Genomic DNA, 54,968 nt, shown 5'->3' on the forward strand with positions numbered 1-54,968 from the left:
AGGCGGTATCGCGCTGACCTCACTCGTGATCGGGTTCATGCCCGTTGCGGTGACGATCATCGGCAGCCGTGACAAGGATGCGCCGCCTTTCCTCAAATTGGCCCCCTCGCTGTTCTTCTGCGTGATCGGCGCTTTTTGCATCGGCTGGCAGGCCCTGTTCCCCGCTGGTCAGACCGCGACCATGGGGGCGAGCAGCCTTGCCGGCTTGCTTTGTGCCTGCGCGGCATTGGCCTCCTGGACGGGATTCGCCGTAGGAAACAGTCGCGCTCTGGCCCGGCTCGATCATGTGTCGAGCCATGAATGGAATCTGCTGACCGGGCTCGTCACCGGCGCCCAGGCTTTGGTAATGCTGCCGCTGGCCCTTTTATTTGACCCGACTACCCATGCCCTGTCCGCTTGGGGGCGTTTCGCCACGGTCTCGATCGGTGTCGCCGTTATCGCGTCGCTTTGCGGCAATGCCTTATGGAACCGCATGAGCCGCCTACTGCCACTCACGCTGACAGGGCAGATGATCTTGTTCGAAACGCTTTTTGCGCTGCTCTACGGGTTTGTATGGGACCAGCGTTTGCCCCGCCCGCTTGAGATTGCTTCGTTCCTTTTCATCGTGGCCAGCGTGCTGTGCTGCGTGGCGGCCCATCGCAAGCCCGCCATGAAGCCGCTGGATAACACGCTCTCCTGATGACGATGTGATACTCAGGAAAAGAGCGAAAGCGCCTCTTTGACCCGCTGCTCGTTAAGGGGCTTCGGCAGAAAAATGGAACGCGCCGGTATGGTCGCAAGCTGTGGAATACCCCGCCCACTGGTCACGATGATCTCGATAGGGGGCCAGCGGTCACGGACGAGTGCTGCCAGGCGCAAACCATCCATCGAGCCGGGCATGTCGACATCGGCAAGAACGATGCGGATATCGGGACGGCTCTCGAGAATGATCAGGGCCTGATCGGCGTCGGACGCTTCGGCGACCGTATAACCAGCCTCTTCAAGCAGATCCATGAGGCTCATACGCTGTAACGGCTCGTCTTCGACCACCAGAACGGTCGGTGCCTGTTGCGGCTTGTAGTCCAGTGAATGCGCCATTACGTCCTCATGATCTTTTCTGCGTCGGCCCGGAAGCTGGCCGACAGACCTTCCTGTTCATAGCGCAGGGAAACGCCTCCCGTTCCAATCAGACCGAAGGATATTAAACGCGCGCCAAAGCCGCCCTTTGTCGGCTCACTGACGGGTGGGCCGCCCTGTTCCTGCCAGAACAGCACCAGATCGTTCCCCGCCTGTGAGGCCTCTACCTGCCACGAAATCACCACCTGCCCTTCAGGCACAGAAAGTGCTCCGTGCTTGCAGGCATTTGTCGTCATTTCATGAATGAGCAATGCCGTGGACATAGCGGCCCGTGACCCAAGGCGCATGACTGGCCCCGATATCTGGCAGCGCTCGAACACGGAAGCATCTCTAAGAATATTGGCGATGAGATCGCCCAGAACTGCGGCGCGCTGCTCATCGCAATGAAGCAGGTCATGCGCGCGCCCAAGAGACTGGAGCCGCTCATAGAAACGGCTGGCTTCCTCTTTGGAGAGCGCGTCGCGCAGGGTCATGCGCGCGACCGCCTGCACCATGGCCAATGTGTTGCGTAGCCGATGGGCAATTTCACCATTGATCATGATCTGAAGCTCGTCCGCACGCCTGCGTGCGATGGCGAGTTCAAGACGATCAGCAGCGTTATGCAGCCAGTGGATTTCCTCACTGGTCCAGTCGTGAGGCATGCAGAAATGCACCAGCATGAGCGCGACATTGCGCCCATCCTCCCGCACCGGCACGTTGATGACACCACGCGCCTTTAATGCGAGCCAGCCCGTGCTGTCATCGCGTGTGCGCTCATCGGTCAAGATATCGGTAATGACGAGCGCCTCGCCAGCAAGCAGCGTTTCACGCAGGCGCCCGTAATCATCAAAACGATAAAGCCCCTTGATCGGCGGCATTCCGGGCAACGCCCAGCCTTCGGCAACGGTAATGGTCTCGATATCATGATCGAGTTCGCCATAAGTCGCCCGGTCGGCACAGAGGGCCTTGCCGATTACGGCCATGGCCTGGCTGATCATGGTTGCGATATCACGCTCGTCATGCAGCACATCGCCCAGGGCAATCAGTCCGTCCTGCCGGTTCCGCGCAGCAATCTGGCTGGTGACGTCCTTGAACGTCGCTGAAAAATAATCCTGCCCGACCGGATAGAACGTGCCTTCATACCAGCGGCCGGTCGCCTTGACGCGTTGAACAAATGAGACAGGCTGTTCCGTTTCCAGTGCTTTCGCAGCCAGTGCAATCCAGTCAGATTCGATGAAAGGAAAAAGCGCTGCATAGGTAGCGCCGATAACCGCATCTGCCGGGATGCCGACATGGCGCTCCCAAGCGGGATTGACCTCGAGATAGGCCCAGTCGCGCAAGCGGCCTGCTTCATCGCGCAGCGCCTGGGCAAGAAAATATCCTTCATCCATAGCCTGGATGAGGCTGCGCCAGCGCTTGCGCGTTGCACCAAGTGCAGTGCTGCGCCTTCTCAGTTCAAGCAGATCGACCACGAGGGAAGAAAGTTTTTCGAGCGCTTCGCGCTGACTTGGAAGCAGACCGCCATGCCGGGGCACATCGTCAATAACGGCCAACGCCCCAACAGTCCCCAAGGGGGTGCGCAGCGGCACTCCGGCATAAAAACGAATTTCAGGCTGCTCAGTGACAAGCGGATTTTGCGACGTTCGTGGATCAGCTGTCAGATCTTCAATCTCGATCAGGCAATCCTCATCGACCACAAAGCGGCAGATCGAGCTTTCCAGCCCCGTCTGGCACAGCGAGGTACCGATACGGGCCTTGAACCATTGCCGATCCTTGTCGATCAGACTTACGACCGCAATTTTCGTCGTGCATATCTGGGCTGCGAGGGAGACGAGATCGTCATATCCACGCTCGGGAAGCGTGTCGAAAATCTCGTAGGCCTCGATACCGAGCACAGGAGGCGTCTTATCGACCATGCGTAAATCCAGGCGACATTTCGGCTCCAACGCATGACCGGCTATCCCGGCTTTGTCTAGCTTTCGCTCCTACGACGTTTCCGTTCGTTCCAGAAGCGCAAATAAAACCAGCGCATCAAAAAAACGACGCTCCTCCAACCAAGACATCTTTGCCCGGGCACGTTCTTTCAGCCCCCGGGTCGCGTGTCGTCGGCATTAGTCGCATGCCGACTGTTCATCGCCACGCGATTGACCAGAAGATAGAGATACATCCATTTCGATCCAGTATCGGGCCTAGGCCAGAACCGTGCAAGAACGGCACAAAGCGCGATTGAAAAAGTGCCGATCACTGTGAGGGCGCTCGCGATTTCAGCAGGGATGATGGGCAGAATAGACGCATAGAAAGACTGCCATTCTTGCGGCATAAATTACTTCCTTTTATTTGAGAAAAGCAGGAAAGGCAGCAGATCGAAAAATAACGTTTCTACTGCAATTGCCCCCTGTAGACGCGCAATTCGAGAAGGCGCCGTCTTTTCAATCCGGGCAACACGACGAGGTCGCCCCGGATCGTCGCCTTGTCCCAACGTAGAAGCTGCTGTCCCGCTGCCTCATAAAAGCGCTGATTCAGGAGGCGCAAAAGTGTGGAGCTTCGCATGGCTGCCGTACCGATATTGAATTGCCAGGAAAGCAAGGCGCCCTCCTGACACGGCACGAGCGGAACGTGCACCATGTCACGCTGCTTTTTTCGCAGCTCTAGAAGCGTTGTGCGTAGCAGGGCATTTGCCTCCTGCTCGGTAATCGGCTTCGTTTTTGCCGTGACCGGTGTTCCGTCCTCAAGGTAGCGATTACCGCAACCGATCGTCCAATATCCTGCTGGGCAAAGATAAGGGGCTAATCGCAAGCCCTCCATATCGTCACGACGCAGCAACGCCGTAACGATTTCCAGTGAATCCTTCATTCCAGTCTTTCAATTGATCGGTATATTCAGGACGGTCAGGCACGTGGATCCCGGCGCGGCACAGCGCATTGCGCAGCATGGCATTCTGGGTTCGCAACTCCTGGATTACCGTCAGATTTTCGTCCTCACGCTGCTCCAGCTTGTCGACACGCGCGTTCAGCCGCGCCAGCGTCTCCTTTTGCGCCTCAATTGTGGCTCTCGCTCCGGAGGCTCCAAGGCCGATCAGCCAACGCACGGTGAACAGCACGCCACCGATTACCGCCACCCACCAAGGCTGCGGTTGCAAGTTTTCCGGCATCGCCGTTCTTTCATTGTTGAAACTGATAGGTCAGACTACGGCCCTGAGCCGCCCACCCCAAACAGTGCAGGCACGAGAGATTCATCATCAGCTCATTTCCAATTAACCAGCGATACGCCCGGGCCTGTCGATAGCCGCGATAGCAGCCCAGAAAGGGTTCGACGCTCCTGTCGGCGTGCTGCGTCAGAAACCGTCTAGTCACCCGAGGTTACCGAGGCGGGTTGGTATGCCTCCATTATTGAACCATCCCTGCGTCAGCCCTGCGGGATCGGTGGGCAGATGCCCCAGCCACGCGTCCATCGTTGCATTGGAAAGAGGTAACGCTGGCGTCTCAGGTGCCGTAGGGAGTGAAACCGGAAAAAGTGAGGCCCGGGGCGAGACCATTATGTTGGCTTCCACCTGATGTGTGTTTCCGTGGCTCGTTAGCGCGCAGACCGTGACCACGGACATTCCAGAAGTTTTCCAGCGCAACCACACCGTCGCAATTGTTCCGAAAAGGCTGGTCCAGGCCTGATCAGCAGCATTGCCCGCGTCGAATACGAAGGACACGATGTATTCCCCAGGCGCAAGAATACCGTCGAAATCGATGCTGTAATCTCCCCCGCCATTGAGCGCGGAAGGGGGCCAGACCAGTGCGGATCTGACCGAAGGACAAGCGCTCACATTCGCCCCAGTCAGGGGACGAAGAATATTGGTACTAGGCCGCCATGTCATGGCTAACTCCTCGCGAAAAGGTTAATCGAGATAAATATTTTTGAAATTTATATTTATATTTATATTTATATTTATATTTATAAATAATGCGCAAATTATATTTTAACATAACAATTATTAATTGCGCATAAAATATAGTATTTAAATTACGTATACATCTATTTTTTGGAGCAACAAGAAAATGCATTTATTTTTGAAAAATCTCTACATTTTTCATGATGTCTTTCGATTAGCACAAAATGAATAATTTTTCCACGTGAATATAGATCCGTACTCACGGATCACTTTTTCACAGACTGCTTCCGAGCCAAAGGGTATTCCGCTCATCGGATCGATTGGAAGCAAAGCAACACCTCATAAAGAGGAAAAAAAAAGACGCGCCTTCCCGGCGATTAATAACGCTCCTCGCCAATCAGAGCTAAGGAAAGCCAGCTTCATGTACGCAGATCACCGCCTATAGTGATCTGCACATCCCTTATCGAGCCCTGAGAGCCAACCACCGCAATGAGATCCGAGCGGGTTTCACTGATCCAAAGACGCACACAGCATTTTCTCATGTTCGATGACGCATATCGAAAGACACTATTCCTTGAGGCAGCCCCCCCCCCGGGGGGGGACAGGCGCGTCGAAGCGCACCGCGTGCTGGCTGATAACCCGTGACAGACAGTCAGGGGGTCAACGACGCTGCAAATCACGCCTCATCTCAAGCTCGGGATCAGAACCGAACACGCTTCATCAACGAAGGCCCGCCATGCGCATCGCGACCGCATTAACCTGCAATGAGGTATGAGAGAGGACAGGAATCGTTCTGCTAGCAGCAATGTTGCAATGGGGCTTTTTGATATTTTAGCAACCAGCCCAAAATGCCAGTAAACCATCCACATACTCAGGGAGCCAAAACTAGACGAAAATGGCGCGCCCTGCTGGATTCGAACCAGCGACCCACAGCTTAGAAGGCTGTTGCTCTATCCAACTGAGCTAAGGGCGCGTATCGCCATACCCTTGGTGGTGGTGGTCGGGGCGCCCGGAATCGAACCGGGGGCCTCTTGTACCCAAAACAAGCGCGCTACCAGGCTGCGCCACGCCCCGAACGCGCGGACCCTACCGCAACTCGCGGCAGGGTGAAAGATGCGGTTTTAAAAAAAGTGAAGAATTATCCGAGGTTACGCGCCAGAGGCGGCACAAAGAGCGGTGCAGTGTCCCAAGGGAACAGCACCCAGGTGTCCTGAGCCACTTCCATCACGTACTGATCCGTGTGCGGCTTGCCGTTGGGCTTTGCATAAAGACAGGCAAAATGCGCCTTGGGCAGCACATCGCGCACAACCTTGGCCGTCTCACCCGAATCAACCAGATCATCGATTACGAGAAAGCCTTCGCCATCGCCGGCAGCGATTGGCGCCTTGACCACGCGCGGCTCTTTCTGGTCCTGCGCGCTCTCGCCTGAGTAGCTGATGACCGAGATCGATTCGACAAGGCGGCAATCTAGCTCACGGGCGATGATCGCAGCCGGAATGAGACCGCCACGGGTCACGGCAACAATGCCCTTGAACTCGCCACGCGCCATCAGGGCCGAGGCAAGGGTACGCGCATCGCGATGCAGTTGGTCCCAGGTGACGGTTGCGTAGTTGGTAGCCATCAGAACAGTTTTCCTCCATCTGGCACCCGGCGATCCGGGCAGATCAGAACCATGTCGCCGGAGCGATCGGGCATGCCAAGCGCCAGAACTTGATTGACAGAAGCGTTGTGCAGCTGCGGATTAACCACAGCACAAACTTGCCTGCCAACCAGCTGCGACGCCTCATAACGCTTCGCCAGCGTCATTGTGGCCCGGCGGACACCCAAGAGTGCGCCGAAATCGATCCAGAGCATCATTTTATCGCCCTCTTCCCGCGCGGAGGCGACTGTCCCGACACGGATATCAGGCTGCACCGGGTCGGCTGAAAAGGCTGAAGCCCTCGATTCGGCAGGAAGATCATTTTCTGGGGTCATCGGCGGAACCTGCCCGCACAGCCTCTGAAATGCAATCGACTCCACAAGGCTGCCCGCTGGCTCTGCCTTGCGCCCTCTGCTTATAGTGAAGGCGCCATGCCAGATCCCCATACGCTCCAAGAGCCCGCCCCCAAGCCAAACGATGCCCTGAGTGCCATCGTTGGCCTGCGCCCCTTTCTCGCCGGGCGCACACTCTCCGCCCTTTCAGCCCAGGTTCTCGCAGTTGCGGTAGCGTGGCAGACCTACGCACTGACCCACAGCGTGGCAGCCCTGGGGCTGATCGGCCTGGCGCAGTTCCTGCCCATGCTGGCCCTGGTCTTTATCTCGGGCCACGTGGCAGATCGCTATAATCGCAAGCGCATCGTCCAGATCTGTCAGGTGATCGAGATCATCGGCGCCTTTGCCATGGCACTGCTCACCTATACCGGCCAGTTGGCCCCCTGGGCGCTTTATGTGCTTGTTGCCTGTTTTGGCGCGCTACGGTCCTTCGAAGGGCCTTGCCAGCAGACCTTCCTGCCTTCCATCGCCACCCCCGCCCAGTTTCCCAAGGCTGCTGCGCTCTCGGCGTCGCTGTTTCAGACTGCCTCGATCATCGGCCCGTCACTCGGAGGCCTGCTTTACGGGCTTGGCGCCGATTTCTGCTATCTCACCTGTGCGATCGGCTTTTCCATCGCCCTACTGTCGACATCGCTGCTCAAGCTGCGCCCCTATGCGGGAAGCCGCTCCCCCATGAGCCTCGAATCGCTCTTTGGCGGCATTGCCTTCCTGCGCCGCCGTCGTGACCTTCTGGGCGCAATCTCGCTCGATCTGTTTGCGGTGCTTCTGGGCGGCGCTACCGCCATGCTGCCGGTCTATGCCGATGATATCCTGCATCTGGGCCCTATTGGCCTCGGCATTCTGAGAGCCTCTCCCGCCATCGGGGCGCTGCTCGGCTCCCTCGTTCTGGCGCGCTATCCGCTCAAGAGCCATGCCGGGCCGATCATGTTCGCTTCGGTCGGCATTTTCGGCATCGCCACCATCGTCTTCGGCGTGTCGCACTCCCTCACCCTCTCGGTTCTGTCTCTCGCCGTTCTTGGGGCTGCTGACGTGGTGAGCGTGGTCGTGCGCGGCGCCCTGACACAGCTGGCCACACCAGATGGCATGCGCGGCCGTGTTTCAGCCGTGAACATGCTGTTCATCGGCTCGAGCAATCAGCTGGGGGAATTCGAGAGCGGCATGCTGGCCACTGCAATCGGGACCGAAGCGGCCGTCGTGGCAGGCGGCATCGGTACACTGATCGTCGCAGGTCTCTGGATCAGGATGTTCCCGCGCCTGTGGACGCTGGATCGTCTCGATACGATCAGACCTGATGAAACATGAATTTTGAAAGGAAAATGCCTGGCTCCCGAAGTAGGACTCGAACCTACGACCCAGCGATTAACAGTCGCTTGCTCTACCAACTGAGCTATTCGGGACCGGCGAGGCACTATCTAGCGAAAGCTTTTCCTGGGGTAAACCCCCCTTTGTCATTTTTTTTGCATATGGAGATTTTCTTCTGATGGCAGCGCCTTCCCGTCGTCTTCTTCTCATGGGTGCAGGGGGCGTTATTCTGGCTACAGCCTTGCAAACGCATAGCTTCTTCCATCGTCACAAGCCCGTTCAGACCGATGGCAAAAAGCGCCATATCCGCCTTGCCTGGCCCGAACCCGATTATGATCCCCTGCTCTGGCTGTGCCAGCAGGGCATTTTTGGGCGCTACAATCTCACGGTCGATCTGGTGGAAACGCCGGGCGGCAACAGCGCCATCGACGCCGTCGTGAACAATCGCGCCGACGCAGCTCTGAGCCCCCTGCTCGACTGGCTGCCTGCCCTTTATCAGGATGAAGAAAATGAATTGCCTGCACGACTCGCCTGCGGCGTGCGCGGCGGCAGTTACCGTCTGCTCGTCAGACGCGCGCTCAACCTGCACAAGGTCGGCAATCTGGCAGGCAGAAAAATCGGCGTCGTAAGCCTCGAAGGGGCAGATCGCCGATTCGTCAGCATCCAGCTGCGGCGCCGCGGCCTGCATCCGACCGATTCGGTGCAATGGGTCGCGATTTCTGCCGATGACATGGCCGATGCCCTGCGTGCAGGAGACCTCGATGCGGTTGCCGTGCACGATCCGAGCGGCTGGCGAATCCTCCAGCAGACGAAAGGCGTGAGCTGGAACATGCTCGACAGCATGACAGGCGCCGAACGTGAACGAATCGATCTCACTCTGGGAATCGCCACAAAGGCTATGGCGCAGGACCCAGGTCTCGCCGCAGCACTCACAGCCGCTCTGCAGGACGCCCAGAACGAATTTCCGGCCCATCGCGACGAGCTGGCGCGTTTATGGAAAAAAGATTCTGATGCGCCGGAGGAAGCCAAAGGCATGCTCGAGCGTGAAATCGCGAGCCATGTCGTCACGGGGCACCCCTTCAGGGTGCAGGTCGAACAATATGTCGACGAACTCAAACTGATCGGCCTAATGCCTGACGCCGACAAGACGACCGATATCGCCCATCGGATCTGTCTCGAAGTCTGACGACCCAGGACAAATGGGAGAGCAGCACATGACCGCTCTCCCCCGTCAGGAGGGAATCAACCGCGCTCCATCGATTCGCGGGCAGCCGTGGCGATCTGATCGACCCGTTCGTTGTTCACATTGCCACTATGGCCGCGCACCCAGAGCCACTCGACCTTGTGGCGCTTTTCCGCCGCCAGAATGCGCTGCCAGAGATCGAGATTTTTCACCGGATCACCCGCCGCATTGCGCCAGTTGCGACGCACCCAGCCCGTATGCCAGCGCGTGATACCGTTGCGCAGATACTCGCTGTCCGTGTGAAGCGTAACCTTGCAGGGGCGCTTGAGTGCTTCCAGCGCTTCGGCCGCAGCCGTCAGCTCCATGCGGTTATTGGTGGTTTCCGGCTCGCCACCGGAAAGCTCGCGCTCATGCCCCATGGAACAGAGCAATGCACCCCAACCACCAGGCCCCGGATTGGGCTTGCACCCGCCATCGGTCCAGATTTCGACGAAAGGCGCATCATCGGGCAAAGGAGCTCTGACCTCTTCAGACATGCAGAAGACCCTTCGCGTCGTCACGCCACGCTGTCAGGCGATGATAATAGGCCAGCGGGTCCTTGCGAGTCACAATGGCATCTTTAGGGGTGTTCACCCAGTCATAGAGCCGCGTCAGAAGGAAGCGAATGGCTGCCCCCTGCACCAGTACGGGAAGCGCTGCCTTCTCGTCAGGGCTTAGCGGCCGCACTGACTGATACCCGCCCATCAGACCGGCCATGAGCGCTGCCGAAGGAGTCGCCTCATCCGGAAAACACCAGGCGTTCAGGCAGATCGCGAGATCATAGGCAAGGAGGTCGGTGCAGGCGAAATAGAAATCGATCAGCCCCGAGACATCACCCTCCTGAAAGAAGACATTATCCGGAAACAGATCTGCATGGATCTGGCCGGCCGGAAGCGTGCCTTCCCGGGGCCAGTCACGCAGCACGGCTGCAATCGCCTCGTCCAGTTCCTGCGTCAGACCGGGACGTAGCGTGTCCCCTGCGCCTTTGCAGGAATCCAGAAGGGGCTTCCAGGCTTCCGGCCCGAGAGCATTCCTGCGTGTCGCCCGGAAACCCTCCCCCAGAAGGTGAAAACGCGCTAGAGACTGCCCCAGACTGAAACAGGCCGACGGGGTGATGGCCGCAATCGGCCGACCCGGCAGAAAGGTCGTGATGGCGGCGGGCTTGTCCATGAGGCTGCGCAGCGCCACCCCGTCACGAGCAATGACGGGCGTGGGGCATTTCAGCCCCCGGCTGGAAAGATGCTGCATAAGCCCCAGAAACCAGGGCAGTTCCTCGGCGCGCACACGCTTTTCGTAAAGCGTTAGAATAGCGCGCCCTGCCTCGGTTTCGAGCAGGTAGTTGGTATTCTCGACACCCTCGGCAATGCCGTCGATCTGAACGAGCGGGCCAAGATCATAATCCGCCAGAAAGGCCTCGAGCCTCTCCGGCGGAATGGTTGTATAGACCGCCATGATATCAGACGGAAAAAAGAGGGTTCATGATGCTTGCGTCAGCCCTCAGACAGGCTCGCCGAGCGGGCTCGGCAGACGGAAGGCCACGTTTTCCTTCTTCACGATGCGCTCTTCGATCTGCAGCTTGTACCGCGTCGAAAGGGCATCGACCATTTCCTGCACCAACGACTCAGGCGCCGATGCCCCCGCCGTGATACCGACAGTGCCGACCCCTTCGAGAACGCTCCAGTCGAGCGCCGCTAGCTTGGGCACGAGAAGCGCGCGCTTGGCACCCGAACGCTCTGCCACTTCGCGCAGACGCTGGGAGTTCGACGAATTCGGCGAACCGATCACGATCACCAGATCGCTCTCCGGCGCGATGGCCTTTACTGCTTCCTGACGATTGGTCGTGGCGTAGCAGATATCTTCCTTCTTCGGCCCTTCGATCAGCGGGAAACGCTCGCGAAGGATCGCAACGATCTCGGAGGTATCATCCACCGAAAGCGTGGTCTGGGTAATGAACGCCAGGCGGGACGGATCGGCAGGCTGAACCGTGCGGGCTTCTTCAGCATCGTTGATAAGCGTCACGGCGCCGTTCGGAAGCTGGCCCATCGTGCCAACCACCTCGGGGTGGCCAGCATGACCGATCATCAGGATATGACGCGCATCGGGGCCGCCACCGGCAAAATGACGCTCGGCTTCACGGTGGACCTTCGACACCAGCGGGCAGGTCGCATCCAGATAAAGCAGATTGCGGCGCTGGGCTTCGGCAGGCACCGATTTTGGCACGCCATGTGCGGAGAAGACGACATGGCCATCGGCGGGAACCTCATCGAGCTCCTCGACGAAAATCGCGCCCTGCTCTTCGAGATTCTCGACAACGGTACGGTTGTGCACGATCTCATGACGGACATAGACAGGCGCGCCATAGCGGCGCAGGGCTTCTTCCACCACGCGGATGGCCCGATCAACGCCAGCGCAAAAGCCACGCGGCCCGGCCAGAAGAACACGAAGCGTTTGCGCTTCAGATCCCTGTTCCGAGGACGCTTGCGGGCGTGAAGTGGTCAAGGTGTCGGGCATGGTGTTCCCCAATCTCACGGCAGGCGGTATATGCGAACAAGCCCCATGGCAGCACGCATGACGAATGATGCAACGCTTCGCGATATGGGCTCGCATATGGGAGCTACGCAACCCGTTGCCAGTATGCAAGCCCGTCATTGCACGATCATTCGGCTTCGTGTCGCCTTCTTACCATACCGGACTCGGTTTCCGCACCGGTGAATAGACGAAGAGCCTTGTCCATGACCCTATACGCTCGCCCGCTCCTGCCCCTCATCGCCCTGATCGGTTCCTCTGTCGCCCTGACGGGCTGCAACCAGGATGATCAGAGCGCTTTCGCCCCCACCTGCCCGCCTGTCGAGATTCTCAGCCAGGCCGCCGATTTCTATCAGTATGACGGCCATGGCCTCGATGCAGGCAGCCTTGTGACCCATGCCGGCATGAGCGGGCTTACCGGCAATTGTGAAGCCGGCCCGAAAAAAAGCGTCCGTTCGCGCCTGAGCCTTGCTGTGGTCGTCGAGCGTGGCCCGGCCTCGGATGGCAAGGATATCGTTCTGCCCTATTTCGTGGCGGTGCTGCGTGACGGCAAGATTCTGGAAAAGAAGGAATTCGACATCCCCGTATCTTTCGCTGGCAACCAGTCGACGGTCTCGCTGCGTACGCCCGTGCGAATCATCGACGTTCCGGCGTCGCCCGATCTGCAGCAGACCAACTACACCCTGAAGGTCGGCTTCCAGCTCACGCATGAGCAGCTCGACTACAACCAGACCCATCTCCGCCCGGCCAAGTTCACCACACACACCAACTAATACACAACGAAGTTTCGTGTTTTCATAAAAACACGTTGTTTTTTGTTTATACGATGATATTCTGGAGAACTATCTTTCTCCGGAACGTTCCGCAATGCGCATTCGTCACGCCCTGCCTGCTCTCCTCCTACTTGCGGGCGTGGCTCCCTGTGCTGTTCAGGCAGCAACCGTGCAGGGCAATGCCAGCGCAGACCCCAATTCGCCTGCGGCGACGCCTTACAAGCTTGTCGATCCGACAGCGACCGATGAGCATCTGACGGTCAACGGAACACAGCGCCCCGAAATCCAAAACTACCCTCATGCCGGCCCGGTCGGTCAGCCTCGCCGCGTCACGCCTTTGCAGAACAAGGCCCCTCACGGCACACAGGGAGACTGGGGCGTTTTTACGAGAGGCAACGGTGAATCTGCCGGTTTTGGCCCCGTCGGACGCTACGGCGTTGCCCCCTGGGCTGAAGACTGGTCCTTCCTGCGGGACAAGAAGCGCCATGACGATCTTTTCGACCCTCTGAAATTTATTCCGCTAACGCGTAATGGCTCCTGGTGGCTGACTTTTTCCGGTGAGACACGTCTGCGCAACTGGTCGGAAGAGGCACCTTTTCTCGGCACGCGTGGCACTCCCGGCTCGGGACGTTTCGCCGTGCGCAACCTCTATGGTGCCGACCTGCATCTGGGCGAACATGTCAGGTTTTTCGGCCAGCTTGTGAATGGCGATGCTGCAGGCTGGGGGGGCTATGGCTACAACACCACCTTCCGCAAGCGGCTCGATCTGCAGCAGGGCTTCGTCGAATTGCGGACCAGACTCGCGAAAGCCAAAACCGGCCTGATCATCGGGCGCCAGCAGTTCCTCGATGCGCCTTCCTACATTCTCTACAACCGCGAAACCCCCAACGTGCCGCTCGCGTGGAATGGTGTGCGCGGCTATGCCATCTGGCCGCGTCTGCGCGCCGATGTGTACGATTTTGTCGGCACGAACATAACCTTCAACAAGATGTTCCATGACCGCGTTGACTGGAGCACACGCCTGCACGGTATTGATGTCACCTGGGCGCCCCCGTCTTTTGCGCTTGGTTCAGAGCGCATTTCGTCCTTTCTCGACCTGTTCCTGATTGCCTTTCGAGTGGGCGGCAGTTCCGCCGCCCTGCCCTACAACAAGACCACACTCAGCGGGACCACAGCCCGTCAGAATTACGGCTTCCGCTGGTATGGGGGCGCCCCGTCATTCGAATTCTCCGTGGGCGGGCTTTATCAGGGCGGCAGCTTCGAGCTGAACCGGACAGGGCAGAACCGCGATGTCTCGGCCTTTGCCTTCAACGCCATTGCTGGCTATCGTCACACCCCTTCGCCGCTTCACCCGTTCATAGGGCTCCAGGCCGACCTCTATTCGGGCGGCTCATCGCAACGCAACAGCGGCACAATCGGCACCTATATCGCGCCATTCAACCCGCAGACCAACTATCTCGATACCACCACCTATATTGCTCCGAGCAATCTCGTCAGCTTGTCTCCCGTTATCCGGCTGACGCCGCGCAACTGGCTCAGCCTTCAGTTCAAGAGCCCGCTTTTCTGGCGCGCCTCGACGAATGACGCCGTCTACGGTCCTTCCGGCGCCTATGCCTTCACCAACCTGCATGGCGGCTTTGTGGGTATCGTGCCCCAGGCCTCTCTCACTCTCCAGCTCAACCGCCATCTCACATGGACGCAATACGGGGCCCGCTTCATAGGCTCGGACGGGTTGCGCGCCGCAGGCGGCAAGAGCGGGAGCTATTACCAGTCGAACTTCGTCTTCCGTTTCTAGGCGCTTCGTCGTAGGAGCTGTTCCTTACGTTATCGAGACAGAGAGACAGCATGACTGCGGCGACACGGGAACTGACCATTCGAGGACTTGTTCTCGGCGCCCTGATCACGATCATCTTCACCGCGTCCAACGTCTATCTTGGCCTGAAGATCGGTCTTACCTTTGCCTCTTCGATCCCCGCGACCGTCATTTCCATGGCGGTGCTGCGGGCACTCGGTGGCAGCACCATTCTCGAAAACAACCTTGTCCAGACACAGGCCTCGGCAGCGGGTACGCTCAGCTGTGTATTCGCCACCATACCTGGCCTGGTCATGATCGGGTTCTGGAGCGGTTTTCCCTATTGGGAGAGCTTTTTCATTACCCTGCTTGGTGGCGCTACAGGCGTGCTGTTCACCATTCCCCTCAGACGGGCCCTCGTCACCCATAGTGCCCTGCCATATCCGGAGGGCGTTGCCTGCGCCGAGATCCTTCGCGTGGCCTCGCCGGAAGGCAATCAGCAGGCACTCAAGGCCCTTATCCGGGGCAGTCTGATCGCAGCAGCCCTGACGTTTCTCAGCACAGGCGTCAGAATCATCAAGGATGGCTGGAGCGCTACCTTCTCGCTTGGCCCCTCGGTCTTTCGTCTTCAGGGCGCCTATTCGCTGGCTCTGATCGGCACGGGTTATCTCGTGGGGCTTGGCGGCGGTCTCGCCATGCTGGCAGGTGTCGTCATCGGCTGGGGCGTTGGCGTGCCCTGGCTCAGCGCGGTTGTCACGCATCCCGCCGGGGTTTCAGCGACTGAATTCGCTACAGGGCTATGGGTTCACAAGATCCGATTCATGGGCGCAGGCACCATCGCTGTCGCGGCATGCTGGACAGTCTTTTCACTGATGGGACCGGTTTTGCGAGGCTTGCGCGAGGCGTTTTCGCAGACCCATCGTGCCAGCCTGGACGAGACAGATCGTGATCTGCCGCCGCTCGTCATGAACCTGCTGCTTGGGGCTCTTATTCTGGGGCTTGGGGCGCTTTTCACGCTTTTCCTGTGGCCGATCACGACGCATGATTTCTATCTCGTCGTCATGCTGGGACTCGGACTTGCTGCCTGTCTCTTCATCGGTTTTCTGGTCGCGAGTGCCTGCGGCTATATGGCGGGCATCATCGGCTCATCGTCATCGCCGATTTCGGGCATCTCGATCATCAGCGTCGTCGCGCTCTGCCTTGCGCTGCTCGGGCTGGAAGCCCTGCATCTCGTGCCGGATGCCCTTTCGGCCCATGACCAGCACAGCGCCATCGCCTATGTTCTTTTCGTCCTCACGGCGCTTACCGGTTCGGCCGCCATCTCAAACGATAATCTGCAGGATCTGAAAACCGGACAACTCGTCGGTGCCTCACCCTGGAAGCAGGAAGTCGTGCTTCTCATAGGGTGCGTCGTCGGTGCGCTCGTTATTCCGCCTGTGCTGAATGTTCTTTATCAGGCCTATGGTTTCGGCGGTACGTTGCCTCGCCCCGATATGGACCCGTCACGGGCCCTTGCCGCGCCGCAGCCTGCCCTGATGGCCGATATTGCCCGAGGCATCCTGCTGCGCAATCTCGACTGGACCATGATCCTGATCGGCGCGGCGATAGGTGTCGCCCTGATCATCATCGATCGTCTGCTGAAAATCCGAAATCTCGCCATGCCACCTCTGGCCGTCGGCATGGGCATTTACCTTCCTGCCGATGTTTCGGTAACTATCGCCATCGGCGCTATCATTGCCTTCTTTTTTGACCGCGCACCGCATACCGCCTCTCACAGCGATGACAGCACCGGCACCATGGTGGCGTCCGGCTTTATTGTTGGCGAGAGCCTGATCGGCGTGGTCATTGCCGTGCTGAGCGGTATGAGCGGCCATACGGATCTGCTGACGATCCCTGTCGGCCAGAGCTTTCAGGGCCTGACCGGCATTGCCCTCTTCGCCCTCTGTCTGATCTGGTTCGCACGCACGCTTCACAAGGCCAGTCGCCCCGTGTGAGGTGCCAGATTACCTGCACAGGCGTGGGTTGGGACTGGAGGCCATCATGCCATGGCGGACCCCAGACAAAAAAAAAGCGACCGGGACAAACTCCCGGTCGCTTCATCGTCTTTCTAAACGGGCCCCTTTACTGAAAAGGCGACCCGTCCGAAATCTCAGTCTTTCCACCAGCGAACAGGTTCGGGTTCACCGGCCATCGCAGGCACTTCCCGAACGCGCGGTGGGCGCCCCCTGCCTCTTTTGACGACAGGCTCTGCAGTCTCATCGGCAGGCCCTGCCGGTTCGACGTGACGCTTCTGGCTCTCTTCGCGCAGCATGGAGAGCTGAACCTGAGCTTCGAGCAGCGCCTGCTCGACTTCTGCACATTTCGTCTTCAGCTCGGTGACATGCAGCTTTTCATGCACGAGATGTGTCTCGAGCGTACGCAACTGAACCTGCATATCGCCAAGATCGCGCTGTGCATCTTCTGCACGACGCTGCTCCATCTTCAGAAGATTACGCAGACGTGCAATTTCCTCACTGTGGTCGTCGGACTGGACCGGCGAGGAACGCAGAGCGGCACGCGACACCTGATGGTGTTCGACGACAACCTGACCTTCCTGAACAAAGCGACGACGACGCTGGTCGGGCACTACCTTCTTGTGTGCCTGCTGTGCTGGTCTCTTATTACTTCTGTTACCGAGGCGCTCAAGTGCAAGACGAAGCGAATCTTCGCTGAGCTCTGCCTCCTGATTTACTTCCTTGTTAAAAAAATCTGAGTCGATACTCACTTTATTTCATCCGATTTGAGGAGATCATATGCATTTCAGGCATTAATTCAGGATACCGCAGCCAAACTGACATACGCTTGATTTCTGAGCTGCGGCCTAACGTGTTGCGGCTCGCTCCTAAACGAATTCTCTACCTGTGTCACCCGATAGGAAGAGTGTAGATTATAATTTACACCGAGGCGTTACTTAAAATTACACAGAAAATACAGCATAAAAATCGAGTAAATCCCTGCTTTATGCTTCCCAAGAAATGATACCACCTACCATGATATAGTTTAGGGTCAGAACAAAGAATAGAGCGTCACATTTTGACAAGAAACGAGAAGGTAGCTTCCGCACGTCCGATTTCCTGAATATCACAAAAACTTGTAGCGATACAGTGTTCGTTTCGTTTCCATTGCTTTATATCGACTGAAAGAACGCTCCCCGCGTGGTCCATATATCGCACACCAGTCACCCTCGGCAGAACGACCGCCGCTCAGACCGTTCTCGGGGTGCAATCAGCCATTACGTGCCTCACCCGACCCCGCGCTGCCAGAGAATGTCCGTTTTTCCATCCTGATTCATGTGACGGGCAAGCACGAAGAAGTAATCGCTCAACCGGTTCAGGAACATGACGCCCGAAGCCAGACGCGGCTGATCGAGTGCTACAACGCGCCTCTCGCTGCGACGGGCGACGACCCGTGCCATATGCGCCCAGCTTGCCCCCACTGATCCACCGGGAAGAACAAAGCTGGTGAGGGGCTGCTGACTCTCACGCAGGGCAATGATCTCGGCATCCAGCCAGATGACTCCCCTGGCCACAAGCTCCCCATCGTCTTCGCGTTCCGGGATGCAGAGGATAGCGCCCAGATCGAAAAGCAGGTTCTGGATACGCGCCAGCTCGTCTCGACCGGGACAATGCAGCGTTACAAGCCCCACAACCGCGTTGAGCTCATCGACACAGCCCATCGCCTCGATCAGGGGAGCATCCTTGCGGATGCGCGCACCATCACCGAGGGAGGTCATGCCCTGGTCACCACCGCGGGTAACAATCCTGTCCAGACGAACGCTCACGATCTGCCCCTCAACGTGCGGCTTTATGTGTCTTGCGCACGGCGAGTTTGGGCATCCAGCTATAGGCTGACGAGATCGCCTGCTCGTCGAGTTTCTGAAGCCCCGTCGCTGCGCTCTTAAGATCGCCATCCTTCGTGCCTGCTGCCGAAGCGATAGCCTTTTCATTTGCCTGTGATTCGTCACGCAGTGCCGTCACATAGGCCTTGTCAAAAGCCGGTCCGTGCAGATGCGATACACGGTCTATCGCCGCCTGATCATTGGCGAGAGGTGTCTCTGTCAGGGTGAGGTCATGCTTGCTCGCCAGCGTTGCCAGCGTCTTGCGGTGCGCCTCGTAATTCTTCTGGGTGGTCTGGGCGAGATCCTTCACCTCGGTGGCCCGCGCATGGTCCACCGCAAGCTTGCTCAGCGCGATCTGGGTCAGGTCATGCTCATTTGCCTGCTGCAGAAACGCTGCATCTGCTGTCGTGAAAGGAGGCGCCTTGTCCGGCAAGGGCGGCAGACGGGGATAACCCGGCGTGCACGCGCATAGTGGCAGGGCTGCCAATCCGATCCAGAGACCAGCTTTCATGATAACGACCTTTACTTTTTACTCTGCGAGGACTGGCATAGAATGCCAGCAGCCTCGTTCTGAACCCTCAAGAGACGAAAGCGTTCCGCCCATGCCTGTCTGGCAACGTGTGATTTTTTGTTTTTGCGGTATTTTCGGTTGCCTTGCCGTCATGCTGGCAGCACTTGGGGCCCATCTGCCCGATCAAGCATTCATACCGGGCGGAAGACCCATGCTGTCACGCGGGGTCGAGATGCTGATGTGGCATGTGCTCGCCCTGCTCGGCCTCGGCGTGAGCGGGATTGCAGCGTTGCGCTGGGTCGCCCTGCCCATGGCAGCGGGTACGGTGCTTTTCACCCTGCCTGTCGTCTCACTGGCGTTGAAGGGGCCCAATGTCGCGTTTCTGGCCCCGTTCGGAGGCACCCTGACCATGCTCGCATGGCTGAGCCTGGCCGTACTGACCTGCTTCGCTCACCGCTTCAGACGCAGCATGACATAGGTCAGTGCCGTCTGAAGCCCGAGCGCAACAATGAAGCAGCAAAGCATGATCCCGATCAGGATAAGCTGCTCGCGCCCGAGACTGGTATCAATACCGAACAGGGAATAGAGCCCCTGCCATGCACTCGTTCCCACCACCCATTGCACGCCATGGGACAGGAACGGCACGAACCGGATCAGAAGCGCGAGCACAAGCGTCAGTCCAACAAGCCCTACGGTGCGGACAAGGGTCGTGGTGATGGAGACTTCACCTGCAGCCCCGCCGACATCGTTACGTTCTTTCATCACAGGTCCCTTGCGCTCTTGTATTCCCCGGCGAGACAAAACATTTCATACTCTGGCGGATTTTCAACCACCCTGCCCTCAAACCTTTTTTAAGCTTCGAAAGGCCCGCATCGTGCTGAAACGCAAATTTGGCGTCATGACCTCCCTCGCCCTCGGCCTCTCCGCCCTTGCTCCTGCAACGCTCCCCTGTGCCAGCAGCACGGCATTTGCCGAAGATGGTCCGCCAGCCCCGCCAAAGATCGACAGTTCGGTGCAGATCACGCCGGCGAAGGATGTCTATCCCGATATCGCCCTCGCGAAGACCCAGGTCGAAGAAGCCTTTGCCACCGCAGCGCGCACGAAGCGCAAGGTACTCATCGATTTCGGCGGCAACTGGTGCCCCGATTGCCGCATGCTGGCTGGACTTTTCAACCAGCCGGAAGTCGCACAATGGCTCGAATCCCAGTTTGTGGTCGTGCCGGTCAATGTCGGACGCATCGACAAGAATCTCGATATCGCCCAGCGTTTCGGCGTCACAATTCATGAAGTACCGACCGTGCTGATCGTCACGCCGGGCCGCAAGCTGCTCAATGCCGACGGCGCCAACACGCTCGGCAATGCCCGTGCAATGTCGTCGCAATCGGTGCTCGACCTGCTCGACAAATGGAACCGCCGCGGCTGATCCCGCTTCTCCCCTTCCTCAGACGAGGGAGGGGAAACCCGTCACATCATGAGCATCTGCTCGGCTTCATCGACGATTTCGGCCAGAGCATCATCCTCAAAGGGCACGGTCAGTCCGGCATTGCGCACCAGGCTGCAGAACGCCTGGCTTCCTCCAGCTTCGCATAGCCCACGATAGAGTTCGAGCGCCCGTGGCGCATCGACCTGAGCAATCAGCCAGATCTGAAGCGCCACACAGAGTGCCAGCGTATAATCGATATAATAGAAGGGCGAGTTATAGATATGGCGCTGGGCCTGCCAGCGACCACCCTTGGCCGGATAGGCCAGATCGCCCCAGTCACGCCAGGGCAGATACTGCTTTTCAAGGCGCTGCCATGTCGCATGACGCTCTTCAGGGCTCATGCCGGGCTTTGCATAAATCTCGTGCTGGAAATGATCGACACAGGCTCCGTAGGGCAGGAAGCTCAGACTCTCGATCAGATGCAGACGACGATACCGCTCACCTGCCCCCTCTTCCACGAGCAGATCGATCTCGGGCCAGGTGAGGAATTCAAGGCCCATGGAATGGATCTCTGCCCCTTCCATTGTCGGCCAGAGCATGTCGATCATGGGCAGATCGCGGCTTTTCCAGTTCTGGAAGGCGTGACCCATTTCATGAGTGAACACGCCGATATCACCGTGAGTCCCGTTGAAATTGGCGAAGATGAACGGTGTGCCCTGTGTCGAGAATGACGTACAGAAACCACCGCCCGCCTTGCCCGCACGGTTTTTCAGATCGAGATAGTTTTTCTCGACCATCTCCGCGAAAAACGCGGCCATCTCGCCGCTCTCATCAAGACGCGTGAACATCTCTCTGGCGCGCGCAATCATCAGATCGTAATCGCCTGCGGGACCGGGATTACCTCTCGGATCGACCAGTGCCTCGTCCCAAGCCTTGAGGCTATCCCACCCCATCTCGAGCTGACGGCGCTGCAGAAGCGCCTGCACCAAAGGAGTGACATGGCTCGCGATACGCTCACGGAAGCGCGCGACATCCTGCGCATTGTAGTCGGTACGACGCATACGACGATAACCGAGATCGATATAGGAATCGAAACCGAGCGTATGGGCCATGCCGGTACGCAGCCTCACCAGATCGTCAAAAATGCGATCAAGCTGTTCGCCATTCGCCTCGTAGAACCCCCAGCGCGCAGACTCAGCCTCATGACGCGTGGCCCGATCGGAATCCTGCTGGAACGGCTCCAGACCGGAGAGGTTATGACGTTCCCCCCTGAAGGCAATCTCTCCCGCGGCAAGGAGTGCCGTGTATTCAGCGCAGAGGCGCGCCTCTTCCGCCAGCATGGCCGCGATACGCACGTCGAACGTCGTGATATCGGCATCCCAGAGCGCCAGAACATGGGCGCCGAGATGCGTTTGGGCGTCTTCGCGACGGGCAAGAACACGCTTCTTGATCTGCGTTTCGAGATTGGTGGCGTAGGGTGTCAGGCTATCGGCATAGTCCCGGGCGGCGACGTAATCGGCGTTGCGCGTATCCTGTGAAAAGCGCAGTTCGACCAATGCCGACCAGGATTCATAGGCACGACGCTGTGCGTCGAAAAGCGCCAGTCCTGTTGCCAGATCATCATTATCCAGCGCAGCACCGATCGCCTCATAGGCCTGATCGAGCGTCTCACGCGTGGGTGTGGGAAAATCCAGAGTATCGAATGCGGGAAAGGATGTGATCATGCGCCCATGGTCGCATCCTCACCCGGCTTCGTCCAGTCAGGCGAGCGTCAGAAGGAACCGCTCAAGCCTCGTGCAGGCTTCGATCAGCAGCGCGTCAGACGCCGCAACAGACAGGCGTATATGGCCCGTCTGCCCGAAGGCGCTTCCCGGCACGACGCTCACATGCGCCTCTTCGAGCAGGGCTTCGGCAAAGGCAACATCATCGACAATCACCCGACCGGCAGCACTCTTCCGGCCCAATGCGCCAGTGATACCGGGAAAGGCATAAAATGCCCCTTCGGGCATGGCGCAGGTGACATGCGGCATGGAACGGAGCCTGGTTACCACGAGATCGCGACGCGCCTGATAGACATCGCGCATGGCTTCGCGTCCGGCAGCCGGGGTTGCCAGCGCGGCGACCGCACCGGCCTGGGCCAGAGTGCAGATACCCGATGTTGCATTGCTCTGGATGCTGGCCATGGCCTTGATCAGGGGCACCGGACCACCGCAGAAACCAACGCGCCAGCCTGTCATGGCATAGGCCTTGGCCATACCATTGATGGTCAGGATACGGTCCTTGAGATCCGGCGCCACACAGGCAAGCGAGGCATGGGTTTTGCCGTCGAATGTGAGATGCTCGTAGATCTCGTCTGCCATGACCAGAACATGCGGCGCGTCACGCAATACGGCAGCAATAGCCTCGAGGTCATCGCGCTCAAGAATGGCACCACTCGGGTTATTCGGAAAATTGAGCACCAGCCAGCGTGTCCGCGGGGTGATGGCGTCTCTCAGCGCTTCTGCCTTGAGCCGGAATCTGTCTTCTTCATGACAGATCACAGAGACCGGCACACCCCCCATCATCTGGGCGATGATCGGATAGCTGACCCAGTAGGGCGCAGGTACAATCACCTCATCACCCGGATCAATAGTGGCCGCAAACGCATTATAGATCAGCTGCTTACCACCATTGCCGATCAGTATTTCTTCCGGTGCATAAAGCAGTCTGTTTTCATCGAGAAATTTCTTCGCGACAGCTGCCTTGAGGGCGGTCTGGCCACCTACGGGCGGATATTTGGTATCGCCGCGAAGACCGGCCTGATAGGCCGCCTCGACCGCCTCGGGCGGTGAAGGAAAATCCGGCTCACCCAGAGCCAGGGAAATCACATCGACACCCTGCGCCTTGAGCGCCCTTGCTTTCGCCGACATGGCAATCGTTGCGGGCTGCGGCAGCCCCTGAAGACGCTGTGCCAGACGAAAGCTCATGGTCGGTTTCTCAGCTCAAGGAGGCGCAGAAACGCTGAATGCGCGTGCACGCTTCGCGCAGGCTTTCAGTGTCGGTGGCGTAGGAAATACGGAAATAGCCCGGCGTCAGGAAGGCGCTGCCATGCACGGCAGCAACCCCCGTCTCTTCAAGCAGTTCGGTGACGAAAATCTCGTCATTTTCGATCACCTTGCCCGTGCTTGTCTTCTTGCCGATCACGCCTGCAATGGACGGAAAGACGTAGAATGCGCCTTCAGGACGGATACAGGTCAGACCCGGCGCCTGCGCCAGCATCGACAGAACGAGATCGCGACGCTCCTGATAGACCGACACCATGCCACCGATGAAATCCTGAGGGCCGGTAACCGCTTCAAGCGCTGCCGCCTGGGCAATCGAGCAAGGATTGCTCGTGCTCTGCCCCTGCAGCTTGATCAGCGCCTTCGTCAGTTCGGCAGGTGCGGCCGAAAAGCCGATGCGCCAGCCGGTCATGGCATAGGCCTTGGAGACGCCGTTCATGGTGACGACGCGCTCACGCAGTCTGGGCTCGACCTGCACCAACGTCTTGCTCACCAGCCCGTCATAGATTAGCTTTGCGTAGATATCGTCTGTCAGAACCCAGATGCGCGGATGATCGAGCAGAACGTCGCAAAGCGCACGCAGATCGGCCTCTGAATAGACAGCACCTGTCGGATTGCAGGGTGAATTCAGCACCAGCCATTTGGTCCTGGGGGTGATGGCACCGCGCAGCGCCTCGGCATCGAGACGGAAGCCGTTTTCAGGCTTTGTCTGCACAACGACAGGCGTACCGTCGGCCAGCGCTACGATGTCGGGATAGGACACCCATGCCGGCGCAGGGATGATAACCTCGTCACCTGCATCGAGTGTTGCGGTAAACACGTCATAAATGACCTGTTTGCCGCCCGTCGAGACCACAATCTCCTCGGCCTTGTAATCGAGGCCGAAATCGCGATTGAGCCAGGCCGCAACAGCCTTGCGCAAGGCGGCCGTGCCCGCCACATCGGTATAGCGCGTCTCGCCGCGTGCAATGGCGGCACAGGCGGCCTGCTTGACGTTTTCGGGCGTCTCGAAATCCGGCTCACCGGCGGAGAGGCTGATAATGTCCCGCCCCGCTTCTTTCAGGGCCCGCGCTTTCTGCGAAATGGCGATCGTCTGGCTGGGAGAGATCCGGTTAAGCCGGGCAGCGATCAGGGACATATCTTCCTCCGGCTGGCTCTCAGGCCAGCTTCTGCATTTCCTGAAGAACGGCGGCGCCCATTTCCTCGGTGCCGACGCGTGTCATACCTTCGGACATGATATCGGCTGTGCGCAAGCCGCTTGACAGCACATTCGAGACAGCCTGTTCAATCAGCGCCGCATCGTCCTCGCGCTTGAGCGAATAACGCAGCAGCATGGCGAAAGACAGGATCTGCGCCAGCGGATTGGCGATGCCCTGCCCTGCGATATCGGGTGCCGACCCGTGGATCGGCTCATAAAGCGCGTGACGCTTGCCGCTCTCCTGCACCGGGCCGAGCGTCGCCGAAGGCAACATGCCCAGCGAGCCGGTCAGCATCGACGCCAGATCGGACAAAAGATCGCCAAACAGGTTGCCGGTCACGATGACATCGAACTGCTTGGGATTGCGCACGAGCTGCATGGCGCAGTTATCGGCCAGCATGTGGCTGAGCTTGACGTCGCTGTAATCGCGCTCATGCAGCGCGGTCACGACCTGCTTCCACAGCAGACCGCTTTCCATCACATTGCACTTCTCGACCGAGCAGACATGGTTGCCGCGCAGACGGGCCAACTCGAAAGCGACACGGGCGACGCGCTCGATTTCCGACGTCGTATAGACTTCGGTATTGATGCCGCGCTGCGACCCGTCGGCCAGGGTTTCGATACCGCGTGGCTCACCGAAATAGATGCCACCCACAGTCTCGCGCACGATCATGATATCGAGCCCGGCAACCAGTTCCGGCTTCAGCGAAGACGCATCGACAAGCGGCGCGAAGACCTGTGCGGGACGCAGATTGGCAAAAAGCTCGAGTTCCTGACGCAGGCCGAGAATGGCAGCCTCGGGGCGCTTGTCAAAAGAGACATGGCTCCATTTCGGGTCGCCTACCGAACCAAACAGAACGGCATCAGCTTCTTTGGCCAGCGCAACGACTTCAGGACGCAGGGGAACGCCATGAGCGGCCAGAGACGCGCCACCGACCAGTTCGTCGGTCAGCTCGAGAGAGAGCCCGCGGGCGTCACCAAGCCAGCGCACGATCTTGACGACCTCACGCATGACTTCAGGGCCGATCCCGTCGCCGGGAAGAACGAGTAGCTTGGTGGCCTGGCTCACGAAACCGTCTCCATCACGATAGTGGGGCGCCAGGATTCGTCTCGCTGACGCTTCTGCTCGAAGGACTGGATCGCACTGTCATGCTGGAGCGTCTGCCCGATGTCATCGAGCCCTTCGATCAGCATATGCTTGCGGAAACTATCGACTTCGAACGGAATGGTGCTTCCGTCGGGGCGCTGGACGAGCTGGTTTTCCAGATCGATGGTGATGCGGGCATTCGCCCCCATCTGCGCGTCTTCCATAAGCGATTCACAGATCTCGCGCGGGAGGCGGATCGGCAGAATGCCGTTCTTGAAGCAGTTATTGAAAAAGATGTCGGCAAAGCTCGGGGCAATCACGCAGCGTATCCCGAAATCGAGCAGCGCCCAAGGCGCATGTTCGCGCGATGAACCGCATCCGAGATTATCGAGCGTAATCAGGATCTCAGCCTTGCGATACGGCTCGCGGTTGAGCACGAAATCAGGCTTCTCCGACCCGTCATCATTATAACGCTGCGCTGCAAAGGCATTCTTACCCAGGCCGCTGCGCTGGATGGTCTTGAGAAAACGCGCCGGAATGATCTGATCGGTATCGATATTTTCGACCGGCATGGGCGCCGCAATGGCGGTGAGCGTCGTGAACTTGTCCATCATGCCATCTCCCGCACGTCGACAAAGCAGCCTGAAACTGCCGCTGCTGCCGCCATGGCAGGCGAGCACAGATGGGTGCGTCCGCCCGGCCCCTGACGTCCTTCGAAATTACGGTTCGAGGTCGAGGCGCAACGCTGGCCTGAGGTGAGCTTGTCAGGATTCATGCCAAGGCACATCGAGCACCCGGCTTCACGCCATTCGAACCCGGCCTCGCGGAAGATCGCATCAAGACCCTCGGCCTCGGCTGCCGCCTTCACATGACCAGAACCGGGCACGACCATCGCTCTGACGCCGGGGGCCACATGGCGCCCCTTGGCGATAGCGGCCGCCGAGCGGAGATCCTCGATACGGCTGTTGGTGCAGGAACCGATAAAGGCCACATCGATCCTGGTACCCGCAATTTTCTGACCGGCTTCGAGCCCCATATAATCAAGCATGCGCTGCACCTGACGGGCACGCGCGGGATCGTTGAACTGCGCCGGATCGGGCACAATGCCATCGATCGCAATCACGTCTTCAGGGCTCGTACCCCAGGTGAGGTTCGGCTGGATCTCGGCGGCATCGAGCGTGACCTCGGTGTCGAACACCGCGCCTTCATCGGATGCCAGCGTGCGCCAATACGCACAGGCCTTTTCAAAATCCTCACCCTTGGGGGCGAAGCGACGCCCCTCGACATAGGCGAAAGTCGTCTCGTCAGGCGCCACCAGACCGGCGCGCGCACCCGCCTCGATCGACATGTTGCACAGGGTCATGCGCCCTGCCATGTCGAGAGCGCGAATGGCATCGCCGGCAAATTCCATGACATGCCCGGTACCGCCTGCGGTGCCGATCTTGCCGATAATTGCCAGCATGATGTCCTTCGCCGTCACGCCTGGGCCAACCTGCCCGGAAACCGTGATGCGCATGTTCTTGGCAGGCTTCTGCAGCAGCGTCTGCGTCGCCATGACATGTTCGACCTCAGACGTACCAATGCCGAAGGCCAGAGCACCCATAGCCCCATGGGTCGAGGTATGGCTGTCGCCACAGACAATGGTCATGCCAGGCAGGGAAATGCCCTGCTCGGGCCCCACCACATGCACGATGCCCTGGTCTTTCGAGCGCAGCTTGAAATAGGGAACGCCGAATTCGGCCACGTTCTTTTCGAGCGTTTCGATCTGGAGCCGGGATTCCGGCTCCTCGATCGGCAGCGAACGGTCGGAGGTCGGCACGTTGTGATCGACCACGGCGACCGTCGCATCCGGGCGACGCAGACGACGCCCGGACATCCTCAGGCCTTCAAAGGCCTGAGGGCTTGTCACCTCATGTAGAAGGTGACGGTCTATGTAGAGAATGCAGGTGCCGTCCGGGAGGCGTTCGACTACATGGTCATCCCAGATTTTATCGAACAATGTTCGTGCCACCGCACTCTCCTTTGTTATAAACCGGTTTCGACTATCCTGATTTAGGAAGCCGTCTTCACCGTGTCACGGGGACGCTCGGCAATACGAGCCGACTTGCCGCTACGCTCACGCAGATAATACAGCTTTGCACGACGCACCTTGCCGCGACGGACAACAGCGATCTCGGCAATGCTGGGCGAGTAAAGCGGGAAGATACGCTCCACGCCTTCACCGTTCGAAATCTTGCGAACCGTGAAGTTGCTGTTCAGGCCCTTGTTGGAACGGGCAATCACAACGCCTTCGTAAGCCTGAACGCGCTCACGCGTGCCTTCGACAACGCGCACGCCAACGCGCACGGTGTCACCGGCCTGGAATTCGGGAACCGGACGGGCGGCGGTCAGACGCTCGATTTCGCGCGCCTCATACTGCTGGACAATGTTCATGTTACTTCTCCGAGAATACGAAATTTATCTGTTAGTCTTGGCTTCAGCATAAGCCGCCCAGAGATCGGGGCGTCTGACCTGGGTCGTCTGACACGCCTGCTCGTGACGCCATGCCGCTATCGCCGCATGATGACCCGAAAGCAGAACCGGTGGCACATCCATACCCTCCCATGAGGCGGGCTTGGTGTAATGCGGGTATTCGAGCAGACCGTCGCCGAAGCTTTCTTCGGCATCGCTCAACTCTGAACCCATCACACCGGGCAGAAGGCGCACGCAGGAATCGAGCAGCGCATAGGCGGGGATTTCCCCACCCGACAGCACGAAATCGCCAAGCGAGATCTCGACAACGCCTCGGCGCTCCAGAACCCGCTCATCGACGCCTTCAAAGCGCCCGCACAACACCACCACGCCATCACCCGAGGCGAAGTCACGCGATTGCGCCTGAGTCAGGCGCGCACCGCGCGGCGTCGGGTAAACGACCGGCCGCCCCTCTGCCTCGATCGAGTCCAGCGCTTCTGCGACCACATCGGCCCGAAGCACCATTCCCGCACCGCCACCAAAGGGGGTGTCATCCACGGCGCGATGACGCCCGCGACCGAAATCACGCAGATCATGCACACCCAGCGACCAGACGCCGTCTTCAAGCGCCCGTCCCGCAAGGGAGAACCCGAGCGGCCCCGGAAACATGTCCGGAAACAGAGTGAAAATATCCGCGTGCCAGGTCATGAACGCACCGCCACATCGCCCTTGCCCGAAAGATCACCCTCGACCTCGACCTCATGAGGCGGCTCGACGATGACACGCCCCTGATCGAACAGGATCTCGGGGACGCAGGCATGGGTGAAAGGCACGATCAGGTCCTGACCGTTTCCGGCAATCTCCAGACTGACGCCCGCACCGTAATCATGAATGATCGCAACCGTGCCCAGCACCTTGCCCTCTCGGGTTTCGGCACGCAGACCGATCAGATCGGCATGATAGAACTCGTCCTCTTCTGTTTCCGGCAGGCAATTCCGCTCGACATACAGCTTGAGATTGACGAGACGTGCGGCCTCATCGCGGTCGGTTACGGCACGGCCGGCAGCATCGTACAGACGCGCGATGCCATGACCCTGCCATTCCGCACGCCAGACGCTGCCCTTTTCATCCTGCAGCGCGCCGATTTCCTCGACCGAAGCCGGGTCATCAGTCGCCGCAAAAAGATGCACGAGCCCCCGAACGCCATGGGGCCTGCCCACGGTCGCCACGAGAATCTTGCTGGAGGCGGTGCCGGACGTCATGAAATGCTGAAGCCTATCCCTGGTCTATGGCTCAGGCTGCGGCCTTGGCGGCTGCACGCTCCTGGGCGCGCTTCTTCGGCGCGGACTGCTTGGGCTGCTCGTTGTAAACGGGCTTTTCGATCAGACCGGCATTACCAAGGAAGCGGGCAACGCGATCGGTCGCCTGCGCGCCGTTTGACAGCCAGTGCTTGATGCGCTCGTCGTTCAGACGGATGCGGTCAGCATGGTCGGAGGGCAGCATCGGGTTGTAGGCACCAACCTTCTCGATGAAGCGGCCATCGCGGGGGCTACGGCTGTCAGCAATCACGATGTGGTAGTACGGACGCTTCTTGGCACCAGCGCGCGAAAGGCGGATCTTAACGCTCATATTTTTACTCCAGGGTATCGAAAACTATGTGAAAATCATGCCGGTTGGGGTTAGCGGCGCGGGCCGCCAAAGCCACCGCCGGGCCGCCCGCCGGGAGCACCGCCCGACATGAGACCGGAAAGCATCTGCTTCATGCCACCGAGGCCCATCTTGCTGATGCGCTTCATGATGGTGGACATGTCGTCAAACTGCTTGAGCAACTTGTTGACCTCCTGAACCGTGGTGCCCGAACCGGCAGCGATACGCTTCTTGCGAGAGGCCTTGATAATGGCGGGCGTCTTGCGCTCATCCTTGGTCATCGAGGAAATGATGGCCTGGTGACGCTTGAAGATCGAGGTATCGAGATCCTGATCGCCCAGCTTTTCCTTCAGCTTGCCCATGCCGGGCAGCATGCCGACGATGCCCGAAATCGAGCCCATCTTGCCGATCTGGCGCAGCTGCGAGGCATAGTCGTCGAGATCGAACTTGCCCGCCATCATCTTCTTGGCGACGCGTTCGCTCTCTTCGTGGTCGAGCGTCTCGCTGGCCTTCTCGACCAGCCCGGCAATGTCACCAAGACCAAGGATACGACCGGCAACGCGCTCGGGGTAGAAATCGTCGAGGGCCTCGAGCTTTTCGCCCAGACCGACGAGCTTGATCGGCGCCCCTGTAATGGCGCGCATCGATAGCGCTGCGCCACCACGTGCGTCGCCATCCATACGGGTCATGACGACACCGGTGATGCCGACGGCTTCGTTGAAGCGCTGCGCAGTGTTGACAGCGTCCTGACCCGTCATGGCGTCCACCACGAGCAGGGTTTCGACCGGATTGGTCGCATCGCGTACGTCGCGAACTTCCTGCATCAGGGCTTCATCGATCGACAGACGACCTGCCGTATCGAGAATGACGACGTCATAGCCTTCGCGACGGCCCGTCTCGAGGGCACGCCTGGCAATCTCGACAGGCTGCTGACCGGCGATAATCGGCAGCGAGCCGACGCCGACGCGCTCCGCCAGCTGCTGCAGCTGAAGCTGGGCGGCCGGGCGCTGGACGTCGAGGGAGGCGAGAAGCACACGCTTGCGCTCGCGCGTCAGCAGACGCAGGGCAATCTTGCCCGACGTCGTGGTCTTGCCCGAACCCTGCAGACCGACCATCAGGACGGGCACAGGGGCAACGGCCGCAAGATTGAGCGGCACGTTACCAGCACCGCCCAGCGCCTCGATCAGCGCGTCGTTGACGATCTTGGCAACGGCCTGACCGGGTGAGATGCTCTCAAGCACCTCCGTCCCGACGGCCTTTTCCTTCACCTTGTTGACGAAGTCGCGCACGACGGGCAGCGCCACGTCTGCATCCAGCATGGCCAGACGCACTTCGCGCATCGCTTCGGCAACATCCGCCTCGGACAGCCTGCCGCGCTTGGACAGACCCTCAAATACACCGGAAAGCTTGCCTGAAAGCGTGTCGAACACGTGGAACCCTTATAAGCAACAGAAAGACGCCACTGCGCGAGTCTTCGCGAGGTGGCGTTTCAAATCTGGTCAGGCAGCTAAAGGCATGAGAGCGCAAAGTCAAGACAAAACGTCCGCTCGCGTGCCCATGCCGCCCGATTGCTCAGGAGAGAGACATCCTGCCCCTCTTCCTGAGCCAGAGATCAGGGAGCGTCGGGCTCATCCTTGTCTGCATCGCCCTTGGCATGCGGCGGGCGCAGAAGATCGCGGATCTGCCCTTCGAGTGAGTCGAGCTTCTCCTGGGTCGTGCGGGCCTTGTCGAGCTGCTCGGGAGTCAGGATATCATGGATCGCAACGGCATCGGCAGCCATTGCTTCTTCGTCCTTGGCGTTGAGCGCTTCCTTCTGCTTGATGAGCGCATCGAGCTTTGCCTTGTCGACCGGCCCCTTCGCCATCAGCAGCGCCCCGATTTTCTGATCGACATCGAAACGCTGGTGCATGGCATCACGACGCTCTGCACGATGGCCATGCATCAGGGCGTGGATCTTGTCGCGCTGTTCTTTCGTCAGGTCCACGCCACGCAGCATGCCCATGAGCGGCGGGGGCATCATGGGACCCATATGGCCCGGAGGGGCCATCGGTCCGGGCGGGAGCGGTGCGGGAGCATGGGCATAAGCCAGCGCCATGAAAGACGGCGCGGCAGCCAGGGCCAGCATGCTAAAAGTCTTCTTCGAGATCATACTCGTCATCTTCCTGTATTTGCGAAGACATCGGGTCCGATGCCTATGACCTCTCTCTAGCAAGAAGAATAAGAAGAACGAGGGCCAAAGCACTACAGAATGTATGGATTGTTACAGACTCTCTACTGCATGACTATCGGGGGCTGCGCCCCCTTGAGAACGCCCATCTGTCATAGATAACACATTCATGTTACGGTCATGTCATTCCCTTGTTAATTTTCGGAAAGAATGAGAGCGTCACTTCGCGCCGTTCCAATGAAGCGGCACAAGACGAACCGGATCGACAAAAGCCATGCGAACCATGTCCGGGCTGAAGCCCCAAGCCTTTGGCACGAAAACGCGCCCGCCCCAGCACCGCGACAGATCGACACGGCCCCTGCCCTGTTACATTTCCCGGGAAAACGAATGAATGTGGTGCCTTTCCGCCACATGAGCCGCGCTGCCTTCCCCCGGAATGCCGGGATCGGCAGCCAGATGCCCCAGACCTGATTTCTCCAGTGCAAGCGCCCACCCAAGGACAGTCCCCAATGAAGAAAACCCTGCTTCTGGCCAGCGCGGCCCTTGGCTTCGGCCTCGCCGCTCAGGCCAAGGCCGACACGACGCTCACGATCGCGACCGTCAACAACGTGCAGATGATCGAAATGCGCAAGCTCTCGACAGTATTCGAGAAAGCCCACCCGGATATCCATCTGCGCTGGGTGACGCTGGAAGAAAACGTTCTGCGCCAGCGCGTGACGACCGATATCGCCACCCATGCAGGGCAGTTCGATATCCTGACCATCGGCAATTACGAAGTGCCGCTCTGGGCCAAGCAGGGCTGGCTCTATAAATTCGACTCCCTGCCCGCTGCCTATGATCTCAATGACATCATCGCTCCGGTGCGTGAAAGCGTGAGCTATGAAGGCAAGGTTTACGCGCTGCCCTTCTATGCAGAGAGCGTGATGACCCTGTACCGCAAGGATCTCTTCGCCAAGGCCGGGATCACCATGCCCGAGACACCCACCTACGATCAGATCCGCGATTTCGCTGCCAAGACGACCGACAAGGCAAGCGACACCTATGGTATCTGCCTGCGCGGCAAGCCGGGCTGGGGCGAGAACATGACCATCGTCACCACCATGGTGACTGGCTTTGGCGGTCAGTGGTTCGATATGAGCTGGAAGCCGACACTCAACACGCCGGCCTGGCACAACGCGATTACCTATTACACCTCGCTTCTCAAGCAGTTCGGGCCGCCTGGCGCGAGCGCGAACGGCTTCAACGAAAATCTCTCGCTTTTCGCGACCGGCCATTGCGCCATCTGGATCGACGCCACCAGTGCTGCCGGCACGGTATTCGATGCAAAGCAGAGCAGTGTCGCCGACAAGGTGGGCTTTGCCTCACTGCCAACGGGCAGCTTCAAGGGTGGTCCAACCTGGCTCTGGTCGTGGAATCTGGCCATTCCGGCTTCTTCCACCCATGCCGAGGCAGCCAGCACCTTCATTCAGTGGGCGACGTCAAAAGACTATATCCAGCTCGTCGCCAAGACCGATGGCTGGGTCAATATTCCGCCAGGCACACGCAGCTCCTCTTATCAGTCGCCCGACTATCAGAAGGTCGCCCCCTTCTCGTCCTTCGTGCTGAAAGCCATTGAGACCTCCAACCCGTCAGGTCAGACGGCGCAGCCGCGCCCCTATGTCGGCGCACAGTTTGTCGACATCACGCCCTTCCAGGGTATCGGCACGCAGGTCGGGCAGACCATTGCCTCGATCCTCGCAGGGTCGAATACGGTCGATTCAGGTCTGAGCGCAGCCAATGCCGCCACCAACCGCGTAATCCGCCAGACAGGCTACCAGAAGTAACCCCCACGCAGGGGCGCTTGCGCCCCTGCCCCAGGACAGCCATCGTCACCACGAGGCTTTCACGAGCGGCTGGCGTGCAGGTCTCTTGTATCCGCAACTTTGTGTGACGGCGCCAACTGGCAGGTTTCCTCCGTGTTCTGACATCATCACGATCACGGAAGAAAACCATGGCTCAGAACGGTTCAGCTCCAGTCTGGTGGAAAGACGCTGTCATCTATCAGATCTACCCGCGCTCCTTTGCCGATTCCAACGGTGACGGTATTGGCGACCTTCCCGGCATCATCAGCCACATGCCCTATCTGGAACGGCTCGGCGTCGACGCGCTATGGATCTCACCCTGTTTCCAGTCGCCACAGGGCGATGCCGGATATGACATCTCCGATTATCGCAAGATCGACCCGCTTTTCGGTACGGTCGCCGATTACGAGGCGCTGATAAAGGAAGCGCATGACCACGGTCTGCGCATCATTGCCGATATGGTGCCAAACCACACATCGGACCAGCATGCATGGTTCAAGGAAGCCCTGGCCTCCGAGCCCGGCAGTGCCGCCCGTGAACGCTATCTGTTTCGCGACGGCAAGGGGAAGGACGGGTGCGAGCCCCCCAATAACTGGCAGAGCGTCTTTGGCGGCATTGCCTGGACACAGGAACCTGAGCGCAAGGACGGCAAACCACGCCAGTGGTATCTGCATCTCTTCGACAGCTGCCAGCCCGATCTGAACTGGGACAACCCCGAAGTGCGGACCGAATTTGAATCCGTTCTGCGTTTTTGGCTCGATCGCGGGGTGGACGGCTTCCGTATCGATGTCGCCCACGGACTCATCAAGGAAAAAGGCCTGCCTCCCTATACAGAGCGCGCCACGATGGTGGGCGAAGATGACGACAAGACGCCAAGCGATGCCCCGATGTGGGACCGGGATGGCGTGCACGAAATCTATCGCGCCTGGCACAAGCTGCTGGCCAGCTACCCGGGCGATCGCATGCTGGTGGCAGAAGCCTGGGTAAAGCCTCTCTCGCGTCTTGCCCGTTATGTGCGGCCCGACGAAATGCAGCAGACCTTCAATTTCGACTATCTGCTCTGCCGCTGGAACGCCGCCAAATACCGCGAGATCATCACGGATTCACTCGAGGCCATGCATGAGGTCGGCGCCATCACCGCCTGGGTCATGTCCAATCATGACACGGTGCGCCATGCCTCGCGTCTGGGCCTGAAAGATGCAGGCGCGCGCCCTCAGGGTATCGACGCAGCCCATGAGCAACCGGACGAGGCCCTTGGCCTGCGGCGGGCCCGCGCAGTCATATTCATGACGCTCGGCCTGCCGGGTTCGGCTACGCTCTATCAGGGTGAGGAGCTCGGCCTGCCGGATCATACAAAGCTCGACAGGAAATATCGTCAGGACCCGGCTTTCTTCCACACTGATGGCAAGGAAATCGGTCGCGACGGGTGCCGCATTCCTCTCCCCTGGAAAGCGGATGGCCCGTCCCTTGGTTTTAACGAGACAGGCGAACTCTGGCTGCCTCAACCAGAGCAGTACAAAAACTACGCAGTCGCCGTGGAAGAGAAAGACCCGGACTCGCCCCTTGCGCTCTATCGCAGCCTGCTTGCCCATCGCAAGGCGTTCAGCCTTGGTCTTGGCGCGCTTGAATGGGCGCCGGAACGCAAGGACGTGGTCGAATTCTGCAACGGGCCTGTCAGGGTCATTCTGAATTGCGGCGACAAGGAAGTAGTGCTTCCTGAAGGCGAAATCCTTGTGGCAAGCCACGCCATCGAAAAACCCGGCTTTCTGCCAGCCAATGCCGCCGTGTGGATGACAGAAAAAGCCGATTGACCGAAATCCGCCCCGTCTTTCCCGGTCCTGATGCCAGGGAAGACAGGCAACACCCCGCTAATACGCGCGGTCGGCGAAGGGCAAGTACTGATCAGTAAAGAAGCCGAAGCGCGTGACCCGAAGGAGCGAAGTCGGGCTTCTCACCTCTCACGGGTGCCGCCGTCGCGCCTTCTTTTTTCAGGCGTCAATGCTCTGCGAGCCAGTCGCGCGCAACCGAGAGTTCCTGCATGAAACGCTGCTCTTCTTCCTGGGCCCTCTGAGGCTCAGGAAGGCGCAGCAGATAGGACGGATGGATTGTCGCAAGACTGGGTGGGCGTGTTGCGCTCCCGTCGCGCACATGCCCCCTGAGTGCCCCGAGGCGACTGACGCGCCCTTCCACAGCCTGGAGCGCAGTAGCTCCCAGTGTGACGATCAGCTTCGGCTGAACGAGCCTGATCTCCTGATCGAGCCAGGGTGAGCAGGCAACAATCTCAGTGCGCCCCGGCGTCTGGTGAATGCGACGACGCCCTTTCGAAACGAATTTGAAGTGCTTCACCGCATTGGTGAGATACACCTCGCTTCGCTCGATACCGACCGCAGACAACACACGATCGAGCACCTGTCCCGCTGGCCCCACAAATGGCTTTCCCTGCAGATCTTCCTGATCGCCCGGTTGCTCACCAACAAGCATGAGAGGCGCATGATCCGGGCCGATGCCAGGCACGCTCTGGGTCGCATAGCGGCAGAGATCGCAGCGCTGGCAGCTCTCCAGCGCGCGCGAGAGAGCAGGCAGCCCGTTGAGCGCCACGCCCCGAGCCTCTTCCTGCGCCTCTTTCTCTCGCCACTCTGCCTGATGGCGCTCGTGAAAAGCCGGGGCACGACCATCATTCTGCCGCGCCACCATGGCCGCAACGCGGTTTTCCGCATCGGCGAGCATTTGCGGTATCAGCCGGGTTTCCGGCAAATTCTTCCAGTATTTGGTCGGCATTTCGGAGCGCATCGCTTTTGTCTTGATACGCGCCGGATTGAAAATCGACTGATAGTAGCTGTGCCAGAGGGTCTCGACATCGTCCTTCAGATCTGGCGCAGCGCAAGGCGACCGGTCACAGATCAGCTTTCCCTTCTCGAACAGGATGGAGCCGATCGGGGTCAGGATCATCCAGTCCATATCGGAAAAACGCTCGGCAAAAAACGGCGCCACGCTCTCGAGAATATAGTTTTCCGGCTCGAACCAGGCGATGAAATGCCTGCGTCCGTCGCTATCGGGCTGCGTAGCCTCGCGAAAGCGCACAAAGGCCTTCATCTTGTGCATATCGCGGCGTATCTGCTGCGTCATGCGCGCCGCCTCCCTCATATCGGGGTCGGTCGCGATGGCGAGGAGCGCGGGCTCTGTCTGAAGGCGCCATAAAAGCCGATAGGCCAGAGCAAAACGCTGGGGGTCATGGTAGCGCAGGATGGTGTGCAAAAGAGCCAGACCGGGCTTGGAGACGTGCCCCACCGGCGTTGCACAGGGAGCCGTCCGCACCTCCTGCTCTAGCGTTGCGGGCTCGGAAGAGAACAAATCTGCCTGCGCCGCATCAGGGCTCATCCATTCGATCTGATCTGGCGCAATTCCCTCGGCGAGGGCGGCACGAGCAAGCCCGCGCCATGTCTCGAAATCCGCGTCGCGGGCCAGTTGGAGGCGCTTCAAAGCAGGCGAAGCTGCTGCGGCTGTGGGCGGAACGAAGCCGCCAGATTGTCACGATCAATCAACCGGGCAGGATTCCAGTCACTCGTGACGATGAACGGCCTGACCTTACGCAAAGAGACTTTCAATCGCTCCACATCCTCCAGCCGTATGGCGCAATGGCGCCTGGCCGAAAGCAATGCCCCCACTGAGCGCGGCCCCAGACCCGGCACGCGCAATAACATCTCACGACTGGCGCGGTTCAGATCGACGGGGAAGAGAGCGCGGTTCTGCAAAGCCCATGCCAGTTTCGGATCGAGCTCAAGGTCCAGCATACCGTCTTCCCGCTGGGCGACGATCTCCTCGAACGAAAACCCGTAGAAGCGCACCATCCAGTCCGCCTGATAAAGCCGATGCTCCCGTACAAGCGGCGGCGATTGCGCGGGCAGAGCCATCGACGCGTCAGGAATGGGGCTGAAAGCCGAGTAATAGACGCGACGAAGCGCATAACCCGAATAAAGCGCTGCCGAACTGCGCAGGATGTCACGATCGGTCGAGCGATCCGCACCGATGATCATCTGCGTGCTCTGCCCACCGGGCGCGAAACGACGAGGCTTGCGCCCGCTCAGGCTGCGGTCGCCTGATTCCTCGATCTTGAGGCGCAAGGCGCCCATGCTCTGGCGTATATGCCCTGCATCCTTTTCAGGCGCGTAGGCGGCAAGCCCCGCCTCTGTCGGCATCTCGACATTGATCGACAGACGATCAGCGTAGAGTCCGGCCTCTTCAATCAGATGAGGCGCTGCATCGGGAATAGTCTTGAGATGGATATAGCCATGAAAATGATGCTTAAGCCGCAGCTCGCGCGCCACACGTACCATTTCTTCCATGGTATAATCGGAGGAGCGGATGACCCCCGAAGACAGGAACAATCCCTCGATATAATTACGCCGGTAGAATTCCAGCGTAATCCAGATGATCTCTTCGACCGTAAACCGTGTCCGTTCGATTTTGGAAGATGAACGATTGATGCAGTAGGCGCAGTCATAGATGCAGAAATTCGTCATCAGGATCTTGAGCAGCGAAATGCATCGCCCGTCAGGCGTATAGGCGTGACAGATCCCGTTAGAGGCTTTTGACCCCAGCCCCTCTTCACCCGCTTTCTTCTTCGAGCTTACGCCGCTAGACGCGCAGGACGCGTCGTATTTGGCAGCATCCGACAAGATTTCCAGACGGGCAGCGAGGGTCTTTTTCATCTCCGGGAGATGGAGACGAGATCAGAACAAGTCAAGAACACAACAGCCGGAAAACCAAGGTTTATCGACTGTTCAAAAGGTTTTCCTGCTCAGAAGCGGCTTGGGGAATAATACCCCCAAGGCCCTCCTCAGGCCGGCAGAACCTTTAGCAACTCCTGCACAATACTCTTGATCGAATAGGGCTTGCGCAGCACCGGCACATCCTGGAATTCGGACGGGATCATGGTCCGATCCGCGTAGCCCGTGGCAAACAGGAAGGGAACGCCCTTCTTGCGCAGAAGCGTTGCCACCTCGTGCGAGTTTTCCTTGCCCAGATTGAAGTCGAGCAGCGCTACATCAGGGCAGCGCTCGCGAATGGCCTGTCCAGCTTCATAAACCGATGAGACGGTGCGAATGTGCTGCACGCCATAAGCAGTGAGCGCCTGCTCCGTCTCCATGGCAATGAGCAGCTGATCCTCGACAAGAAGCACATGGGCTGCATGAAGCCGCTCAGACTGAGCCGCAGTCGCTGTGGGCATATCCGCGACCACAGGCTCTGCCGCGACTTCGGAAACCAGCACGGCATGGCGGACCGGGAAAGTCAGGCGAATGAACAGTCCCTCAGGCCTGAACTCACGCACGGATGTACCGCTCAGTTCATGAGGGATCGCGCGCTCAAGCAGAACAGAGCCAAACCCGTTGCCCTTGGGTGGCGTCACCGGCGGACCACCGGTCTCTGTCCATTCCAGCACCCAGTTTTTCTGATCCTCGTCCAGGAACCAGCGCAGCGTCAGCGTGCCTGTCGGCCGCGAGAGCGCACCATATTTGGCGGCATTGGTTGCCAGCTCATGAAGCGTCAGCGCGACAACCGAGAGCGCGGGGCCGGACAGCCAGAGATTATCGCCCTCAAGCACGACCGCAGAGGGCTGATGGCGGTAGGGCTCAAGCTCGGCTTCAAGCAAGGTTCGCAGCAGGCCACCGCCATCGCTTCGGGCGACCTGATCATGCGCACTGGCAAGCGCCTTGATGCGCCCGCGCAGCACCTCGACATATTCCTCGATCGTCCTGTCCTTGCCTACAGGCCGCCCGATCAGAGACTGCACGACGGCAAGGATGTTCTTGACCCGGTGATTGAGCTCTTCATTGAGCATGCGCTGGCGCAGATCGGCATCCGCGCGCTCTGAAAGCTGCTGCTGATGATAAACGCCCATCACCTCAATCAGGGCCGAACGCAATTGTCCGGCGGCCTCGATATCGAAGCTCGACCAGGGAAGGCAGCGTTCATGCACCTGCTCTTTCCAGATCGCGAAACTCTGACGCGGCGTAAGGCGGGGGCCGTGTGGACCATGCTCGTAGGTCTTGTGCGGATCGCCACCCCAGTTGATGGTCTGCACGATCTCACGACGGAAGAGAAAGACATAGTTCTGCGGCTGGGGCGAAATCGGAATGATCAGCACACCGGCGACATGCGCTGTGTGCGCCGCGATCCAGGGGTGGTCCTTGACCAGATGATCCGACTGCCAGATCTGCGTGCCTGCCTTGCGCAGGGCAAGCTCGACAAACTCGTTCTGAACCTCTTTCGGCGCCGAAATGCCGTGACCGGTCCACTCATTATCGATCCAGATGGCAATACCGTCTGACTGGATGAGCGGGGCCAATCGGCTGATCTGCCCCCGCAGATAGGCTGGCATATCCGAAACCGAGGCAGCGTTGCGCAAGACGCTCTCGATCAGCCCGTGCGTCCGCTCGGCGACCTGCAGCCGCGTCGTTTTCAGAATGACGATGATCTGAAGCGCGAAGAACTCCGAGAACATCTGCACGACGGCACGCTCGGCAATCGGCAGGATGCGCGGGGAATAATGATGACAGGCAATCATGCCCCAGAGCGCGCCATCGATCACGATCGAGATCGACATGGAGGCGCGGACCCCCATATTGGTCAGATATTCGCAGTGGATAGGCGATACGCTGCGCAACTGGCCCAGCGACATATCGAGCGATGAAAGCCCTTCGGTCTCGATGAGGGGAACGGGCGTATAACCGACATCGCCGATCATGCGTATTGGTGAGCGGCGATAGAGCTCCCGAGCCTGGGCAGGAATGTCAGCGCTCGGAAAATGCTGCCCCAGAAAGCTTTCCAGAGACAGGGCACGCGCTTCCGACACCACCTTGCCGGACCAGTCATCGGCAAAACGATAGACCATCACCCGGTCATAATCGAGCAGCCCGCGCATGAGCATGGTCACGACATCGAACAGCCGGGTGATATCGGTCGTCTTGCGCACCCGGTCCATCATGCCATGGAGCTGGGTGAGAAACTTGGTGGCGCGCTGGGTCGGCGAGGCAGGCTCGCATTCCAGCACGACCTCCCCGTTGACGATATGCACAGCTAGGTCGAAATGCCTGTCCGGACCGAGCGCCTGATTGAGCAGGAAAACCGGTCGACGCTGGGTGACGCTCAAGGTCAGGCCGTTGCGGATATCATGCACGATATCCGAGCCGAAAAGCTCGATCAGGCTGCAGCCAAGTGTGAGCTCCGGCTGGCCCAGCATATCCTGTGCATTGGCTGAATGACGCAGCACGACAAAATCACTGACAGAACATGTGATCAAGCAGCCATGGGGCTGAATGCTGCCAGGGAGATGGATCGGCTCCCGATCGCAGCTCGTCAGATCGACCTGACCGAATTCAGCCATGAACTTTTTCCTCTGCACGATCCACAAGCATCATGGCGTCATAGGCATGCCGGAAAAGACGCGAGGCTTCGGCCCCGGCTTCATCGAGATCGAAAACCGGTGCTGCTTCAAGAAGATCGAGAAATACGCGCCAATTGGCAGGCGCTGCCGTCTGAACGGCAAGATGGGTTGCGCCATGGTCCTCGTCGAAACCCAGCGCCTTCGCACGCTTGGCAATCAGGCGGGCGCCAAGCGCCGACCCTTCGAGGGTGTACAGCATACCCAGGAGCCCGGAATCCGTCTCGGGGGGCGCAAGGGCGGAAACAGGCGGACAGGACAAACGAAGTGTCTCGACGTCTTTTTCGAGTGCGAGACGCGTCGAAACCGGTCGCCAGTCCTTCAGCCATGATGGAAAGCGTCGCGCCTCGACTGCAGCCTCTGCCGAGATACGAAAAGCCGCCATACCGGCAAGATAACGCAGGTAATCGCGCTCGGTCTCCAGACCGCCAATCAGGCCATCGAGGCTTTCATGTGCCTCGTGAACATGCGCGCGCAACCGCTGCCGCCTCGTGGCATCGGCAGTCAGCACAGCAATCCTGAAAATGGCGTCCGTCCAGACATGATCGATCAGTCCTGTTCCACATCCGTGAATGGCATTCCATTTAAATCAACCCGCGCAAGAATGTAAACATCAAGATTTCAGCAATGCTGAAAATAAAATGACACTATATTAATGAAAGTAATAAAATTATTCTGCCATGTATTATGAAATATATCCAGAAATTTTTCTAGACACATATCCATCGCGCCATAATGCCGTTTGACGCGGCATGATGATTTTCTTCCATTCTATTACAAAACTGTAACTGTATGAACGGGATCTCTTTACACTGAGTGCTCACAGCCATCGCGAGAATCATGAAGAAATGTTTCTACTTGCGATGGCTCGTCGCTACCTTGTCTCAGGACTTCTCTGCAAGGACCAGAACGAACGTCCCGCGAACATTCTGGCCTCTGACTCACGGGATACGGCCGGTACCGGCCTCCCCACCCCTCATTTCGGGCGTTTTTTCTCGAGCGGAGACGGGCCGAGCTCACGCAGCATTTCCGCCATCTTGGCATAGGCCTTGTTCCGATAGGCCACGAGTTCTGCTGCTTCCTCCGGGCTGTAATTCCCGTAATAACCGGCACCGTTCTTCACACCGTGCTTGCCTTCTTCCACCAGCTTCCTGACCGTATCAGGGCAGGACAGACGCGGACCGAAAGCATTCTCTGCGGTAACGAAGCCATTCACATAGACCTCAAGCCCGGCCATATCGGCAATGGCGAACGGCCCGAAGAAAGGCAGACGAAAACCGAAAGTCGACCGCACGATCGTGTCGACATCCTCCGGCGTCGCGATACCCTCTTCGACGATAGTATTTGCCTCCTTGAACAGCACATATTGCAGCCTGTTCAACACGAAGGTCGGCCTATCGGCCACCTCTGCCGATTGCCGGTTCACACGGTTCAGCATCTCCTTGACCGTCGCCACGACTTCCGGCTTCGTGGCGACGCCCGACACCAGCTCGACCCCAGGGATGAACGGTGCCGGATTGCTGAAATGCACAGTCAGGAACCGCTCCTGCCCTTTTACCATCGGCGCCAGCACATGCACGGGAATGGTCGAGGTATTGGTGCCGATAATCGCATCGGGACGGGCTGCAGCGCTGATACGCCCCAGCACCTCTTTCTTGACGTCCTCGCGCTCGAACACCGCCTCTTCGATGAAATCAACGTCGCGAACCGCCTCCTCGATCGACGGCGCCGTCGTGAGATTGACCATGATCCGGTCATAGCTGCCCCTCACGATCAGGCCCTGATCCTCAAAGGCGCGTGCCTCGCCCAGCAGACGCTCAAGGGCGCGCTGCGTCGCCTCGGGGGAAATATCGGCAAGGGTCACACGCATCCCTGCCGCTGCAAGGCTCTGGGCGATACCACCGCCCATATACCCTGCCCCGATAACCGCAGCACTTCTGATGATCTGAACCGACATGTCGCCCAACCTTCACAATCATTTTGATGGACGCTGAAAACGGAGTGTTCCAGCGATGATCCGGGCGGAAGAAATAGTCACCCGTTAAGAGGCGCGTCCAATAGTCGTATCCACGCGATACATAACCGTTTGACTATGAAATCTCTCATGCCGCACCCGCATCTCGGCCCGTTCTGGTTCATTGCCTCGCGCCTCAAGCTACGTCATCTGCAGCTTCTCTCGGCCTTTTCGCGTCACGCGACCCTTCAGGCTGCGGCGGAAAGTCTCGGCATGGCGCAGCCTGCCGCTTCCAAACTGATCGGAGATCTCGAGGATTTGATGAGGATCCGCCTCTTCCGTCTGGAAGGGCGACGTATGATCCCGACCTTTGCGGGCGAGGTGCTGACACGTCACGCCGTCTCCATGCTCGAGGAACTCGAACGAACACGCGTCGAGCTCAACGCCCTGGTCGACGGCCGCATCGGTCATGTATCGATCGGCGCAATTGATGGCCCGGTCATCCAGTCACTGGTCGATATGTTGCGCATCGCGCAGCAGGATTATCCCGAAATCGAGCTCGAAATTCGCAGTGGCCCGAGCGACGCGCTTTTCCAGATGCTGACAGACGGACAGATCGACATCATGCTTGGCCGGAGACCGGTCATCCCCTCTCCCTATCCGGTGCAGTATGAAGAAATCGCCGCCGAAAGGCTGGTAATCGCCTCACGCCCCGATCACCCCCTGCTCGGCAATGGCCCCGTCTCGCTGCAGGCGCTGGCGGAGTGGCCATGGATCCTGCAACGCAAGGGCAGCCGCTCGCGCCAGCGTTTCGAAGAGCTTCTTCTGGAAGAGGATCTTCCGCTGCCTACCCGTGTCGTGTCGTCCGATTCATGGATGATGACCCTCGCCTATATCACCCGGACCGACGCCCTCACGATCCTCTCCGCCCCTGCGGCAAAACTGCAATCGGATATCGGCCAGATTGCCAGCCTGCCAATCGATTTCGTGTTCGACGTGGCACCCTGGGGGCTGATGACATCAAAAGAACGCCCCTCGACACCCGCTGCACTCACGATCCTTTCGCTGCTGAAACAGGCCATGCACGAGCAGGATGCGCCAGCGCCCCGCTAGGCGCGCCCTCTCTGTTTCTGCCTGCGCACCTGTGACGATTTGCTTCCCGGAACCCGCTCCATGACGGCCCATTCACTGATCAACCGCCTCAAGCTCAGGCATCTGCGCCTGATACTCGAACTCGAAGCCACCAATAACCTGCATCGCGCCGCAGAGAAGATGAATCTCTCTCAGCCTTCTGTCTCAAAGCTGCTTCAGGAGGTCGAACACGCCCTTAATGCCCGTCTTTTCGAACGGTCGTCGCAAGGCGTCTTCCCCACCCCAAGCGGCGTTCTTGCGGCACGTCATGCACGATTGATGCTCAACGATATCGACCGTCTGCAGCTCGACATGAACGCCATGCAGGAAGGCACCTATGGAACCGTGCGTGTCGGATCGATCGTCGCGGCCCTGCCGGAACTTGTCTCGCCCGTCTTTGCCGATATTGCCCATTCCCAGCCAGGCATAAGCCTCTCTCTTTCGGTCGATACCAGCGATGCCCTGCTTCTTGGCATGGAAAGCGGAAGGCTCGACTTCGTGATCGGGCGTCCACTCGGGCTGCACGGCCCGACCTCACTCGATTGCCGTGACCTCGCCAGTGAACCCCTCTGCGTGGTGACAAGCCGCACAAATCCGATGGCCGATTCTGGCACCCTCACCCTGGAGGATGTGGCGCAGGAACGCTGGATCCTTCAGACCGCTCCCAGCCCCATGAGGCGAGCCATAGAAGCCGCCTTCACGACGGCGCTCCTTCCCCTGCCCGCACATCCCATCGAAGCGTCATCGATGTTCGCGACAATCGACCTTCTGCTGCATTCCAATCTTCTGGCGGTCATTCCATGCAGCGTGAGCCGACATTACGAAAAAGCCGGCATGATCCGCCGCCTCTCGGTACCGATGCCCGATTTTCTCGGCGCCTATTCTCTCATCAGCCTGCCTGACCGACCTCTGACACCCGCGGCCTTGCTGGTTTTCAGCGCCATTGAGGCTCTGGCGATCAGAAATGCTGATCACCCGCTTCCATCTTGCTTCTAGCGCCTGATTAACTTTCGGATAGGTTCCGTTCATCTGAATTCGGGTCTTCCGACAGGAAAGGTGACACAGATGCATATCCTCGTCATTGGCGCCGCAGGCATGATCGGGCGCAAATTTACCGAGAGCCTGATCAACACCCCCCTTGATGGGGCTGCCGCACTCAGCCGGCTCACACTGGCCGATGTCATCGCGCCGACGTCACCTGCCGGGTTTACCGGCTCGTGCGAGACCATGACATGCGATCTTACCCAGCATGGCGCCGCAGAGCGCCTTTTGAGTGGTCGCCCGGATATCATCTATCACCTCGCCGCCATTGTGTCGGGCGAGGCTGAGGCCGATTTCGACAAGGGCTACAGCGTCAATCTGGACGGCACACGCACGCTCTTCGAGGCAATCCGCCACATCAACAGCCGCGAAGGCTGGAAACCGCGCGTCGTTTTCGCGTCATCCAACGCCGTATTCGGTGGCGACTTCCCCGATATCATCCCGGATGACTATATCCTGACGCCTCAGACCAGCTATGGCACGCAAAAAGCCATCTGCGAGTTGCTTCTTGCTGATTATCGTCGGCGCGGTTTCTTCGACGGCATCGGCTTGCGCCTTCCCACCATCTGCGTGCGCCCGGGCAAGCCCAACCGCGCGGCGTCGGGGTTCTTCTCCGGCATCATCCGCGAGCCACTGGTCGGTCAGGAAGCCATTCTTCCCGTACCCGATACGATTCGCCACTGGATGACGAGCCCGCGTTCAGCCGTGCAGTTTCTGCGTCATGCCGCAACGCTCGATCTCTCCCTGCTGGGCGAGCGCCCCAATCTCTCGATGCCTGCGCTTTCCATCACCGTTGGTGACCAGATTGCCGCGCTGCGCCGCATTGCCGGTGACAAGGCCGTCGCGCTCATCAAACGGGCGCCGGACGAGGCGGTGGCGCGCATCGTGGCAGGCTGGGCACGGGGCTTTGACCCGCAGCGCGCCCTCGCGCTCGGCTTCACGACCGAACAAAGCTTCGACGAGATCATCGAGGCGCATATCGAAGATGAGCTCGGTGGGCACATTGCCTGAGATCACCCTCTCTCCATCAGCCTGACCACATCCATGCCCTGCGCGAAAAGCCGGGGCGTGATGAGGAGCCGAGCCTCATGATTTCTGCCACTCCCGCGACAGCGCCCCCCGCAAGCCCTGAAACCCTGAGAGCGCGGGCCACCGGCAAGGCATTTGCCAAGCTGCTGCCTTTTCTCATCCTGATGTATATCGTCGCCTTTCTTGACAGGTCGAATATCGGCTCTGCCAAGCAGGCGCTGCACACCGATGTTGGTGTGTCAGATGCAATGTTTGCCTTCGGTGCCGGTGTTTTCTTCATCGGCTATGCGCTGTTCGAAATCCCGAGCAACCTCATTCTCTACCGGGTGGGCGCCAGACGCTGGATGGCGCGCATCATGGTGACATGGGGCGTCGTCTCCGCAGGCATGATGTTCACCCAGGGCAATGTTTCCTTCGTTGTTCTGCGCACCTTTCTGGGCATTGCCGAGGCCGGTTTCTTTCCCGGCATCATGCTCTACCTCACCTTCTGGTTTCCCGAGAGAGAGCGCACCAAGGTGCTGGGGGTGTTCTATTTCGGCTATCCGCTGGCCATGACGTTCGGCAATCCGCTTTCGGGAGCGCTCTTCAATCTGGACGGGCTGCTCGGCCTCGCCGGATGGCAATGGATGTTCCTGCTTGAGGGCGGGCTCGCCGTCGCAATGGGTATCGCCACATGGTTCGTCCTGCCTGACAAACCACAGGATGTCGCCTGGCTGACAGACGAGGAAAAAGCAACGCTCAATGACATCCTGCGCAGAGAAGCGGCTGCCAAGGAGGGGGCAGATCATCACGGCGTCAAGCTCGGTGCACTCCTGCATTCGAGCAAATTGCTCCAGTTCCTTGCACTCTACATGGTCATGCAGGTCGCGAGTTACGGCGTCGTGTTCTATCTGCCCGAGCAGGTCTCTTCGATCCTGCATGAAAAGATCGGCTTTCGTGTCGGTCTCGTCAGCGGCATCCCCTGGGCTTTCGCTATTCTTTCGACCTTCGTCATCACCCGTCTGGTGCAAAAGCACGACGCGCCAAGACTGGGTCTGCTCGTCTGCCTGAGCATGGCCGCAATCGGCCTGTTCGTCTCGGGGGCAGAGTCCGGCATCGTTGCGATCATCGGGCTGTGCATCGCCGCCGCCGGCGTCGTGACGGTTCAGGCGGTTTTCTGGAATTTCCCTCTCGCCCATTTCACCGGGGCACAAGCCGCAGGCGCAATCGCGCTGATCAACGCACTCGGCAATCTCGGTGGTTTCGCCGCGCCCAATATCCGCAGCTTTGCCTCTCATCTTTGGGAGAGCCCTGCGGCCGGGCTCTATGCCGTCGCCCTCTCGGGTTTGGTCGGGCTGATTATCGCGGCTTTTCTGCCGCGCACCAATCATGAAAGCCACCACCCCGCCCATTGAGCGACTGATCGTTTTTCCTGCAAAAAAGGAGATTCACCATGCCTAGCCCTCTCAACCGCACCAACTGGCCCATCGCTGCGGCGATGATCCAATATGCCAATATCCTGCCAGACGGCTCGAGCGTGCAGGACCAGAAGCCCGAGGAATGGGCCGCTACCCTCGCCGAGGTGACAGACGCTGGCTTTACAGAAATCGACCCCACAGATTCATGGATCAGGCTCGCCGATCTGCCTCTGGCGCGTCAGCAGGTTTTTGCAGATCTGGTGAAAGAGGCCGGGCTGACCATGCCGGGGCTATCGACGGCCCGCCGTTCCGTGATCGATCCTGAAGCAGCGGATGAAAACCTCGCCTACAGCCATCGCGTGATCGACACGGCCGCTCGACTGGGCATCAAGGAAGTCTCGTTCGGTCTCTTCTATCCTCTGACCCCGCCCCAGAAAGCCGCACTCTGGTTCTGGACGGCGCAGGGCACCGTCAATCCGGATGACAAGGAGACATGGAAAAAAGCCGTCGAGCGCATACGCGAACTGGCACGACACGCCCAGGAAGTCGGTATCGATCTGTCCCTGGAAATGTACGAGGATACCTATCTAGGCACAGCCGATAGCGCGGTACGCTTCGTCGAGGATGTCGATTGTTCCAATGTCGGCATCAATGCCGATCTGGGAAATCTGGTGCGTCTGCATCGCCCGGTCGAGCACTGGGCGTCGATGATGCAGAAAGTCGCGCCTTTTGCACGCTACTGGCACGTCAAGAACTACTTCCGTACCGAAGACGCGACGACAGGCATGGTAGTGACCGCTCCCGCGCCCCTCGAATTCGGCGTGATCAGCTACCGGGCAGCCATCAAAATGGCTCTGGCACACGGCTTCAAGAGTGCCTTCCTGGTTGAGCATTACGGTGGCGACGGCCTGAGCGTGGCCGCGACCAACCGCGACTATCTGCGTCGCGTCCTGCCCAGATAAGCTTCGTTGCCCTGCATCGGCCCGGTGTCGATGCAGGGAACCGCCCGGCATCCCCTCAAACCGGAGAGAGATCATGCCCCGACTGCGCTGGCTGATGATCATCCTCTGTTTCGCCGCAACCACTATCAACTACATAGACCGCGCGACCATTGCCATTGCGGCTCCCTTCATGGCGAGGGAGCTCCATATCGACCCGGCCACTCTGGGCGTTATTCTGGGCGCGTTCTTCTGGAGCTACGCGTTCATGCAATTGCCTTTTGGCATGATCGTCGATCGTTTCGGTGTGCGTTCAGCCTATACGCTGGCGGTCATGTGGTGGTCGATCTGTACCGCTCTGACAGCGATCATACGCGGGCCACTCAGCATTCTCGGTCTGCGCTTGGCTCTCGGCATAGGCGAAGCGGGCAGCTATCCATCGAATGCAAAAGTCGCATCGCTCTGGTTTCCCAAAAGCGAGCGAGGTCTGGCCGCTGGTATTTTCGACAGCGGCTCACGCGCCGGTGCGGCTGTTTCTCTTCCCCTTGTAGCCCTGCTGATCGGCTGGCTTGGGTGGCGGTTGGCATTTGTCGCCGCAGGTGGGCTGGGCCTGATCTGGGTGGTCATCTGGCTTGCGTTCTATCATGATCCTGACCGGCATCCGGCGATATCGTCGTACCAGTTAGCCAAGCTGAGGGAAGCTCAACCGGCCAGCAGCAAGGCGGCACCCGGCGCCTGGAAGCAATTGCTGAAACACCGCTCGGTGTGGGGCATGATGCTCGGATTTTTCTGCGCGAATTTTGTCTTCTATTTCTTTGCGACATGGTTCCCGAGTTATCTCGTGTCAGCTCACGGGTTCTCGCTCAAGGAACTTGGCCTGATCGGCATGATACCCGGTGTGACAGCCATCCCTGCCGCGTGGCTGGGCGGCTGGACCTCTGACACATTGCACAGGCACGGCTGGAGTCTGACCGTAGCGCGCAAAAGCTGTCTGGTTGGCGGGCTGCTATTGTCCTCCGTGATCGCTCTATCAGCCTTTGCCACACAGACCTGGCTCTGCATCGCTCTGCTTTCGGTCTCATTCGGCGGCATCGCCTTTACCGGAGCGAATATCTGGTCGTTGCCAGCCGACATCGCCCCAAGTGCCGATCTCGTCGCGACGCTGGGCGGGCTGCAGAACAGTGCCGCCAATATTGCGGGTATCGTCATCGCCAGTTTTACGGGTCTCATGGTGAGCCTGACGCATGGCTCTTTCATGATCCCGCTTTGCGCGACCGGTGCCTTCGGCCTGTTGGGGGCGCTCTCCTATCTCTTCATCGTGGGGCCCATTGCACCGCTCCCTCTGGAAGAACCCAAAAAGAAACGGCCTCTGACGGCGAGCCAGACAGTAAGGATTTGACGCATGCCCGGGATTTCATCCGCAAGGCTGAAGCAGATACTCAATCTGAACGATTTCGAGGCTCAGGCACGCAAGCATCTTCCCAGAGCGATTTTCGGTTATGTGCAGGGAGGTGCCGATGATGGCACGACAATCAGCCATAACCGGGAAGTGCTGAACCGCATCCGTTTGATCCCGCGCATCCTGCGTGATGTCTCGGCTTGCTCTCAGGAAGTCACCTTATTCGGGCAGCGTTTCGCGAGCCCGTTCATGATAGCCCCCATGGGCGCTTCGGCAGTCGTTGCCCATGACGCCGATAACGCCATGGCCAAAGCCGCCAGAGCTGCCCGGATACCCTATATCCTGAGTGCGAATGCCATCACGCCAATCGAAGAAATAGGACAGAGCTATCCGGGTTGCTGGTTTGCCGGATACCAGAAACCCGATGAAAGCAATATCGAGCGCATGGTCAAACGCGTGGCCGATGCGGGATTTACTGCTTATTTCCTGACTGCTGACGTCGCCGTCGGCTCTAACAGGGAAAACAACAAGAGAAACGGTTACACCATGCCGTTCCGCCCGACAGCGCGCCTGGCTTTCGATATGGCCCGGCATCCCTCCTGGCTCTATCGAACCGGGCTGAAAACCGTCTGTCAGAGAGGCGTACCTCGGATCAGCAATATTGATCCTGTCGAACGGCCTTCCATTTTTTCAAGCGAGATCGATGCCGTCACCGGCTATGCAAGCTTCAGCTGGAAGCACGCAGAGATGATCCGCCGTTACTGGAAGGGCGCATTGATCATCAAGGGCGTGCTCTCTCCAGAAGATGCGAAGCTGGCGCGCGAGTTGGGAGCTGACGGGATTGTTGTCTCCAACCATGGCGGGAGGCAGCTCGATTGTGCCGTTTCACCAATGGAAGTCCTGAGTGCCATCAAAGCCGAGAGCGGGTCGATGACCGTACTCGTCGATAGCGGTTTCCGCCGTGGAACAGATGTCGTGAAAGGTCTTGCTTCAGGGGCCGACGCTGTTCTGATAGGTCGCCCTTTTCTTTACGCAGCAGCTCTGGGTCGAGAAAAGGCAATAACCCGCGCCATTGGCCTACTACAGCGTGAGATCCATATCGATCAGTGCCTTCTGGGGGTAGAGACCTGCGAAGCTCTCAAAGAGATTGCTCAAGCCTGACACAAGCGTAGCCGGAGGCCCCCCTACTATCTCTAACTCTCAATGAGGATAGTGCGGAGCTGGGAAGATCGACGAACTTCATCTGGCCGTTTGCGAATTGACGGCAGCGTGTGCAGCGAGAGACTGAGGCCTGTTACGACCTGCGATAGTCGGAGCCAACCGGACCTCGCACCCCGCTCACATCCGGATCCGCGTACCGCCTGCTATCCAGATGGCGGCAGGCCCTGAAAGACTTCCCGGCAGACGAAGCCCGAGACATGCGAATGCCGTAAATTTAGGCCGTCGCCACCGGAAGCGCGCCTATGGTGATACAAGCAACACCAAGCCATCCCTTTACCGACAGATATTCTCCAAGCAATAAGACGCCAAAGATGGCAACGATCACAACACTCAACTTGTCGACCGGCGCTACGCGTGCAGCATCACCCAGCTTCAGTGCCCGGAAATAACAGAGCCACGATGCCCCGGTCGCCAGACCGGAAAGGGCGAGAAACAGCGCTGTTCGAAAGCCTACCGGGCCGACAGCACGAAACTTTCCCGATATCACCAGATACGCAGCAAGAATTACAACGATGACTAGTGTGCGTATGAAGGTCGCCGCATCGGAATCGATTTGGCTCACACCCAGCTTTGCAAGAATAGCCGTCAGAGCAGCAAAACCCGCCGATAAAACTGCCCAGAAAAGCCAGGATGCCGTGAACAGATGAATCATGTGATTTCGCTTTCGCTCACCAGGTATGAGTCACCGCTTCATTTTCACCGGCAAAGCAGACAGGCACAATATACGCTGAGGCTTAAAATCTTCACTCAGCCAAGAACAAGCAGTTCGTGCCGCCTGAGCGCGTAACCTTCCAAAGGTACTGAAGGGCTATTTCATAACAAGCTCAAGAGACACTCATACGAATCAAAAGCTACATATTCTCTTCGTAGAGATTACCCTACCTGCCCTTCCTCCTCGGTACGAAAGTAGAGTACGGAAGTGTTCCTTATATTGAAGCGCGCAATTTCAGCGAACCGGTCGAGGTTCAGGAGAAATCACACCTCTTCACCTCGTGCGCCGTCACCGCGCCGCCTCTCTCGTTCTGCGCAAGTCCCGCTGCGAGCTGGACCCGTGAGCTTTGATTGAGCTGACTGCTGAGGCTTTTTTTTGCTGCGTCGGCATTGGTTTTACGGGAGCAGGCTTGTGATGGTCGCGCTATTTTTCTGATCGAACGACGAATACGCGCTGAGCGTTTAGCTGAGCGCGTTGTGGTATTGTGTATTGTATGGGGATTTTGGTTGCGGGGGCAGGATTTGAACCTGCGGCCTTCAGGTTATGAGCCTGACGAGCTACCGGGCTGCTCCACCCCGCGGGGGTGGTGTTTTTGTGGGGTGGATCAGGGGACCTGGCGGCGACCGACTTTTCCGCATCTTAAGATGCAGTATCATAGGCGCTGGGGCGTTTCACGTCCGAGTTCGGGATGGGATCGGGTGGAAGTCTCCCGCCATAGCCACCAGGTCTTCTGATCCACCCGACAACTGTGTGTCGGTGTGGGAGGTTGGTTTTTTGTATGATGAGTGTATTGCGTGGATGATTGCTATGCATGTGTATGCTCTCCTGGAGAGCGTTGTGTGAGCGATATGGGCGATTAGGACCGGTTAGCTTCACGTGTTACCACGCTTCCACACCCGGCCTATTGACGTGATGGTCTTTCACGGCCCTGTGAGACCTAGTTTTGAGGTGGGTTTCCCGCTTAGATGCTTTCAGCGGTTATCCCGTCCATACTTAGCTACCCGGCTGTGCCGCTGGCGCGACAACCGGTACACCAGAGGTATGTTCATCCCGGTCCTCTCGTACTAGGGACAAATCCTCTCAAGTCTCATACACCCACGGCAGATAGGGACCGAACTGTCTCACGACGTTCTAAACCCAGCTCACGTACCACTTTAATCGGCGAACAGCCGAACCCTTGGGACCTGCTCCAGCCCCAGGATGTGATGAGCCGACATCGAGGTGCCAAACCTCCCCGTCGATGTGGACTCTTGGGGGAGATCAGCCTGTTATCCCTAGAGTACCTTTTATCCGTTGAGCGATGGCCCGTCCACGTGGGACCACCGGATCACTATGGCCGACTTTCGTCTCTGTTCGAGCTGTCACTCTCACAGTCAGGCGGGCTTATGCCATTGCACTCGACAGTCGGTTTCCGACCGACCTGAGCCCACCATCGCGCGCCTCCGTTACACTTTGGGAGGCGACCGCCCCAGTCAAACTGCCCACCATGCAGGGTCCCGGACCAGGCTAGACTGGTCTCGGTTAGACATCAGAAAAATTCAGGGTGGTATTTCAAGGACGGCTCCACCGAAGCTGGCGCCTCGGTTTCATAGCCTCCCACCTATCCTACACAGGATGTCTCTGATGCCACTGCAAAGCTGCAGTAAAGGTTCATAGGGTCTTTCCGTCTGACCGCGGGTACCCCGCATCTTCACGGGGAATTCAATTTCGCTGAGTCGATGCTGGAGACAGTGGGGAAGTCGTTACGCCATTCGTGCAGGTCGGAACTTACCCGACAAGGAATTTCGCTACCTTAGGACCGTTATAGTTACGGCCGCCGTTTACCGGGGCTTCAATTCAATGCTTGCACATCTCCTCTTAACCTTCCGGCACCGGGCAGGCGTCAGGCCGTATACGTCGTCTCTCGACTTCGCACAGCCCTGTGTTTTTACTAAACAGTCGCTACCCCCTGGTCTGTGCCACCCGCATCTGGTTGCCCAGAGACGGGTCTTGCTTATCCCGAAGTTACGCAAGTAATTTGCCTAGTTCCTTCAGCATCGTTCTCTCAAGCGCCTTGGTATTCTCTACCAGTCCACCTGTGTCGGTTTCGGGTACGGTCTATACGCCAGAGCTATTTCCTGGAATGCTCCAAAAGCCTGGTCAATCCAATAAGACCAGACAACATATCGCATTCGTCACTTCTGGCAGGCCCAGTAATATTCAACTGGTTCCCATCGACTACGGCTTTCGCCCTCGCCTTAGGGGCCGGCTCACCCTGCGTGGATTAACCTTGCGCAGGAACCCTTGGACTTTCGGCGACAGTGTTTCTCGCACTGTTTGTCGCTACTCATGTCAGCATTCGCACTTCCGATATCTCCAGAGAGGGTCACCCCGTCTCCTTCGCAGACCTACGGAACGCTCCGCTACCGCGCATATCAAAGATATGCACCCACAGCTTCGGCACGTGGCTTGAGCCCCGTTACATTTTCGGCGCAGGGTTTCTATTAGACCAGTGAGCTATTACGCTTTCTTTAAAGGATGGCTGCTTCTAAGCCAACCTCCTGGTTGTTTTGGAATCCCCACATCCTTTCCCACTTAGCCACGATTTGGGGGCCTTAGCTGGTGGTCTGGGCTGTTTCCCTCTCGACAATGGACCTTAGCACCCACTGTCTGTCTGCCACGCTCATACTCCTCGGTATTCGGAGTTTGGTTAGGTTTGGTAAGACTTTGGGTCCCCCTAGCCCATCCAGTGCTCTACCCCCGAGGGCAATACGTGACGATCTACCTCAATAGATTTCGCGGAGAACCAGCTATCTCCGAGTTTGATTGGCCTTTCACCCCTAGCCACAGCTCATCCCCGAC

General features: G+C 58.8%; 51 protein-coding genes, 4 tRNA genes and 2 rRNA genes (2 of these 57 only partly in view). 18 read left to right on the top strand and 39 right to left on the bottom strand.

The window, feature by feature from the left end:
• A protein-coding gene (locus tag AAID99_RS06615; RefSeq protein ID WP_188427047.1) for a DMT family transporter crosses the window boundary here: on the top strand, positions 1-679 show its 3' portion. Its footprint begins 299 nt before the window's first position; only the last 679 of its 978 coding nucleotides appear in the window; its start codon lies off the left edge, out of view; it ends in the stop codon at positions 677-679.
• A 14-nt stretch (positions 680-693) separates the two neighbouring features.
• On the opposite strand, the gene AAID99_RS06620 is transcribed toward AAID99_RS06615, so the two are convergent.
• From AAID99_RS06620 to AAID99_RS06665, 10 genes are all read right to left on the bottom strand, one after another.
• Positions 694-1,077 carry a response regulator gene (locus AAID99_RS06620; RefSeq protein WP_188427048.1) on the bottom strand — a complete coding sequence of 128 codons (384 nt, stop codon included), beginning with the start codon at positions 1,075-1,077 and terminating at the stop codon, positions 694-696.
• Positions 1,077-3,011 (bottom strand): GAF domain-containing protein, encoded by a 1,935-nt coding sequence (locus tag AAID99_RS06625; protein WP_188427049.1) that lies wholly within the window; start codon positions 3,009-3,011, stop codon positions 1,077-1,079. The genes AAID99_RS06620 and AAID99_RS06625 overlap by 1 nt, the downstream gene beginning before the upstream one ends.
• A 167-nt stretch (positions 3,012-3,178) precedes the next feature.
• Complete coding sequence (locus AAID99_RS06630; protein ID WP_188427050.1) at positions 3,179-3,415, bottom strand: hypothetical protein; 237 nt, start codon at positions 3,413-3,415, stop codon at positions 3,179-3,181.
• 59 nt (positions 3,416-3,474) lie between these two features.
• Positions 3,475-3,948: a lysozyme gene (locus AAID99_RS06635; protein ID WP_498493467.1), complete on the bottom strand. Its 474-nt coding sequence runs from the start codon at positions 3,946-3,948 to the stop codon at positions 3,475-3,477.
• On the bottom strand, positions 3,905-4,246 hold the full coding sequence (locus AAID99_RS06640) for a hypothetical protein (protein WP_188427052.1): 342 nt from the start codon (positions 4,244-4,246) through the stop codon (positions 3,905-3,907). Before AAID99_RS06640 ends, AAID99_RS06635 begins: the two co-directional genes overlap by 44 nt.
• A 198-nt stretch (positions 4,247-4,444) precedes the next feature.
• Positions 4,445-4,960: a hypothetical protein gene (locus tag AAID99_RS06645; protein WP_498493468.1), complete on the bottom strand. Its 516-nt coding sequence runs from the start codon at positions 4,958-4,960 to the stop codon at positions 4,445-4,447.
• 911 nt (positions 4,961-5,871) lie between these two features.
• Positions 5,872-5,948 (bottom strand) — tRNA-Arg (locus tag AAID99_RS06650).
• Positions 5,949-5,972: 24 nt separating this feature from the next.
• A tRNA-Pro gene (locus tag AAID99_RS06655) sits at positions 5,973-6,049 on the bottom strand.
• A 64-nt stretch (positions 6,050-6,113) separates the two neighbouring features.
• Entirely contained in the window at positions 6,114-6,596 is a 483-nt protein-coding gene (gene gpt, locus AAID99_RS06660) for a xanthine phosphoribosyltransferase (RefSeq protein WP_188427054.1), read from the bottom strand.
• A complete protein-coding gene (locus tag AAID99_RS06665; RefSeq protein ID WP_229719858.1) occupies positions 6,596-6,949 on the bottom strand; it encodes a tRNA-binding protein in 354 nt (117 codons plus the stop codon). The genes gpt and AAID99_RS06665 overlap by 1 nt, the downstream gene beginning before the upstream one ends.
• Before the next feature lie 96 nt (positions 6,950-7,045).
• Here AAID99_RS06665 and AAID99_RS06670 point away from each other — a divergent pair, with 96 nt between their 5' ends.
• Positions 7,046-8,308 (top strand): MFS transporter, encoded by a 1,263-nt coding sequence (locus AAID99_RS06670; protein ID WP_332350647.1) that lies wholly within the window; start codon positions 7,046-7,048, stop codon positions 8,306-8,308.
• 19 nt (positions 8,309-8,327) lie between these two features.
• On the opposite strand, the gene AAID99_RS06675 is transcribed toward AAID99_RS06670, so the two are convergent.
• Positions 8,328-8,403: transfer RNA gene (locus AAID99_RS06675), tRNA-Asn, on the bottom strand.
• 83 nt (positions 8,404-8,486) lie between these two features.
• On the opposite strand from AAID99_RS06675, the gene AAID99_RS06680 reads away from it, so the two are divergent.
• Entirely contained in the window at positions 8,487-9,494 is a 1,008-nt protein-coding gene (locus AAID99_RS06680; protein WP_188427056.1) for an ABC transporter substrate-binding protein, read from the top strand.
• Between the two features lie 56 nt (positions 9,495-9,550).
• Here AAID99_RS06680 and rnhA read toward each other — a convergent pair whose 3' ends face one another.
• The 3 genes from rnhA to ispH are packed head-to-tail and all read right to left on the bottom strand — an operon-like array spanning position 9,551 to position 12,041.
• On the bottom strand, positions 9,551-10,027 hold the full coding sequence (rnhA, locus tag AAID99_RS06685) for a ribonuclease HI (RefSeq protein ID WP_188427057.1): 477 nt from the start codon (positions 10,025-10,027) through the stop codon (positions 9,551-9,553).
• On the bottom strand, positions 10,020-10,982 hold the full coding sequence (gene thrB / locus AAID99_RS06690; RefSeq protein ID WP_498493469.1) for a homoserine kinase: 963 nt from the start codon (positions 10,980-10,982) through the stop codon (positions 10,020-10,022). The genes rnhA and thrB overlap by 8 nt, the downstream gene beginning before the upstream one ends.
• A gap of 45 nt (positions 10,983-11,027) precedes the next feature.
• A complete protein-coding gene (gene ispH / locus AAID99_RS06695; protein ID WP_188427059.1) occupies positions 11,028-12,041 on the bottom strand; it encodes a 4-hydroxy-3-methylbut-2-enyl diphosphate reductase in 1,014 nt (337 codons plus the stop codon).
• 221 nt (positions 12,042-12,262) lie between these two features.
• Here ispH and AAID99_RS06700 point away from each other — a divergent pair, with 221 nt between their 5' ends.
• The 3 genes from AAID99_RS06700 (at position 12,263) to AAID99_RS06710 (ending at position 16,615) form a co-directional block, all read left to right on the top strand.
• Positions 12,263-12,829, top strand: coding sequence for a hypothetical protein (locus AAID99_RS06700; RefSeq protein WP_498493470.1), 567 nt, complete (start codon positions 12,263-12,265; stop codon positions 12,827-12,829).
• 94 nt (positions 12,830-12,923) lie between these two features.
• On the top strand, positions 12,924-14,624 hold the full coding sequence (locus AAID99_RS06705) for an alginate export family protein (RefSeq protein WP_498493471.1): 1,701 nt from the start codon (positions 12,924-12,926) through the stop codon (positions 14,622-14,624).
• A gap of 50 nt (positions 14,625-14,674) precedes the next feature.
• Positions 14,675-16,615 (top strand): OPT family oligopeptide transporter, encoded by a 1,941-nt coding sequence (locus AAID99_RS06710; RefSeq protein ID WP_498493472.1) that lies wholly within the window; start codon positions 14,675-14,677, stop codon positions 16,613-16,615.
• A 155-nt stretch (positions 16,616-16,770) separates the two neighbouring features.
• Here AAID99_RS06710 and AAID99_RS06715 read toward each other — a convergent pair whose 3' ends face one another.
• The 3 genes from AAID99_RS06715 to AAID99_RS06725 all read right to left on the bottom strand — a co-directional run bounded on the left by AAID99_RS06715 (position 16,771) and on the right by AAID99_RS06725 (position 19,009).
• Positions 16,771-17,247 (bottom strand): hypothetical protein, encoded by a 477-nt coding sequence (locus AAID99_RS06715; protein ID WP_498493473.1) that lies wholly within the window; start codon positions 17,245-17,247, stop codon positions 16,771-16,773.
• Positions 17,248-17,901: 654 nt separating this feature from the next.
• Complete coding sequence (locus AAID99_RS06720) at positions 17,902-18,441, bottom strand: cob(I)yrinic acid a,c-diamide adenosyltransferase (protein WP_498493474.1); 540 nt, start codon at positions 18,439-18,441, stop codon at positions 17,902-17,904.
• Positions 18,442-18,451: 10 nt separating this feature from the next.
• On the bottom strand, positions 18,452-19,009 hold the full coding sequence (locus AAID99_RS06725) for a DUF4142 domain-containing protein (protein WP_498493475.1): 558 nt from the start codon (positions 19,007-19,009) through the stop codon (positions 18,452-18,454).
• A 91-nt stretch (positions 19,010-19,100) separates the two neighbouring features.
• Here AAID99_RS06725 and AAID99_RS06730 point away from each other — a divergent pair, with 91 nt between their 5' ends.
• Entirely contained in the window at positions 19,101-19,487 is a 387-nt protein-coding gene (locus AAID99_RS06730) for a DUF423 domain-containing protein (RefSeq protein WP_498493476.1), read from the top strand.
• Here the strand turns inward: AAID99_RS06730 and AAID99_RS06735 are convergent.
• Complete coding sequence (locus tag AAID99_RS06735) at positions 19,460-19,771, bottom strand: hypothetical protein (RefSeq protein ID WP_498493477.1); 312 nt, start codon at positions 19,769-19,771, stop codon at positions 19,460-19,462. The genes AAID99_RS06730 and AAID99_RS06735 overlap by 28 nt on opposite strands.
• 112 nt (positions 19,772-19,883) lie before the next feature.
• On the opposite strand from AAID99_RS06735, the gene AAID99_RS06740 reads away from it, so the two are divergent.
• Positions 19,884-20,432, top strand: coding sequence for a thioredoxin family protein (locus AAID99_RS06740; protein WP_229719859.1), 549 nt, complete (start codon positions 19,884-19,886; stop codon positions 20,430-20,432).
• A 41-nt stretch (positions 20,433-20,473) separates the two neighbouring features.
• Here the strand turns inward: AAID99_RS06740 and AAID99_RS06745 are convergent, their stop codons facing one another.
• The 12 genes from AAID99_RS06745 to AAID99_RS06800 all read right to left on the bottom strand — a co-directional run bounded on the left by AAID99_RS06745 (position 20,474) and on the right by AAID99_RS06800 (position 31,981).
• Entirely contained in the window at positions 20,474-22,156 is a 1,683-nt protein-coding gene (locus AAID99_RS06745; RefSeq protein ID WP_498493478.1) for a M3 family oligoendopeptidase, read from the bottom strand.
• Between the two features lie 36 nt (positions 22,157-22,192).
• Positions 22,193-23,398 carry a pyridoxal phosphate-dependent aminotransferase gene (locus AAID99_RS06750; protein ID WP_498493479.1) on the bottom strand — a complete coding sequence of 402 codons (1,206 nt, stop codon included), beginning with the start codon at positions 23,396-23,398 and terminating at the stop codon, positions 22,193-22,195.
• A 10-nt stretch (positions 23,399-23,408) separates the two neighbouring features.
• A complete protein-coding gene (locus tag AAID99_RS06755; protein WP_498493480.1) occupies positions 23,409-24,611 on the bottom strand; it encodes a pyridoxal phosphate-dependent aminotransferase in 1,203 nt (400 codons plus the stop codon).
• Between the two features lie 19 nt (positions 24,612-24,630).
• Positions 24,631-25,740: a 3-isopropylmalate dehydrogenase gene (gene leuB, locus AAID99_RS06760; RefSeq protein ID WP_498493481.1), complete on the bottom strand. Its 1,110-nt coding sequence runs from the start codon at positions 25,738-25,740 to the stop codon at positions 24,631-24,633.
• Positions 25,737-26,369 (bottom strand): 3-isopropylmalate dehydratase small subunit, encoded by a 633-nt coding sequence (leuD, locus tag AAID99_RS06765; protein ID WP_188427112.1) that lies wholly within the window; start codon positions 26,367-26,369, stop codon positions 25,737-25,739. The genes leuB and leuD overlap by 4 nt, the downstream gene beginning before the upstream one ends.
• Positions 26,369-27,769, bottom strand: coding sequence for a 3-isopropylmalate dehydratase large subunit (gene leuC / locus AAID99_RS06770; protein ID WP_025884696.1), 1,401 nt, complete (start codon positions 27,767-27,769; stop codon positions 26,369-26,371). The genes leuD and leuC overlap by 1 nt, the downstream gene beginning before the upstream one ends.
• Positions 27,770-27,810: 41 nt before the next feature.
• A complete protein-coding gene (gene rplS / locus AAID99_RS06775) occupies positions 27,811-28,191 on the bottom strand; it encodes a 50S ribosomal protein L19 (RefSeq protein WP_025884695.1) in 381 nt (126 codons plus the stop codon).
• Positions 28,192-28,215: 24 nt separating this feature from the next.
• Entirely contained in the window at positions 28,216-28,917 is a 702-nt protein-coding gene (gene trmD / locus AAID99_RS06780; protein ID WP_188427072.1) for a tRNA (guanosine(37)-N1)-methyltransferase TrmD, read from the bottom strand.
• Positions 28,914-29,471, bottom strand: a complete 558-nt coding sequence (gene rimM / locus AAID99_RS06785; protein ID WP_498493482.1) for a ribosome maturation factor RimM — start codon at positions 29,469-29,471, stop codon at positions 28,914-28,916. Before rimM ends, trmD begins: the two co-directional genes overlap by 4 nt.
• Before the next feature lie 31 nt (positions 29,472-29,502).
• Positions 29,503-29,838 (bottom strand): 30S ribosomal protein S16, encoded by a 336-nt coding sequence (rpsP, locus tag AAID99_RS06790; protein ID WP_023978627.1) that lies wholly within the window; start codon positions 29,836-29,838, stop codon positions 29,503-29,505.
• A gap of 50 nt (positions 29,839-29,888) precedes the next feature.
• Entirely contained in the window at positions 29,889-31,286 is a 1,398-nt protein-coding gene (gene ffh, locus AAID99_RS06795; RefSeq protein WP_498493483.1) for a signal recognition particle protein, read from the bottom strand.
• A 182-nt stretch (positions 31,287-31,468) separates the two neighbouring features.
• On the bottom strand, positions 31,469-31,981 hold the full coding sequence (locus AAID99_RS06800; RefSeq protein WP_188427075.1) for a Spy/CpxP family protein refolding chaperone: 513 nt from the start codon (positions 31,979-31,981) through the stop codon (positions 31,469-31,471).
• A 252-nt stretch (positions 31,982-32,233) separates the two neighbouring features.
• Between AAID99_RS06800 and AAID99_RS06805 the strand changes: the two genes are divergently transcribed.
• The 3 genes from AAID99_RS06805 (at position 32,234) to AAID99_RS06815 (ending at position 35,675) form a co-directional block, all read left to right on the top strand.
• Positions 32,234-32,494, top strand: coding sequence for a hypothetical protein (locus AAID99_RS06805; protein WP_498493484.1), 261 nt, complete (start codon positions 32,234-32,236; stop codon positions 32,492-32,494).
• A 38-nt stretch (positions 32,495-32,532) separates the two neighbouring features.
• On the top strand, positions 32,533-33,846 hold the full coding sequence (locus AAID99_RS06810; protein WP_267310179.1) for an ABC transporter substrate-binding protein: 1,314 nt from the start codon (positions 32,533-32,535) through the stop codon (positions 33,844-33,846).
• 167 nt (positions 33,847-34,013) lie between these two features.
• Complete coding sequence (locus tag AAID99_RS06815) at positions 34,014-35,675, top strand: glycoside hydrolase family 13 protein (protein ID WP_498493485.1); 1,662 nt, start codon at positions 34,014-34,016, stop codon at positions 35,673-35,675.
• A gap of 184 nt (positions 35,676-35,859) precedes the next feature.
• Here AAID99_RS06815 and AAID99_RS06820 read toward each other — a convergent pair whose 3' ends face one another.
• The 5 genes from AAID99_RS06820 to AAID99_RS06840 all read right to left on the bottom strand — a co-directional run bounded on the left by AAID99_RS06820 (position 35,860) and on the right by AAID99_RS06840 (position 43,262).
• Positions 35,860-37,344: a UdgX family uracil-DNA binding protein gene (locus AAID99_RS06820; protein ID WP_498493487.1), complete on the bottom strand. Its 1,485-nt coding sequence runs from the start codon at positions 37,342-37,344 to the stop codon at positions 35,860-35,862.
• Complete coding sequence (locus AAID99_RS06825; RefSeq protein ID WP_498493488.1) at positions 37,341-38,573, bottom strand: putative DNA modification/repair radical SAM protein; 1,233 nt, start codon at positions 38,571-38,573, stop codon at positions 37,341-37,343. Before AAID99_RS06825 ends, AAID99_RS06820 begins: the two co-directional genes overlap by 4 nt.
• Positions 38,574-38,701: 128 nt before the next feature.
• Positions 38,702-41,248: an HWE histidine kinase domain-containing protein gene (locus AAID99_RS06830; RefSeq protein WP_498493489.1), complete on the bottom strand. Its 2,547-nt coding sequence runs from the start codon at positions 41,246-41,248 to the stop codon at positions 38,702-38,704.
• On the bottom strand, positions 41,241-41,816 hold the full coding sequence (locus AAID99_RS06835; protein WP_188427081.1) for a biliverdin-producing heme oxygenase: 576 nt from the start codon (positions 41,814-41,816) through the stop codon (positions 41,241-41,243). Before AAID99_RS06835 ends, AAID99_RS06830 begins: the two co-directional genes overlap by 8 nt.
• A 465-nt stretch (positions 41,817-42,281) precedes the next feature.
• Positions 42,282-43,262, bottom strand: coding sequence for a 3-hydroxyacyl-CoA dehydrogenase family protein (locus tag AAID99_RS06840; RefSeq protein WP_498493490.1), 981 nt, complete (start codon positions 43,260-43,262; stop codon positions 42,282-42,284).
• Between the two features lie 147 nt (positions 43,263-43,409).
• On the opposite strand from AAID99_RS06840, the gene AAID99_RS06845 reads away from it, so the two are divergent.
• From AAID99_RS06845 to AAID99_RS06875, 7 genes are all read left to right on the top strand, one after another.
• The gene (locus tag AAID99_RS06845) at positions 43,410-44,372 is read left to right on the top strand and encodes a LysR family transcriptional regulator (protein ID WP_498493491.1); all 963 of its coding nucleotides are present in this window, start codon (positions 43,410-43,412) and stop codon (positions 44,370-44,372) included.
• Positions 44,373-44,432: 60 nt separating this feature from the next.
• Positions 44,433-45,386 carry a LysR family transcriptional regulator gene (locus AAID99_RS06850; RefSeq protein ID WP_498493492.1) on the top strand — a complete coding sequence of 318 codons (954 nt, stop codon included), beginning with the start codon at positions 44,433-44,435 and terminating at the stop codon, positions 45,384-45,386.
• Between the two features lie 69 nt (positions 45,387-45,455).
• Positions 45,456-46,442, top strand: a complete 987-nt coding sequence (gene denD, locus AAID99_RS06855) for a D-erythronate dehydrogenase (RefSeq protein ID WP_498493493.1) — start codon at positions 45,456-45,458, stop codon at positions 46,440-46,442.
• A gap of 77 nt (positions 46,443-46,519) precedes the next feature.
• Entirely contained in the window at positions 46,520-47,854 is a 1,335-nt protein-coding gene (locus AAID99_RS06860) for an MFS transporter (RefSeq protein ID WP_188427086.1), read from the top strand.
• A gap of 38 nt (positions 47,855-47,892) precedes the next feature.
• Positions 47,893-48,819 (top strand): sugar phosphate isomerase/epimerase family protein, encoded by a 927-nt coding sequence (locus tag AAID99_RS06865; protein ID WP_498493495.1) that lies wholly within the window; start codon positions 47,893-47,895, stop codon positions 48,817-48,819.
• Between the two features lie 73 nt (positions 48,820-48,892).
• Positions 48,893-50,194, top strand: coding sequence for an MFS transporter (locus AAID99_RS06870; protein ID WP_188427088.1), 1,302 nt, complete (start codon positions 48,893-48,895; stop codon positions 50,192-50,194).
• A 3-nt stretch (positions 50,195-50,197) separates the two neighbouring features.
• The gene (locus tag AAID99_RS06875) at positions 50,198-51,355 is read left to right on the top strand and encodes an alpha-hydroxy acid oxidase (RefSeq protein WP_498493496.1); all 1,158 of its coding nucleotides are present in this window, start codon (positions 50,198-50,200) and stop codon (positions 51,353-51,355) included.
• Positions 51,356-51,629: 274 nt separating this feature from the next.
• Here AAID99_RS06875 and AAID99_RS06880 read toward each other — a convergent pair whose 3' ends face one another.
• The 4 genes from AAID99_RS06880 to AAID99_RS06895 all read right to left on the bottom strand — a co-directional run.
• Positions 51,630-52,067: an EamA family transporter gene (locus AAID99_RS06880; RefSeq protein ID WP_498493497.1), complete on the bottom strand. Its 438-nt coding sequence runs from the start codon at positions 52,065-52,067 to the stop codon at positions 51,630-51,632.
• Positions 52,068-52,630: 563 nt separating this feature from the next.
• Positions 52,631-52,707 (bottom strand) — tRNA-Met (locus AAID99_RS06885).
• A gap of 31 nt (positions 52,708-52,738) precedes the next feature.
• Positions 52,739-52,853: ribosomal RNA gene (gene rrf, locus AAID99_RS06890) — 5S ribosomal RNA — on the bottom strand.
• Between the two features lie 110 nt (positions 52,854-52,963).
• A 23S ribosomal RNA gene (locus AAID99_RS06895) occupies positions 52,964-54,968 on the bottom strand; it runs 736 nt beyond the window's last position.

Source organism: Asaia sp. Ae19-3, assembly GCF_059801175.1.

Excerpts from the sequence above, each read along its gene's own strand:
- AAID99_RS06620 (WP_188427048.1), bottom strand. The coding sequence starts at position 1,077 with ATGGCGCATTCACTGGACTACAAGCCGCAACAGGCACCGACCGTTCTG.
- AAID99_RS06625 (WP_188427049.1), bottom strand. The coding sequence starts at position 3,011 with ATGGTCGATAAGACGCCTCCTGTGCTCGGTATCGAGGCCTACGAGATT.
- AAID99_RS06630 (WP_188427050.1), bottom strand. The coding sequence starts at position 3,415 with ATGCCGCAAGAATGGCAGTCTTTCTATGCGTCTATTCTGCCCATCATC.
- AAID99_RS06635 (WP_498493467.1), bottom strand. The coding sequence starts at position 3,948 with ATGAAGGATTCACTGGAAATCGTTACGGCGTTGCTGCGTCGTGACGAT.
- AAID99_RS06640 (WP_188427052.1), bottom strand. The coding sequence starts at position 4,246 with ATGCCGGAAAACTTGCAACCGCAGCCTTGGTGGGTGGCGGTAATCGGT.
- AAID99_RS06645 (WP_498493468.1), bottom strand. The coding sequence starts at position 4,960 with ATGACATGGCGGCCTAGTACCAATATTCTTCGTCCCCTGACTGGGGCG.
- gpt (WP_188427054.1), bottom strand. The coding sequence starts at position 6,596 with ATGGCTACCAACTACGCAACCGTCACCTGGGACCAACTGCATCGCGAT.
- AAID99_RS06665 (WP_229719858.1), bottom strand. The coding sequence starts at position 6,949 with ATGACCCCAGAAAATGATCTTCCTGCCGAATCGAGGGCTTCAGCCTTT.
- AAID99_RS06670 (WP_332350647.1), top strand. The coding sequence starts at position 7,046 with ATGCCAGATCCCCATACGCTCCAAGAGCCCGCCCCCAAGCCAAACGAT.
- AAID99_RS06680 (WP_188427056.1), top strand. The coding sequence starts at position 8,487 with ATGGCAGCGCCTTCCCGTCGTCTTCTTCTCATGGGTGCAGGGGGCGTT.
- rnhA (WP_188427057.1), bottom strand. The coding sequence starts at position 10,027 with ATGTCTGAAGAGGTCAGAGCTCCTTTGCCCGATGATGCGCCTTTCGTC.
- thrB (WP_498493469.1), bottom strand. The coding sequence starts at position 10,982 with ATGGCGGTCTATACAACCATTCCGCCGGAGAGGCTCGAGGCCTTTCTG.
- ispH (WP_188427059.1), bottom strand. The coding sequence starts at position 12,041 with ATGCCCGACACCTTGACCACTTCACGCCCGCAAGCGTCCTCGGAACAG.
- AAID99_RS06700 (WP_498493470.1), top strand. The coding sequence starts at position 12,263 with ATGACCCTATACGCTCGCCCGCTCCTGCCCCTCATCGCCCTGATCGGT.
- AAID99_RS06705 (WP_498493471.1), top strand. The coding sequence starts at position 12,924 with ATGCGCATTCGTCACGCCCTGCCTGCTCTCCTCCTACTTGCGGGCGTG.
- AAID99_RS06710 (WP_498493472.1), top strand. The coding sequence starts at position 14,675 with ATGACTGCGGCGACACGGGAACTGACCATTCGAGGACTTGTTCTCGGC.
- AAID99_RS06725 (WP_498493475.1), bottom strand. The coding sequence starts at position 19,009 with ATGAAAGCTGGTCTCTGGATCGGATTGGCAGCCCTGCCACTATGCGCG.
- AAID99_RS06730 (WP_498493476.1), top strand. The coding sequence starts at position 19,101 with ATGCCTGTCTGGCAACGTGTGATTTTTTGTTTTTGCGGTATTTTCGGT.
- AAID99_RS06735 (WP_498493477.1), bottom strand. The coding sequence starts at position 19,771 with ATGAAAGAACGTAACGATGTCGGCGGGGCTGCAGGTGAAGTCTCCATC.
- AAID99_RS06745 (WP_498493478.1), bottom strand. The coding sequence starts at position 22,156 with ATGATCACATCCTTTCCCGCATTCGATACTCTGGATTTTCCCACACCC.
- AAID99_RS06750 (WP_498493479.1), bottom strand. The coding sequence starts at position 23,398 with ATGAGCTTTCGTCTGGCACAGCGTCTTCAGGGGCTGCCGCAGCCCGCA.
- AAID99_RS06755 (WP_498493480.1), bottom strand. The coding sequence starts at position 24,611 with ATGTCCCTGATCGCTGCCCGGCTTAACCGGATCTCTCCCAGCCAGACG.
- leuD (WP_188427112.1), bottom strand. The coding sequence starts at position 26,369 with ATGGACAAGTTCACGACGCTCACCGCCATTGCGGCGCCCATGCCGGTC.
- rplS (WP_025884695.1), bottom strand. The coding sequence starts at position 28,191 with ATGAACATTGTCCAGCAGTATGAGGCGCGCGAAATCGAGCGTCTGACC.
- trmD (WP_188427072.1), bottom strand. The coding sequence starts at position 28,917 with ATGACCTGGCACGCGGATATTTTCACTCTGTTTCCGGACATGTTTCCG.
- rimM (WP_498493482.1), bottom strand. The coding sequence starts at position 29,471 with ATGACGTCCGGCACCGCCTCCAGCAAGATTCTCGTGGCGACCGTGGGC.
- rpsP (WP_023978627.1), bottom strand. The coding sequence starts at position 29,838 with ATGAGCGTTAAGATCCGCCTTTCGCGCGCTGGTGCCAAGAAGCGTCCG.
- AAID99_RS06800 (WP_188427075.1), bottom strand. The coding sequence starts at position 31,981 with ATGCTGGCCCTGGCTGCCGCGCCGTCTTTCATGGCGCTGGCTTATGCC.
- AAID99_RS06805 (WP_498493484.1), top strand. The coding sequence starts at position 32,234 with ATGAGAGCGTCACTTCGCGCCGTTCCAATGAAGCGGCACAAGACGAAC.
- AAID99_RS06810 (WP_267310179.1), top strand. The coding sequence starts at position 32,533 with ATGAAGAAAACCCTGCTTCTGGCCAGCGCGGCCCTTGGCTTCGGCCTC.
- AAID99_RS06815 (WP_498493485.1), top strand. The coding sequence starts at position 34,014 with ATGGCTCAGAACGGTTCAGCTCCAGTCTGGTGGAAAGACGCTGTCATC.
- AAID99_RS06825 (WP_498493488.1), bottom strand. The coding sequence starts at position 38,573 with ATGAAAAAGACCCTCGCTGCCCGTCTGGAAATCTTGTCGGATGCTGCC.
- AAID99_RS06830 (WP_498493489.1), bottom strand. The coding sequence starts at position 41,248 with ATGGCTGAATTCGGTCAGGTCGATCTGACGAGCTGCGATCGGGAGCCG.
- AAID99_RS06840 (WP_498493490.1), bottom strand. The coding sequence starts at position 43,262 with ATGTCGGTTCAGATCATCAGAAGTGCTGCGGTTATCGGGGCAGGGTAT.
- AAID99_RS06845 (WP_498493491.1), top strand. The coding sequence starts at position 43,410 with ATGCCGCACCCGCATCTCGGCCCGTTCTGGTTCATTGCCTCGCGCCTC.
- AAID99_RS06850 (WP_498493492.1), top strand. The coding sequence starts at position 44,433 with ATGACGGCCCATTCACTGATCAACCGCCTCAAGCTCAGGCATCTGCGC.
- denD (WP_498493493.1), top strand. The coding sequence starts at position 45,456 with ATGCATATCCTCGTCATTGGCGCCGCAGGCATGATCGGGCGCAAATTT.
- AAID99_RS06860 (WP_188427086.1), top strand. The coding sequence starts at position 46,520 with ATGATTTCTGCCACTCCCGCGACAGCGCCCCCCGCAAGCCCTGAAACC.
- AAID99_RS06865 (WP_498493495.1), top strand. The coding sequence starts at position 47,893 with ATGCCTAGCCCTCTCAACCGCACCAACTGGCCCATCGCTGCGGCGATG.
- AAID99_RS06870 (WP_188427088.1), top strand. The coding sequence starts at position 48,893 with ATGCCCCGACTGCGCTGGCTGATGATCATCCTCTGTTTCGCCGCAACC.
- AAID99_RS06875 (WP_498493496.1), top strand. The coding sequence starts at position 50,198 with ATGCCCGGGATTTCATCCGCAAGGCTGAAGCAGATACTCAATCTGAAC.
- AAID99_RS06880 (WP_498493497.1), bottom strand. The coding sequence starts at position 52,067 with ATGATTCATCTGTTCACGGCATCCTGGCTTTTCTGGGCAGTTTTATCG.